This is a genomic window from Mycobacterium sp. 1274756.6 (assembly GCF_001668625.1).
GTDB lineage: Bacteria > Actinomycetota > Actinomycetes > Mycobacteriales > Mycobacteriaceae > Mycobacterium.
The window spans coordinates 1-55430 of the sequence record NZ_LZLJ01000072.1; the positions used below are offsets into that span (position 1 = coordinate 1).

At 71.9% G+C, this 55430-nt stretch carries 54 protein-coding genes and 1 pseudogene (1 of these 55 running past the window's edge); 18 read left to right on the plus strand and 37 right to left on the minus strand.

Annotated elements, in window-relative coordinates; translation table 11 throughout:
• The 9 genes and pseudogenes from A5643_RS19010 to A5643_RS11005 all read right to left on the minus strand — a co-directional run.
• Positions 1 to 304, minus strand: a pseudogene (locus tag A5643_RS19010) (hypothetical protein); the annotation flags it as partial.
• Positions 305 to 349: 45 nt separating this feature from the next.
• On the minus strand, positions 350 to 2536 hold the full coding sequence (locus A5643_RS10970; protein WP_066854911.1) for a malate synthase G: 2187 nt from the start codon (positions 2534 to 2536) through the stop codon (positions 350 to 352).
• Positions 2537 to 2611: 75 nt separating this feature from the next.
• Complete coding sequence (locus tag A5643_RS10975) at positions 2612 to 3496, minus strand: 3-methyladenine DNA glycosylase (protein WP_066854914.1); 885 nt, start codon at positions 3494 to 3496, stop codon at positions 2612 to 2614.
• A complete protein-coding gene (locus A5643_RS10980; protein ID WP_066854917.1) occupies positions 3496 to 4548 on the minus strand; it encodes a hemolysin family protein in 1053 nt (350 codons plus the stop codon). The genes A5643_RS10975 and A5643_RS10980 overlap by 1 nt, the downstream gene beginning before the upstream one ends.
• Complete coding sequence (locus A5643_RS10985) at positions 4548 to 5882, minus strand: hemolysin family protein (RefSeq protein ID WP_066855079.1); 1335 nt, start codon at positions 5880 to 5882, stop codon at positions 4548 to 4550. The genes A5643_RS10980 and A5643_RS10985 overlap by 1 nt, the downstream gene beginning before the upstream one ends.
• Before the next feature lie 22 nt (positions 5883 to 5904).
• Positions 5905 to 7353, minus strand: a complete 1449-nt coding sequence (locus tag A5643_RS10990) for a GuaB1 family IMP dehydrogenase-related protein (protein ID WP_066854920.1) — start codon at positions 7351 to 7353, stop codon at positions 5905 to 5907.
• A 102-nt stretch (positions 7354 to 7455) separates the two neighbouring features.
• Entirely contained in the window at positions 7456 to 8913 is a 1458-nt protein-coding gene (gnd, locus tag A5643_RS10995; protein WP_066854923.1) for an NADP-dependent phosphogluconate dehydrogenase, read from the minus strand.
• 74 nt (positions 8914 to 8987) lie between these two features.
• Complete coding sequence (locus A5643_RS11000) at positions 8988 to 9920, minus strand: M56 family metallopeptidase (protein ID WP_066854926.1); 933 nt, start codon at positions 9918 to 9920, stop codon at positions 8988 to 8990.
• A gap of 14 nt (positions 9921 to 9934) precedes the next feature.
• Positions 9935 to 10351, minus strand: coding sequence for a BlaI/MecI/CopY family transcriptional regulator (locus tag A5643_RS11005; RefSeq protein WP_066854929.1), 417 nt, complete (start codon positions 10349 to 10351; stop codon positions 9935 to 9937).
• Between the two features lie 236 nt (positions 10352 to 10587).
• Between A5643_RS11005 and A5643_RS11010 the strand changes: the two genes are divergently transcribed.
• Positions 10588 to 11010 (plus strand): PaaI family thioesterase, encoded by a 423-nt coding sequence (locus A5643_RS11010; protein WP_066854932.1) that lies wholly within the window; start codon positions 10588 to 10590, stop codon positions 11008 to 11010.
• Between the two features lie 19 nt (positions 11011 to 11029).
• Here A5643_RS11010 and A5643_RS11015 read toward each other — a convergent pair whose 3' ends face one another.
• Both A5643_RS11015 and A5643_RS11020 read right to left on the minus strand, forming a co-directional pair.
• Entirely contained in the window at positions 11030 to 12418 is a 1389-nt protein-coding gene (locus A5643_RS11015) for an NAD(P)/FAD-dependent oxidoreductase (RefSeq protein ID WP_066854935.1), read from the minus strand.
• 111 nt (positions 12419 to 12529) lie between these two features.
• Positions 12530 to 13207, minus strand: a complete 678-nt coding sequence (locus tag A5643_RS11020) for an SDR family oxidoreductase (RefSeq protein WP_156628760.1) — start codon at positions 13205 to 13207, stop codon at positions 12530 to 12532.
• 161 nt (positions 13208 to 13368) lie between these two features.
• Here A5643_RS11020 and modA point away from each other — a divergent pair, with 161 nt between their 5' ends.
• The 4 genes from modA to A5643_RS11040 all read left to right on the plus strand — a co-directional run bounded on the left by modA (position 13369) and on the right by A5643_RS11040 (position 17204).
• A complete protein-coding gene (gene modA, locus A5643_RS11025) occupies positions 13369 to 14127 on the plus strand; it encodes a molybdate ABC transporter substrate-binding protein (protein ID WP_066854938.1) in 759 nt (252 codons plus the stop codon).
• 11 nt (positions 14128 to 14138) lie between these two features.
• The gene (locus tag A5643_RS11030) at positions 14139 to 14930 is read left to right on the plus strand and encodes an ABC transporter permease (protein ID WP_066854942.1); all 792 of its coding nucleotides are present in this window, start codon (positions 14139 to 14141) and stop codon (positions 14928 to 14930) included.
• Positions 14931 to 16022, plus strand: coding sequence for a sulfate/molybdate ABC transporter ATP-binding protein (locus tag A5643_RS11035; RefSeq protein ID WP_197497706.1), 1092 nt, complete (start codon positions 14931 to 14933; stop codon positions 16020 to 16022).
• 111 nt (positions 16023 to 16133) lie between these two features.
• Positions 16134 to 17204, plus strand: coding sequence for an alanine and proline-rich secreted protein Apa (locus A5643_RS11040; RefSeq protein ID WP_066854945.1), 1071 nt, complete (start codon positions 16134 to 16136; stop codon positions 17202 to 17204).
• Positions 17205 to 17365: 161 nt separating this feature from the next.
• Here A5643_RS11040 and A5643_RS11045 read toward each other — a convergent pair whose 3' ends face one another.
• The gene (locus A5643_RS11045; RefSeq protein WP_066854948.1) at positions 17366 to 18133 is read right to left on the minus strand and encodes a CPBP family intramembrane glutamic endopeptidase; all 768 of its coding nucleotides are present in this window, start codon (positions 18131 to 18133) and stop codon (positions 17366 to 17368) included.
• Between the two features lie 10 nt (positions 18134 to 18143).
• The gene (locus tag A5643_RS11050; protein ID WP_066854951.1) at positions 18144 to 20519 is read right to left on the minus strand and encodes a phosphoketolase family protein; all 2376 of its coding nucleotides are present in this window, start codon (positions 20517 to 20519) and stop codon (positions 18144 to 18146) included.
• A 70-nt stretch (positions 20520 to 20589) separates the two neighbouring features.
• On the opposite strand from A5643_RS11050, the gene A5643_RS11055 reads away from it, so the two are divergent.
• The gene (locus A5643_RS11055; RefSeq protein WP_066854954.1) at positions 20590 to 22968 is read left to right on the plus strand and encodes a CoA transferase; all 2379 of its coding nucleotides are present in this window, start codon (positions 20590 to 20592) and stop codon (positions 22966 to 22968) included.
• 58 nt (positions 22969 to 23026) lie between these two features.
• On the plus strand, positions 23027 to 24499 hold the full coding sequence (locus tag A5643_RS11060; RefSeq protein ID WP_066854956.1) for an acetyl-CoA acetyltransferase: 1473 nt from the start codon (positions 23027 to 23029) through the stop codon (positions 24497 to 24499).
• Between the two features lie 8 nt (positions 24500 to 24507).
• Here the strand turns inward: A5643_RS11060 and A5643_RS11065 are convergent, their stop codons facing one another.
• The 7 genes from A5643_RS11065 to A5643_RS11095 all read right to left on the minus strand — a co-directional run bounded on the left by A5643_RS11065 (position 24508) and on the right by A5643_RS11095 (position 32366).
• The gene (locus A5643_RS11065; protein WP_066855089.1) at positions 24508 to 25740 is read right to left on the minus strand and encodes an NAD(P)/FAD-dependent oxidoreductase; all 1233 of its coding nucleotides are present in this window, start codon (positions 25738 to 25740) and stop codon (positions 24508 to 24510) included.
• A 130-nt stretch (positions 25741 to 25870) separates the two neighbouring features.
• The gene (locus tag A5643_RS11070; RefSeq protein WP_066854959.1) at positions 25871 to 27088 is read right to left on the minus strand and encodes an alpha-hydroxy acid oxidase; all 1218 of its coding nucleotides are present in this window, start codon (positions 27086 to 27088) and stop codon (positions 25871 to 25873) included.
• Positions 27089 to 27091: 3 nt separating this feature from the next.
• The gene (locus A5643_RS11075; protein ID WP_066854961.1) at positions 27092 to 28492 is read right to left on the minus strand and encodes a mechanosensitive ion channel family protein; all 1401 of its coding nucleotides are present in this window, start codon (positions 28490 to 28492) and stop codon (positions 27092 to 27094) included.
• The gene (locus A5643_RS11080; RefSeq protein ID WP_066854964.1) at positions 28489 to 30636 is read right to left on the minus strand and encodes an adenylate/guanylate cyclase domain-containing protein; all 2148 of its coding nucleotides are present in this window, start codon (positions 30634 to 30636) and stop codon (positions 28489 to 28491) included. Before A5643_RS11080 ends, A5643_RS11075 begins: the two co-directional genes overlap by 4 nt.
• 79 nt (positions 30637 to 30715) lie before the next feature.
• Positions 30716 to 31201 carry a nucleoside deaminase gene (locus A5643_RS11085; RefSeq protein ID WP_066854968.1) on the minus strand — a complete coding sequence of 162 codons (486 nt, stop codon included), beginning with the start codon at positions 31199 to 31201 and terminating at the stop codon, positions 30716 to 30718.
• A gap of 31 nt (positions 31202 to 31232) precedes the next feature.
• Complete coding sequence (locus A5643_RS11090) at positions 31233 to 31766, minus strand: alkyl hydroperoxide reductase (RefSeq protein WP_066854970.1); 534 nt, start codon at positions 31764 to 31766, stop codon at positions 31233 to 31235.
• Between the two features lie 12 nt (positions 31767 to 31778).
• Positions 31779 to 32366, minus strand: a complete 588-nt coding sequence (locus tag A5643_RS11095; RefSeq protein WP_066854973.1) for a peroxiredoxin — start codon at positions 32364 to 32366, stop codon at positions 31779 to 31781.
• Positions 32367 to 32473: 107 nt separating this feature from the next.
• Between A5643_RS11095 and A5643_RS11100 the strand changes: the two genes are divergently transcribed.
• Complete coding sequence (locus A5643_RS11100; RefSeq protein WP_066854976.1) at positions 32474 to 33433, plus strand: hydrogen peroxide-inducible genes activator; 960 nt, start codon at positions 32474 to 32476, stop codon at positions 33431 to 33433.
• A gap of 10 nt (positions 33434 to 33443) precedes the next feature.
• Positions 33444 to 34202, plus strand: coding sequence for an enoyl-CoA hydratase/isomerase family protein (locus A5643_RS11105; RefSeq protein WP_066854979.1), 759 nt, complete (start codon positions 33444 to 33446; stop codon positions 34200 to 34202).
• Between the two features lie 4 nt (positions 34203 to 34206).
• On the opposite strand, the gene A5643_RS11110 is transcribed toward A5643_RS11105, so the two are convergent.
• A complete protein-coding gene (locus tag A5643_RS11110) occupies positions 34207 to 34410 on the minus strand; it encodes a (2Fe-2S)-binding protein (RefSeq protein ID WP_066854981.1) in 204 nt (67 codons plus the stop codon).
• A gap of 275 nt (positions 34411 to 34685) precedes the next feature.
• Between A5643_RS11110 and bfr the strand changes: the two genes are divergently transcribed.
• Complete coding sequence (bfr, locus tag A5643_RS11115) at positions 34686 to 35165, plus strand: bacterioferritin (RefSeq protein ID WP_066855092.1); 480 nt, start codon at positions 34686 to 34688, stop codon at positions 35163 to 35165.
• A 13-nt stretch (positions 35166 to 35178) separates the two neighbouring features.
• Here bfr and A5643_RS11120 read toward each other — a convergent pair whose 3' ends face one another.
• The 4 genes from A5643_RS11120 to A5643_RS11135 all read right to left on the minus strand — a co-directional run bounded on the left by A5643_RS11120 (position 35179) and on the right by A5643_RS11135 (position 37704).
• Entirely contained in the window at positions 35179 to 35637 is a 459-nt protein-coding gene (locus A5643_RS11120) for an SRPBCC family protein (protein WP_156628762.1), read from the minus strand.
• Positions 35638 to 35686: 49 nt separating this feature from the next.
• The gene (locus tag A5643_RS11125; RefSeq protein ID WP_066854985.1) at positions 35687 to 36100 is read right to left on the minus strand and encodes a transglycosylase family protein; all 414 of its coding nucleotides are present in this window, start codon (positions 36098 to 36100) and stop codon (positions 35687 to 35689) included.
• A 66-nt stretch (positions 36101 to 36166) separates the two neighbouring features.
• Positions 36167 to 36598: a DUF6188 family protein gene (locus A5643_RS11130; protein ID WP_066854988.1), complete on the minus strand. Its 432-nt coding sequence runs from the start codon at positions 36596 to 36598 to the stop codon at positions 36167 to 36169.
• Positions 36599 to 36729: 131 nt separating this feature from the next.
• Positions 36730 to 37704 (minus strand): esterase family protein, encoded by a 975-nt coding sequence (locus A5643_RS11135; RefSeq protein WP_066854991.1) that lies wholly within the window; start codon positions 37702 to 37704, stop codon positions 36730 to 36732.
• Between the two features lie 323 nt (positions 37705 to 38027).
• On the opposite strand from A5643_RS11135, the gene A5643_RS11140 reads away from it, so the two are divergent.
• Positions 38028 to 38822: a DUF7159 family protein gene (locus tag A5643_RS11140; RefSeq protein WP_066854994.1), complete on the plus strand. Its 795-nt coding sequence runs from the start codon at positions 38028 to 38030 to the stop codon at positions 38820 to 38822.
• Positions 38823 to 38833: 11 nt separating this feature from the next.
• Here the strand turns inward: A5643_RS11140 and A5643_RS11145 are convergent, their stop codons facing one another.
• A complete protein-coding gene (locus A5643_RS11145) occupies positions 38834 to 39385 on the minus strand; it encodes a YceI family protein (protein WP_066854997.1) in 552 nt (183 codons plus the stop codon).
• A 7-nt stretch (positions 39386 to 39392) separates the two neighbouring features.
• A complete protein-coding gene (locus A5643_RS11150; RefSeq protein ID WP_066855000.1) occupies positions 39393 to 39968 on the minus strand; it encodes a TetR family transcriptional regulator in 576 nt (191 codons plus the stop codon).
• Positions 39969 to 40041: 73 nt separating this feature from the next.
• On the opposite strand from A5643_RS11150, the gene A5643_RS11155 reads away from it, so the two are divergent.
• On the plus strand, positions 40042 to 40704 hold the full coding sequence (locus A5643_RS11155) for a class I SAM-dependent methyltransferase (protein WP_066855004.1): 663 nt from the start codon (positions 40042 to 40044) through the stop codon (positions 40702 to 40704).
• 30 nt (positions 40705 to 40734) lie between these two features.
• Here the strand turns inward: A5643_RS11155 and mmpH are convergent, their stop codons facing one another.
• From mmpH to manT, 3 genes are read right to left on the minus strand one after another with little or no spacing between them, the layout of a single operon-like run.
• On the minus strand, positions 40735 to 41817 hold the full coding sequence (mmpH, locus tag A5643_RS11160) for an MMP endo-(1,4)-3-O-methyl-alpha-D-mannosidase (RefSeq protein ID WP_066855006.1): 1083 nt from the start codon (positions 41815 to 41817) through the stop codon (positions 40735 to 40737).
• Positions 41801 to 42532: a class I SAM-dependent methyltransferase gene (locus tag A5643_RS11165; RefSeq protein ID WP_066855008.1), complete on the minus strand. Its 732-nt coding sequence runs from the start codon at positions 42530 to 42532 to the stop codon at positions 41801 to 41803. Before A5643_RS11165 ends, mmpH begins: the two co-directional genes overlap by 17 nt.
• Positions 42526 to 43770, minus strand: coding sequence for an MMP alpha-(1->4)-mannosyltransferase (manT, locus tag A5643_RS11170; protein WP_066855011.1), 1245 nt, complete (start codon positions 43768 to 43770; stop codon positions 42526 to 42528). Before manT ends, A5643_RS11165 begins: the two co-directional genes overlap by 7 nt.
• Before the next feature lie 155 nt (positions 43771 to 43925).
• On the opposite strand from manT, the gene A5643_RS11175 reads away from it, so the two are divergent.
• The 3 genes from A5643_RS11175 to A5643_RS11185 all read left to right on the plus strand — a co-directional run bounded on the left by A5643_RS11175 (position 43926) and on the right by A5643_RS11185 (position 45583).
• Positions 43926 to 44735 (plus strand): thioesterase family protein, encoded by an 810-nt coding sequence (locus A5643_RS11175; RefSeq protein ID WP_066855014.1) that lies wholly within the window; start codon positions 43926 to 43928, stop codon positions 44733 to 44735.
• 113 nt (positions 44736 to 44848) lie between these two features.
• Positions 44849 to 45292, plus strand: coding sequence for a hypothetical protein (locus A5643_RS11180; protein ID WP_066855017.1), 444 nt, complete (start codon positions 44849 to 44851; stop codon positions 45290 to 45292).
• A gap of 57 nt (positions 45293 to 45349) precedes the next feature.
• Positions 45350 to 45583, plus strand: a complete 234-nt coding sequence (locus A5643_RS11185) for an Rv1893 family protein (protein ID WP_066855021.1) — start codon at positions 45350 to 45352, stop codon at positions 45581 to 45583.
• A gap of 9 nt (positions 45584 to 45592) precedes the next feature.
• On the opposite strand, the gene A5643_RS11190 is transcribed toward A5643_RS11185, so the two are convergent.
• The 5 genes from A5643_RS11190 to A5643_RS11210 form a co-directional block, all read right to left on the minus strand.
• Positions 45593 to 46723: a nitronate monooxygenase gene (locus A5643_RS11190; protein ID WP_066855024.1), complete on the minus strand. Its 1131-nt coding sequence runs from the start codon at positions 46721 to 46723 to the stop codon at positions 45593 to 45595.
• Between the two features lie 67 nt (positions 46724 to 46790).
• Complete coding sequence (locus tag A5643_RS11195; protein WP_066855026.1) at positions 46791 to 47711, minus strand: SAM-dependent methyltransferase; 921 nt, start codon at positions 47709 to 47711, stop codon at positions 46791 to 46793.
• On the minus strand, positions 47708 to 48199 hold the full coding sequence (locus A5643_RS11200; RefSeq protein ID WP_197497707.1) for a macro domain-containing protein: 492 nt from the start codon (positions 48197 to 48199) through the stop codon (positions 47708 to 47710). The genes A5643_RS11195 and A5643_RS11200 overlap by 4 nt, the downstream gene beginning before the upstream one ends.
• A 54-nt stretch (positions 48200 to 48253) precedes the next feature.
• On the minus strand, positions 48254 to 49027 hold the full coding sequence (locus A5643_RS11205; RefSeq protein ID WP_066855032.1) for an HAD family hydrolase: 774 nt from the start codon (positions 49025 to 49027) through the stop codon (positions 48254 to 48256).
• A gap of 18 nt (positions 49028 to 49045) precedes the next feature.
• Positions 49046 to 49951 carry an alpha/beta fold hydrolase gene (locus tag A5643_RS11210; protein ID WP_066855035.1) on the minus strand — a complete coding sequence of 302 codons (906 nt, stop codon included), beginning with the start codon at positions 49949 to 49951 and terminating at the stop codon, positions 49046 to 49048.
• Positions 49952 to 50027: 76 nt separating this feature from the next.
• Between A5643_RS11210 and A5643_RS11215 the strand changes: the two genes are divergently transcribed.
• From A5643_RS11215 to A5643_RS11225, 3 genes are read left to right on the plus strand one after another with little or no spacing between them, the layout of a single operon-like run.
• Positions 50028 to 51998, plus strand: a complete 1971-nt coding sequence (locus tag A5643_RS11215) for a flavin-containing monooxygenase (RefSeq protein ID WP_066855038.1) — start codon at positions 50028 to 50030, stop codon at positions 51996 to 51998.
• A gap of 5 nt (positions 51999 to 52003) precedes the next feature.
• Positions 52004 to 52312, plus strand: a complete 309-nt coding sequence (locus A5643_RS11220) for an MTH1187 family thiamine-binding protein (protein ID WP_066855041.1) — start codon at positions 52004 to 52006, stop codon at positions 52310 to 52312.
• Between the two features lie 11 nt (positions 52313 to 52323).
• Complete coding sequence (locus A5643_RS11225; RefSeq protein ID WP_066855044.1) at positions 52324 to 53583, plus strand: competence/damage-inducible protein A; 1260 nt, start codon at positions 52324 to 52326, stop codon at positions 53581 to 53583.
• A gap of 18 nt (positions 53584 to 53601) precedes the next feature.
• On the opposite strand, the gene A5643_RS11230 is transcribed toward A5643_RS11225, so the two are convergent.
• Both A5643_RS11230 and A5643_RS11235 read right to left on the minus strand, forming a co-directional pair.
• Positions 53602 to 55023 (minus strand): MFS transporter, encoded by a 1422-nt coding sequence (locus A5643_RS11230; protein WP_197497708.1) that lies wholly within the window; start codon positions 55021 to 55023, stop codon positions 53602 to 53604.
• Between the two features lie 108 nt (positions 55024 to 55131).
• A protein-coding gene (locus tag A5643_RS11235; RefSeq protein WP_066855046.1) for an Rv1352/Rv1906c domain-containing protein crosses the window boundary here: on the minus strand, positions 55132 to 55430 show its 3' portion. It continues 196 nt past the right edge of the window; only the last 299 of its 495 coding nucleotides appear in the window; its start codon lies beyond the right edge, outside the window; it ends in the stop codon at positions 55132 to 55134.

Below are 55430 nucleotides of genomic sequence, written 5' to 3' on the forward strand. Positions count from 1 at the left end.
CCCGGGCGCGGGCGGGGGGGGCGGATCGGCCTCGCCGCGCCCCGCCGCGGCGGCCCGGCTGGCCCGCGGCCGGCGCCGCATCGGCGAATGGAGCGGCGGGCACCGCAGCGAGGGCGGCCGCCGCGGGGTCAGCGTCGGGGTGATCGCCGCGCTGATCACCGTGATCGTGGTGGTCGCCGCGGTCATCCTGTGGAAGTTCTTCGGCGCGGTGCTCGCCGACCGCTCCGGCACCGCCGCGGCCCGCTGCGTCGACGGCGACGCCACCATCGGGGTGGTCGGGGTCGGGGATGCTGTGCTTGCCCATCGCGCTGGTGTTATCTCCGTTGCTGCCCGCCGGATCCGGATCCCTTCAAAGACCGAACTGGGCTTTGAACTCGCGGCGCCTGCGGTGCAGGATCGGCTCGGTGTAGCCGTTGGGCTGGCTGGTGCCGGCCATGATCAGTTCCTCGGCGGCCAGGAACGGGATGCTGTCGTCGAAGTTGGGGCCCATCGCCGGGTAGCCGGAGTCGCCGGCGTTCTGCTCGTCGACGACGGCGGCCATCCGCTCCAGGCTGGCCCGCACGTCGGCGGCGGTGATCACCCCGTGGCGCAGCCAGTTGGCCAGCAGCTGGCTGGAGATGCGCAGCGTGGCCCGGTCCTCCATCAGGGCGACGTCGTGGATGTCGGGCACCTTCGAGCAGCCCACCCCCTGCCCGACCCAGCGGACCACGTAGCCCAGGATCGACTGGCAGTTGTTGTCGACCTCTTCGTGGATCTCCTCGGGCGCCCAGGCCAGCTCCTTGGCCAGCGGGATCGTCAGCAGCTGCTCGAGGCTCGCGCGCCGCTTGCCGGCCAGGTCCTGCTGCACGGCGGCCACGTCCACCTGGTGGTAGTGGATGGCGTGCAGGGTGGCCGCCGTCGGGGAGGGCACCCAGGCGGTGGTGGCCCCGGCGCGGGGCTGGCCGATCTTCTGCTCCATCATGTCGGCCATCAGGTCGGTCATCGTCCACATGCCCTTGCCGATCTGGGCGTGGCCGGCCAGCCCGCACTCCAGGCCGACGTCGACGTTGTTGTCCTCGTAGCCGGCGATCCAGGGCTGGCTCTTCATGGCGCCCTTGCGCACCATCGGCCCGGCCTCCATCGAGGTGTGGATCTCATCGCCGGTGCGGTCCAGGAAGCCGGTGTTGATGAACACCACCCGGTCGGCGGCGGCGGCGATACAGGCCTTGAGGTTGACCGTGGTGCGCCGCTCCTCGTCCATGATTCCGACCTTCAAGGTGGCCTCGGGCAGGCCGAGCACCTCCTCGACGCGGCGGAACAGCTCGACGGTGAACGCGACCTCGTCGGGGCCGTGCATCTTGGGCTTGACGATGTAGATCGAGCCGGTGCGGCTGTTGACCAGCGGGCCGTTGTCGTCGCCGGAGCGCAGCCCGTGCATGGCGATCAAGCCGGTGAACAGGGCGTCCTGGATGCCCTCGGGGGCCTCGTCGCCGTCGGCGAACACGATCGCGTCGTTGGTCATCAGGTGTCCGACGTTGCGCACGAACAGCAGGCTGCGCCCGGGCAGGGTCAGCTCGCCGCCGTCCGGGGTGGTGTAGCCGCGGTCCTCGTGCAGCACCCGGGTGAACGTCTTGCCGTCCTTGAACACTTCTTCGGCGAGGTCGCCGCGGTTGAGGCCCAGCCAGTTGCGGTAGCCGAGCACCTTGTCGTCGGCGTCGACGGCGGTGATCGAGTCCTCGAAGTCGATGATCGTGGTCACCGCGGACTCCAGCACCACGTCCTTGATGCCGGCCTTGTCGGTGGCGCCGACCGGGGAGTCCGGGTCGATGAGGATCTCCAGGTGCAGGCCGTGGTGGCTGAGCAGCAGCGCGGTCGGGGCGTCCGGCGCGCCGGTGTAGCCGACGAAGCCGGCCTCGTCGCTGAGCACCGTGGAGCGGTCCTCGCCCAGCGACACCATCAGCTGGCCGTCGGCGACCTCGAAGCCGGTGACGTCGGTCCAGGAGCTGGTGGCCAGCGGGACCGCCTCGTCGAGGAAGGTCCGGGCGTAGGCGATGACCTTGTCGCCGCGCACCTTGTTGTAGCTGGTGCCCTTCTCGGCGCCGTCGTCCTCGGGGATCACGTCGGTGCCGTACAGCGCGTCGTACAGCGAGCCCCAGCGGGCGTTGGCGGCGTTGAGCGCGAACCGGGCGTTGGTGACCGGGACCACCAGCTGCGGACCCGCGGTCGTGGTGATCTCGGCGTCGACGTCGGCGGTGGTGACGCTGACCTCGGCCGGCTCGTCCTGCAGGTAGCCGATGTCGGTGAGGAACTGCCGGTATTCCTCGGGGTCGTGCGGGCCGATCACCCGGGCCCGGTGCCACTTGTCGATCTGGGCCTGCAGGTCGTCGCGGCGCGCCAGCAGTTCGCGGTTACGCGGGGTGAGGTCGGTGACGACGCGGTCCACCCCGGCCCAGAAGGCGTCGGGGTCCAGCCCGGTGCCCGGCAGCGCCTCGGTGGTCACGAAGTCGTAGAGCACGCGGGCGATCCGCAGGTTTCCCACCGAGACCCGGTCAGTCATGCTTCCTCCCTTTTCGCGGACAGTGCGTCCACCTTACCGGGGTGTACCCGCCGGTAGGTTTGCCGGTGGCAGCCGCTAGGCCGGCGTGTCGTGCAGCCGCCGGCAGTGCTCCAGCAGCCGGGCGCGCAGCGCCGCGGCCCGCTCGGCGATCGCGGCCTGCCCGCGCACGTATTCGGCGCGCCCGGCCGGGGTCTCGACCGGCACCGGGGGGTAGCCGAAGCCGCGCAGGTCATAGGGGCTGGCCCGCATGTCGAGCACCCGCGCGGTGTGGGCCAGCGCGAAGCAGTCGGCGGTCAGTTCGGAGCCGATCAGCGGCTCGAGGTGGTAGCAGTGCTTGTAGAGGTCCATCGCCGCGTGCAGGCAGCCGGGCTGCTCGTGGTCGATCTGGCCGTCCCGGCTCAGTGCGGTGCGGTTGCGCGGGGCGGCGGCGGGGCTGAAGAACCGGAAGGCGTCGTAGTGGGTGCAGCGCAGGTCCATCGCCTCAACGACGGCGTCGGTGCCCGCCCGGCCCAGCCGCAGCGGCACCCGGTGGTGGCGCACCTCGCCGCCGCGGTAGACCATGGCCCACTCGTGCAGCCCGAAGCAGGACAGCTGCGCCGGGCGGGCGGCGGTCGCCGCGAGCAGCCGGCCGGTCGCAGCGATGGCGGGCCGGCGGCGGGCCAGGAACCGCGGGTCGGCGGTGACGCCGCCGTCGCCGCGGGTGTAGCCGCGGTGGCCGAGATAGTCGCGCAGTTGGGCGTCGGTGCCGGTCAGCACCACCCCGAAGCCGGGGTGCCAGCGCAGCAGCTGTGCCGGCCGCGGCCGGTAGTAGGTGAACAGGAAGTCCACCACCGGGTCGGGTTCGCCGGCGGCGCGTCGGCTCGGGTAGTCGCCGAGCACGGTGTGGATGCGGGCGCGGTGCGCCGCGGCGCGACGCTGCCACTGGGCGGCGGTGAGCTGCCGGGTCGCCGTGGTGGTCATCAGATGCGGTGGGTGCCGTCGCGGACGGTGCCGACGAGGTCCTCGACCAGGTCTTCCAGCGCCACCATCGACACCACCCGGCCGTCGTGGGCGGTGGCCAGGGCGAGGTGGCTGTTGGTGCGGCGCAGCCGGGACAGCGCCTCGGGCAGCGGCAGCGATTCGAAGACCCGCGGCAGCGGGCGTACCGCCGCGCGGTCGAGCACCGCGTTGGGGTCGTCGCCGAGGGCCAGCACGTCCTTGATGTGCAGGTAGCCGACGAATCCGCCGGTCGGGTCGACCACCGGGAACCGGGAGTAGCCGGTCTCGGCCAGCGCGGCCTCCACCGCCGCGACGGTCGGGCCGGTGCCCGGGGCGGCGGCCGGCACGGTGCGGATGTCGCCGAGCGGGACCGCGACGTCGGCGACCACCCGGGAGCGGATCTGCAGGGCGCGGGTGAGCCGGGTGTGCTCCTCGTGGTCGAGCAGGCCCTCGGAGACCGATTCGGCGATCATCTCGGAGAGTTCGACGGTGGAGACGGTGATGTCGAGTTCGTCTTTCGGATCCACCCGCAGCGCGCGCAGGGTCAGGTTGGCGCACCAGTTGTAGAACGCGATGAACGGGCGGGCGGCGCGCACATAAACCAGGTAGACCGGGATGAGCAGCATCGCGGCGGTCTCGGGTCCGGCCAGCGCGATGTTCTTGGGCACCATCTCGCCGAGCAGCACGTGTAAGGTCACCACGATCGCCAGCGCGATCAGAAACGCCAGCGTGTGCAGCAGCGGGTCGGGGATGCCGGCCAGGCCGAGGGAGTGCCCCAGCATGGCCGCCACCGCCGGTTCGGCGACCCGGCCGAGCAGGATCGAGCAGACCGTCACCCCCAGCTGGGCCCCGGCCAGCATCAGCGAGAGCTGTTCGCCGGCGGCGATGACGGTCCGTGCGCTTTTCTTGCCCTGCTCGGCGAGGGCTTCCAGCCGGTCGCGGCGCGCCGAGATCAGCGAGAACTCGGCGCCGACGAAGAAGGCGTTGGCGCCCAGCAGCGCGACGGTGAGCAGGATCGCGGCGAGGTCGGCCATCACGGTTGCGCCCCGCCGGTTTCGCTGAGCTCGAGCAGGTCGATGCGGCGGCCGTCCATGCGCACCACCCGGGCCCGCCAGCGCACCGGCAGGTCGGGGTCGAATTCGGGCAGCTCCACGCTCTCCCCGACGGCCGGGATGTGACCGAGTTGCTGCAGTACCAGCCCGCCGATGGTGTCGTACTCGCCCTCCGGGCCGCGGTAGCCGGTGGCGGCGGCGACCTCGTCGATGCGCAGCAGGCCGGAGACCTGCCAGCCGGTGCCCAGCGCGACGACGTCGGGGGTGGCGTCGTCGTGTTCGTCGCGGACGTCGCCGACGATCTCTTCGATCAGGTCCTCCACGGTGACCATGCCCGCGGTGCCGCCGTATTCGTCGACGACCATCGCGGTCTGCAGCCCGTTGGCCCGGATCTGGGTCATCACCGCGTCGCCGTCGAGGGTGGAGGGCACCACCGCCACCGGCTGGGCGATGTCCGCCAGCGCGGTGCCGGCCCGCCGTGCGGGCGGGATCGCGAAGATCTGCTTGACGTGCACGATCCCGATGGTCTCGTCGAGGTCGCCGCGCACGATCGGGAAGCGGGAGAACCCCGATTCGGTGGCGGTGGCCGCCAGGTCGGCGACGCTGTCGTCGGCCTGCAGCGCCACGATCTTCGAGCGCGGGGTCATCAGTTCCTCGGCGGACAGCGTGCCGAACTTCAGCGAGCGACCCACCAGGGCGGCGGTGGCGCTGTCGAGTGAGCCGCTGCGCGCCGAGCTGCGCACCAGCGCGGTCAGCTCCCGCGGTGAGCGCGCCGAGCGCAGCTCCTCGGCCGGTTCGATGCCCAGCCGGCGCAGGATCGCGTTGGCGGTGCCGTTGGTCAGCCGGATCGCGGGCGCGAACATCGCCGAGAACAGCAGCTGCGGGCCTGCGGTGGCGCGGGCGGCGGGCAGCGGCCGGGCCACCGCGAAGTTCTTCGGCACCAGCTCGCCGAAGACCATCGACAGCGACGTGGCCAGCAGCAGCGCGACGAATAGCGCGATCCCAGCGACCAGGGTGGCCGGCACCCCCACGGCCGCCAGCGCGGGCCGGATCCAGCGGGCCAGCACCGGCTCGGCCAGATATCCGGTGGCCAACGTGGTGATCGAGATCCCGACCTGGGCGCCGGAGAGCTGGAACGACAGGGTGTGGTGGGCGCGCTGGACGAACCGGTCCCGGCGGCCGCCGCGGCGGGCGTTGGCGTCCACCGTGGAGCGTTCCAGCGCGGTCAACGAGAACTCGGCGGCCACGAAGACCGCGGTGCCCGCGGTGAGCACCAGGATCGCCAGCAGCGATCCCGCGGTGAGCGCGATCGTCATCGGCTCGGTCATCGCGCGGCGATCACCACCCGTGGGGCAGCGGGTGCCCCTCGGCGAAGCCGGCCGCCGACTGGACCCCGAGCACCACGCGCTCGTGCAGTTCGGGCAGGCTCGCCGCCCCGACGTAGGTGCAGGTGCTGCGCACCCCGGAGGTGATGTGGTCGAGCAGGTCCTCGACGCCGCCGTGATCGGGGTTCACCGCCATCCGGGAGGTCGAGATGCCCTCCTCGAACAGCAGCTTGCGGGCCCGGTCGTAGGGGCTGTCCAGGGCGGTGCGGGCGCCGACCGCCCGCTTGGAGGCCATCCCGTAGCTCTCCTTGTAGGGCCGGTCGTCGCGGTCGTGCAGCAGGTCGCCGGGGGACTCGTAGGTGCCGGCGAACCAGGATCCGATCATCACGTTCGACGCCCCGGCCGCCAGCGCCAGCGCCACATCCCGCGGGAACCGGATGCCGCCGTCGGCCCAGACGTGCGCGCCGAGGTCGCGGGCAGCGGCGGCGCAGTCGAGCACCGCGGAGAACTGCGGGCGGCCCACCGCGGTCATCATCCGGGTGGTGCACATCGCGCCGGGGCCCACCCCGACCTTGACGATGTTCGCCCCGGCCTCGACCAGGTCGCGGGTGCCGGCCGCGGAGACCACGTTGCCGGCGACCAGCGGCAGCCCGAGCCGCAGCCCGGCCACCGCGCGCACCGTCTCGATCATCTTGTCCTGGTGGCCGTGGGCGGTGTCGACGACCAGCACGTCGGCGCCGGCCTCGGCGAGCGCGGCGGCGCGCGCGACCGCGTCGGTGTTGATGCCGATCGCGGCGGCCACCCGCAGCCGGCCCGCGGCGTCGAGGGCCGGGGTGTAGATCCCGGCGCGGATCGCGCCGGTGCGGGTGAGCACCCCGGTCAGCCGGCCGTCGGACCCGGTGAGCACCGCCACCCCGACCGGTGCGGACTCCAGCAGGTCGAACACCTTGCGCGGGTCGGTGCCCGCCGGGGCGGTGACGAAGTCGGTGTGCTGCACGTCGGCGACCCGGGCGAACCGGTCCACCCCGGCGCAGCCGGCCTCGGTGACCAGCCCGACCGGGCGGCCGTCGGCGACGACCACCGCCGCGCCGTGGGCCCGTTTGTGGATCAGCGCCAGCGCCGCCGACACCGAGTCCTCCGGCGTGAGCACCACCGGGGTGTCGGCCACCAGGTCACGGCTCTTGACGAACGCGACCGTCTGCCGCACCGCGGCGATCGGCAGGTCCTGGGGGAGCACCACCAGCCCGCCGCGGCGGGCGACGGTCTCGGCCATCCGCTTGCCTGCGACGGCGGTCATGTTGGCCACCACCACCGGGATGGTGGTGCCCGAGCCGTCGACGGTGGCCAGGTCGACGTCGAAGCGCGAACTCACCGTCGAGCGGTTGGGGACGACGAACACGTCGTCGTAGGTCAGGTCGTAGGTCAGGTCATGACCGGGTCGTTGTCCGTCCAGAAACCTCATCGCCGCTCACCTCGCCGGCCGGGGCGGCCGGGTCTCGGACTGTCGTCCGCCAATGGTCATCCTGTCGTCGTGGTGTGCTCCGGGTCGGTGGCCGTGCCGCGGCTAGGCCGGTACCTCGCTGCGGTCGCCGCTCCACTGGGTGTGGAACATGCCGGGCCGGTCGGTGCGGCCGTAGGTGTGGGCGCCGAAGTAGTCGCGCTGGGCCTGGGTGAGTGCGGCGGGCAGCCGCTCGGTGCGCAGACCGTCGTAGTAGGACAGCGCCGAGGCGAAGCCCGGCACCGGGATGCCCAGGCCGGTCGCGGTGATCACCACCCGGCGCCAGCTGTCGATCGCGGTCTCCACCGCGGCGCGGAAGTAGGGCGCGGCGAGCAGGCTGACCAGCTGCGGGTCGGTGTCGAAGGCGTCCTTGATGCGGTCGAGGAACTTGGCCCGGATGATGCAGCCGCCGCGCCAGATGGTGGCCAGGTCGCCGGGGGTGATGTTCCAGTCGTATTCCGCACTGCCGGCCTGGATCTGGTTGAACCCCTGGGCGTAGGCGACGATCTTGGAGGCGTACAGCGCCTGGCGGACGTCCTCGGTGAACGCCGCGGTGTCGGCGGGCCGGTCACCGAGCCGGCCGGCCACCAGCCCGGCGCCGGCGCGGCGCTGGTCCACCGAGCCGGACAGGGCGCGGGCGAACACCGCCTCGGCGATGCCGGTGACCGGGACACCCAGGTCCAGCGCGGATTTCACCGTCCAGCGGCCGGTGCCCTTCTGTTCGGCCCGGTCGAGGATGACGTCGACCAGCGGCCCGCCGGTGGCGGCGTCGACCTGGCGGAGCACCTCGGCGGTGATCTCGATCAGGTAGCTGTCCAGGTCGCCGGTGTTCCACTCGGCGAAGACCTCGGCGATCTGCGGTGCGGTCAGCTCCAGGCCGTCGCGCAGCAGGTGGTAGGCCTCGCCGATGAGCTGCATGTCGGCGTATTCGATGCCGTTGTGCACCATCTTGACGAAATGGCCGGAGCCGTCCGGGCCGATGTGGGTGCAGCACGGCACCCCGCCGACTTTCGCGGCGATCTCTTCGAGCAGCGGGCCCAGCGAGGCGTAGGACTCGGCCGGCCCGCCGGGCATGATCGACGGGCCGTTGAGCGCGCCCTCCTCGCCGCCGGAGATGCCCGCGCCGACGAAGTGCAGGCCGCGCGCGGCCAGCGCCTTCTCCCGGCGGATGGTGTCGGTGTACAGGGCGTTGCCGCCGTCGATGATGATGTCGCCGGGTTCCATCGCGGCGGCGAGTTCGTCGATGACGGCGTCGGTGGCGTCGCCGGCCTTGACCATGATCAGCACCCGCCGCGGCCGTTCCAGGGCGGCGAGGAATTCGGTGATGGTCTCGGTGCGCACGAAGGAGCCGTCGTCGCCGTGTTCGGCCAGCAGCGCGTCGGTCCGGGCCACCGACCGGTTGTGCAGCGCCACGGTGTAGCCGTGCCGGGCGAAGTTGCGGGCGATGTTGGAGCCCATCACGGCCAGACCGGTGACCCCGATCTGGGCACTGCCGGTGGCGGCGGTGACTTCCGACGGACTCATTCAATCGCCTCCCAGGCTTGTCGAGGACGGTGCGGAACCGATGCGGTGAGCACCCCGGGCCGGGGTGCGCGGGGTCAGGGCAGCATCAGCCGTTGCAGCTCGAAGAGCCACGGTACCGCCACGGCCACGGTGGGAACCCCCACGATCGCCGCGGCGGCGGTGTAGGCCAGGGCGGCCAGCGCCCGGCTGTTGGCGTGCCCGGCGAGCCGGCGCACCCGGACCACCGTGTGGGTGCCGGCCCCCAGCGCGCCGGCGGGCACCGGGGCGGCGGCGCAGGCCACCAGCGCCCGGCCCAGCGAGCCGGGCCCGGAGGTGCGGACGGCGGCGTCGTCGGCGAGCAACTCGATGAGCAGCCGGACCGCGTCGAGGGCGTGGGCGCTGCGCACCACCCGCGGGAACGCGGTGTGCACCGCGGTGAACGCCTCCAGCACCAGGTCGTGGCGGGCGCGTAAGTGGGCGCGTTCGTGGCTGAGGATCGCGGCGAGTTCGTCGTCGTCGAGCCGGGTGAGGGTGCCGTCGCTGAGCACCACCCGGCTGCGCACGCCGGGCAGGCAGTAGGCCAGCGGCTCGGGCACTTGCAGCACCCGCAGCGGCGGGTGGCCGCGGGGAGCGGGGGAGACCCCGCCGATCAGGTCGACCAGCATCCGGTGCCGGGCGCGGCGGCGCCGGGTGCCGATCATGACCCGCAGGCTGGTGAACACCAGCCGGGCGCCGACCAGCACGGTGAGCACCAGCACGGCGAGGTAGAAGCTCCACAGCGGCCAGCCCAGCCGGCCGATGTCGCCGGCGAGGGTGGCGGTGGGCCGGCCGTCCGGCCCGGGCATCAGCAGCCGGCTGGCGGTGGCGATGCCGGCGCTGAACGCCGAGAGCACCGCGGCGACCGCGATGGCCTGCCAGAGCACCAGGGCGGCGCGGGGGGCGCGCAGCGGCCAGCGGGCGCGCGCCAGCAGCGCCGGGACGGGTGCGGCCAGCAGCAGCGCGAGGAGGGTGAAGGCCAGCGCGGACACGTTGTCAGTGTCTCTCAGCCGAGCGGTCGACCGCCAGTAGGGTCGCCGTCGCGGTGGGCGGTCTGCAGGTCGGCCAGCGCCCGCCGCAGCGCGTCGGCCTCATCGGCGCCGACCCGTTCGACGAAGTGCATCAGCGCGGCCTGCCTGCCGGTGCGGTCGGCGACCTGGTCCAGGGCGTCGACCATGAGGCCGGCGACCAGTTCGTCACGGCTGTAGCGGGGGGTGTAGCGGTGGGCCCGGTCGTCGCGCAGCTGGACGACCAGGTCTTTTTTGGCCAGCCGTTGCAGCACGGTCATCACCGTGGTGTAGGCCAGGTCGCGGCGCAGCGCGAGCAGTTCGTGGACCTGGCGGACGGTCTGCGGCTCCGACGCCGACCACAGGTGCTCCATCACCGCGCGTTCCAGGTCACCCAGCCGCGTCAGGTTGGCCATCGTCCGTCTCACCCCTCCCGTACTGTGCTGCAGCTTACTCCGGTCCACTACACGGTGTCGTACCGGCCCCTCTTGCGCGGTTAGGGCAGCCTTGCCTATGCTGTCGTCGTCGAGTGACACACGGGCCGCGCCGGCGTCCTGAGGGCTGCAGAGACCCCCGGTCCGACTCGACGGGCGGGCCCCGCGCACATCGGCCGGGGCCCGCCCGCACTCGACCGGTGGTGTAAACACAGGGTGTGCAACCGCCCGACTCGCCCGCCTTCCCGCCCGAACTCGCCGCCCCGTTCGACCAGGAGCTGGGGCTCGTCTACACCGAAGTGACCGCCGAGGGCGCCCGCGCGCATCTGGACGTGACGCCGAAGTTGTTGCAGCCCATGGGTTTGGTGCACGGCGGGGTGTTCTGCTCGGTGGTGGAGAGCATGGCCAGCGTGGCCGGGTTCGCCTGGCTCGCCGAGCACGGCGGCGGCAACGTCGTCGGCGTCAACAACAGCACCGACTTCCTGCGCGCCGGCCGCGCCGGCCGGCTGCACGGGGTCGCGACCCCGCTGCACCGCGGCCGCCGCCAGCAGTTGTGGCTGGTGACCATCAGCGACGCCGAGCAGCGGACGCTCGCCCGCGGGCAGGTCCGGCTGCAGAACCTGCCGGCCGACGGCGCCTAGCGGTACGCGGCGGCGGCCGCTAGTTTGCGACCCGGTGCACCTCGGCGCGCTGTGCCTCGGTAGCGAACATCTCCAACTGCTCCATGCGGGTGCGGCCGAAGGCCTGCTGGTCGGTGATCGTCAGCTGACTGCGGGCGTCGGACAGGAAGGTCATCGTCCACGACAGCAGGGTGCTGATCTTGGATTTGAACCCGACCAGATAGACCAGGTGCAGCACCAGCCAGGCCAGCCAGGCCAGGAAGCCGCTGAACTCCAGCGGGCCGATCTTGGCGACCGCGGAGAACTTCGACACGGTGGCCATCGAGCCCTTGTCCAGGTACTGGAACGGTTCGCGCTGGGCGGGGTCGGCGCCGCGCAGCTCGGCCCGGATCAGGTTGGCGGCGTACTTGCCGCCCTGGATGGCGCCCTGCGCCACGCCCGGCACGCCGTCCACGGCGGCCATGTCGCCGACGACGAACACGGTGGGGTGGCCGGGCACCGACAGGTCGGGCAGCACCTTGACCCGGCCGGCCCGGTCGAGTTCGACGTCGGACTGCTCGGCGAGGTCGCGGCCCAGCGGGCTGGCCGACACCCCGGCCGACCACACCTTGCAGGTCGACTCGATGCGACGCTCGGTGCCGTCGTGGTCCTTGACCATCAGCCCGTTGCGGTCGACGTCGGTGACCATCGCCCCGAGCTGGATCTCCACGCCCATCTTCTCCAGCCGTTCGGCGGCCCGCCGGCCCAGCTTCTCGCCCATCGGCGGCAGCACGGCGGGGGAGGCGTCGAGCAGGATCACCCGCGCCGAGGTCGGGTCGATCTTGCGGAAGGTGCCCTTGAGGGTGCGGTCGGCCATCTCGGCGATCTGGCCGGCCATCTCCACCCCGGTGGGCCCGGCGCCGATGACGGTGAAGGTCAGCAGCTTGTTGCGGCGGGCCGGGTCGCTGGAGCGTTCGGCGCGCTCGAAGGCGGACAGGATCCGGCCGCGCAGCTCCAGGGCGTCGTCGATGGACTTCATGCCTGGCGCCCACTCGGCGAACTGGTCGTTGCCGAAGTAGGACTGCCCCGCGCCGGCGGCGATGATGAGGCTGTCGTAGGGGGTTTCGTAGACGTGGCCCAGCAGTTCGGAGACCACGACCTTGTTGGCCAGGTCGATGCGGGTGACGTCGCCGAGCAACACCTGGACGTTGCGCTGTTTCCGCAGGATGACGCGGGTGGCCGGGGCGATCTCGCCCTCGGAGATGATCCCGGTGGCGACCTGGTAGAGCAGCGGCTGGAACAGGTGATGGGTGGTGCGCGCGATCAGTTTGATGTCGACGTCGGCGCGCTTGAGCTTCTTCGCGGCGTTGAGGCCGCCGAAGCCGGATCCGATGATGACGACCTGGTGGCGACGCCGGGGCTCGGCAGCGACTTCGGGTTGGGCACTCACGGTTGATTGCTCCTCGACACCGGCAGCACGTTCGCCCTTAACCGTAGCCGTCCCGTTCGGGGCCCGCCCGGCGGGTAGCTGTGGGGTTGACCACCGCCGGCGGTCGGGCGATCAGCCGAAGTTCGCCAGCGCGCCGTGGCTGACGTGCAGGGTCTGCCCGGTGATGTGACGCGCGGCCGGTGTGGTGAGGAACAGGCTCAACCGGGCGATCTCGGCGGCGACGGTCGGCGTGGCGCGGGTCAGGCCGTCGTAGCCGGGCTGGTAGTTCTGTCCGCCGGCGACCACGTTGATGGTGATCCCGCGGGTGCCGAAGACTTCGGCCTGACCGGCGCTCCAGTTGCCCAGGGCGGCCTTCATCGCGGCCGTGACCGCCCCGCCCTGCGGCTCGTCGGCGATCACGCTGACGATCGACCCACCCGAGCGCAGGTGGTCGCCGACGGTCTGCACGGTCAGCACCGCGGAGAGCACGGTGGCGTCCAGGCCGCTGCGCCACGCGGCGGCGTGGTCGGCCAGCGTGTAGGTGCGCGGGTCGCCGGGTTCGGTCTGCGGTGCGGGCACGTTGACGATGGTGTCGAGGTGGTGGGGGAACAGTCCGCGCGCCTCGGCGAGGCTGGCCGGGTCGGTGTTGTCACAGACGATCGCGTCCACGTCGAGCTGCCGGGCGACGGCCTGCAGCTCGTCGGGTCGGCGGCCGGTGAGCGTCACGGTGTGGCCCGCTTCGCCGAAGCTCTCGGCAATCGTGCGGCCCAGTTCGGTGTCCCCGCCGGTGACCAGGACCTCCATCGCCATACCCTCCTCGTACGCGGCGCCCGACTGCGGCGCCGACCCGGCTCATGTTACTGGACAGTAGCTAGCTCGTGCACCGGGGCCGACACGATCCGGACACGGTTTGGCCTCCGCACCGGTTCGGCCCTGCCGCGCAGCGTCGGGCGGTGACTAGGGTGCAGCCCATGCGTCGAATCTCCTTGCTCGCCGTCGGTGTGTCCGCGCTGATGGCGACCGCCCTGAGCGGGTGCAGCTCCGCCGATGACCAGGCCTCCTCGATCACGGTGTTCGCCGCGGCGTCGCTCAAGCCGGCGTTCACCGAGATCGCCGAGCAGTTCAAGACCGACCACCCCGGCGTGACCGTCGAGTTCGACTTCGGCGGCTCGTCGGCGCTGGCCACCCAGCTCACCGAGGGCGCGACCGCCGACGTCTTCGCCTCCGCCGACACCGCGCAGATGGACAAGGTCGACCAGACCGGGCTGCTGGACGGGCCCCCGGTCGATTTCGCCGCCAACACGCTGGTGATCGTGACCGCACCGGACAACCCCAAGCAGGTGGAGTCCTTCGCGGATCTGGCCCGGCCCGAGCTCAACGTGGTGGTGTGCCAGGCGCCGGTGCCGTGCGGCGCGGCCACCCGCCGGCTGGAGGAGAACACCGCAGTCCACCTCAACCCGGCCAGCGAGGAGCCCAGCGTCACCGACGTGCTCACCAAGGTCACCAGCGGTCAGGCCGACGCCGGGCTGGTCTATGTCACCGATGCGCTCAACGCCGGGGACACCGTGACCACGGTGCGCTTCCCGGAGTCCGACGACGTGGTCAACGTCTATCCGATCGCGGTGCTGAAGAAGGCCCCCGCCGCCGGGCTCGCGCGGAGCTTCGTCGACCTGGTGACCGGGGAGGCCGGCCAGAAGGTCCTGGACCGGGCCGGCTTCGCCCAGCCCTGAGTCGACGCCCGGTGAACCGGCCCGCCGGCCTGCCGGGGTGGGTGTACCTGCCCGCCGCGGCGGGGGCCGCGTTCGTGGTGCTGCCGCTGGCGGCGGTGGCCCTGCGGGTGGACTGGGCGAACTTCTGGTCGCTGCTGACCAGCGAGTCCTCCCGGGCGGCGCTGGGCCTGAGCGTGCGCACCGCGACGGCGAGCACCCTGCTGTGCATCGTGCTGGGCGTGCCGATGGCGCTGGTGCTGGCCCGCAGCCGGGCCCGGGTGGTGCGGTGGGTGCGGCCGCTGATCCTGCTTCCGCTGGTGTTGCCGCCGGTGGTCGGCGGTATCGCGTTGCTGTACGCGTTCGGCCGGCTGGGGCTGGTCGGGCGTTATCTCAGCGCCGCCGGGATCGACGTCGCCTTCACCACCACCGCGGTGGTGCTGGCGCAGACCTTCGTGTCGCTGCCGTTTCTGGTGATCGCGCTCGAGGGGGCGGCGCGCACCGCCGGGGCGGACTACGAGCTGGTGGCCGCCACCCTGGGGGCGCGGCCGAGCACGGTGTGGTGGCGGGTGACGCTGCCGCTGCTGGTGCCCGGGCTGGCCTCCGGGGCGGTGCTGGCGTTCGCCCGCTCGCTGGGGGAGTTCGGCGCCACCTTGACCTTCGCCGGTTCGCGGCAGGGCGTGACCCGCACGCTGCCGCTGGAGATCTATCTGCAGCGGGTGACCGACGCCGACGCCGCGGTGGCGTTGTCGCTGCTGCTGGTGGCGGTGGCCGCGGTGGTGGTGGTCGGGTTGGGCAGTCGCCGGCTGACGACCGGGGTGGGCTAGGTGGACGCACCGGGCCTGGAGGTGCGCGCGACGGTCGCCGAGCGCGGGCTGGCGGTGGCCTTCGGTGTTCCGGCCGGGCAGGTGCTGGCGATCGTCGGGCCCAACGGCGCCGGGAAATCGACGGCGCTGCACGTGATCGCCGGACTGGTGCGGCCCGACGCCGGGCTGGTTCGGGTGAGGGAGCGGGTGCTCACCGACACCGCCGCGGGGACGCAGGTGGCCACCCATGATCGCCGGGTCGGGCTGCTGTTGCAGAACCCGCTGCTGTTTCCGCATCTGAGCGTGGCCGCCAACGTGGCGTTCGGGCCGCGTTGCCGCGGCGGCCGCGGGTCGGTCACCGCGATCGCGCGCCGCTGGCTGCGCGAGGTCGACGCCGAGGCGCTGGCCGACCGCAAACCGCGCCGGCTCTCCGGCGGGCAGGCCCAGCGGGTGGCGATCGCCCGGGCGCTGGCCGCCGAGCCGGAGGTGCTGTTGCTCGACGAGCCGCTGGCGGGGCTGGACGTGGCCGCGGCCAGCGCGGCGCGGGCGGTGTTGCGCCGGGCGGTGACCGGGGCGCGCACCGCGACCGTGCTGATCACCCACGACCTGCTCGACGTGGTGAGCATGGCGGACCGGATCCTGGTGCTCGAGGGCGGCGCGGTCGCCGAGTGCGGGCCGGTCAGCGAGGTGTTGGCGGCCCCGCGCAGCGCGTTCGGTGCGCTGCTCGCCGGGGTGAACCTGGTGGCGGGCACGGTGGCGGCCGACGGGTTGCTGCACGCCGCCGACGGCACCGCCTGGCATGGGTTCGGCAGCGTCGGGGCCGGTCAGGCCGGGGTGGCGGTGTTCGCGCCGGCGGCGGTGGCGGTGTTCGCGCAGCCGCCGCAGGGCAGCCCGCGCAATCTGGTGGCGGTCACGGTCGCGGAGTTGGACACCCGCGGGCCGGTGGTGCGGGTGCGGGGCCGCGAGCAGGCCGACGGCACACCGGGGTTGGCGGCCGACATCACCGCCGAGGCGGCCGCGCAGCTGGGCCTGGCCTCCGGTCAACGGGTCTGGTTCGGCGTCAAGGCGCACGAGGTGGCGATCCATCCGTCGGCCCGACACACCGACGGATGACGCCGGTTGGAAACGGTTTGCCGCTCGTCGGGTGATTTTCCGTGCCGGTTACCGGCCGATGTTTGCAATTCGAACTTGCGTCACGGCCGTAACACGGTAGATTTTTGCGCCATGGAGCAGGTGGATCCGACATCGAACCGTAAAACACTGTGGGGGACGTTGGCGGTCGCGGCGGCGACCGGAGCCAGCGCGGTGACGATCGCGTTGCCGGCGACCGCACTCGCCGACCCGCCGCCGCCGCCGGCGCCGCCGACCACGGAGCAGGCGCCACCGCCGGAGAACCCGCCCGCCCCGCCGCCACCGCCGGGTGAGGCCCCGCCGCCGGCACCCGGGCAGGCCCCGCCGCCCGCGCCGGGACAGGCTCCGCCACCGGCCGACCCGCTGGCCCCGCCGCCACCGCCCGCGCCGCAGCCGGCCCGCATCGACAACCCGGTGGGCGGGTTCAGCTTCGTGCTGCCCGCCGGCTGGGTGGAGTCCGATGCCACCCAGCTCAACTACGGTTCTGCGCTGCTGAGCAAGGAGATCAGCCCCGGCGAGTTCGGGCAGCCCCCGGTGGTCGCCAACGACACCCGCATCCTGCTGGGCCGCCTCGACCACAAGCTCTACGCCGCATCGGAGGCCGACAACGCCAAGGCGGCGTCGAAGCTCGCCTCGGACATGGGCGAGTTCTACATGCCCTACCCGGGTACCCGGGTCAACTCGGAGAACGGTGAGCTCACCGCCGGCGACCTCGCCGGCAACTCGTCGTTCTACGAGGTGAAGTTCACCGACGAGACCAAGCCCAACGGCCAGATCTGGTCCGGTGTGGTCGGCGACGCCGGCACCGACGACGCCAGCAGCAACCGCTGGTTCGTGGTGTGGCTCGGGACCGCCAACGACCCGATCGACAAGGCGGCCGCCACGGCGCTGGCCGAGTCGATCCGCCCGTTCACCGCGCCGGAGGCCCCGCCGGCCCCCGGTGAGCCGCCGGTGCCGGGCGCCCCGCCGGCTCCCGAGGCACCCGCTCCGCCGCCGGCACCCGGTGCACCGCCCGCCCCGGAGGCCCCGGCACCGCCACCGGCACCGGGCGCTCCGCCGGCGCCTGCCCCGGCGCCCGGCGTCCCGCCGGCTCCGGCGCCGCCTGCACCACCCGCACCGCCCGCGCCACCGGCACCGCCCGCACCGCCGGCTCAGCCCGCCTGATCAGGCGCGGGCCGGTCCCGTGGGTCGTTCGTACGCATCGAGCGCCGTCGAGTGAAGAACCTCGGCGGCGCTCGACGCGTCTGACCGCCAGGGTTCAACACTCGGCGGGGGTTATCGCTCGCGCCGGGCTGCGCCGCCGGCGCGGACGGGTCAGGCGCGCGTCAGGCGGAGAGCTGCCAGACCAGCGCCGCGGCGAGTGCGCCCATCCCGTTGAGCGACCAGTGCAGCGCGATCGGCGCGATCAGGCTGCCGCTGCGCCGCCGCAGCCAGGTGAACACGAACCCGGCGGCCCCGGTCGCCAGCACCGCCAGCACCACCCCGGCGAGCATGCCGAGCACGCCGCCACCGAACAGCCGGGTGAACCCGACGTTGCTGCTGGTCAAGCCCAGCGAGGTCGCGACGTGCCACAGCCCGAACAGCAGCGACCCGGCGGCCGCGACCCCACGGAAGCCCCAGGCGCGGTCCAGCGCGCCGTGCAGCACCCCGCGGAACGCCAGCTCCTCGGGGATCACCGTCTGCAGCGGGATGATGATCATCGAGGCGACCAGCGCGCCGGAGAGCGTGGCGTAGTGGTTGTTGAGGAACATCGCCCGGGTCCACGGCAGCGCCGCCCCGACGGCGACGACCGAGAGCACCACCGCGACGGCGCCGAGCGCGTAGCCGGCGCCGGAGCGCCAGTGGTCGCGGCCGAGCCCGAGTTCGGCCCAGCCCAGCCCCTGGGCGCGGACCAGGATCACCAGGCCGACCGCCGCGAGCGGGACGGTGGCCACCCCGGCCCACGGGGTGGTGAAGTGCGCGATGAGGTTGGTCAGCGCCAACACCACCACCACGACCGCGATGTCGACGTACACCCGCGCCTGGGTCAGCGCGCTGAGCTGCAGGGATAGCGGGTGGGGGTGGGGCGCCGCGACGGCGGGGGCCTGCTGCATTCGGCCCAGTTTACCGGCTGTTCGACCAGGTCCAGTCCGTGATCGCGGGGTCGTCCTCGCCGTGCTCGCGGGTGTAGGCCCGCGCCGCCAGCCGGGCGTCGACCATTCGTTGGCGCAGCACCGCGGCGCGACCGCCCAGGCTCGGCACCCGGTCGATGACGTCCATCACCAGGTGGAAGCGGTCCAGGTCGTTGAGCATCACCATGTCGAACGGCGTGGTGGTGGTGCCCCGCTCCTTGTAGCCGCGCACGTGCAGTCCGGCGTGGTTGGTGCGCCGGTAGGTGAGCCGGTGGATCAGCCACGGATACCCGTGATAGGCGAAGATCACCGGCTTGTCGGTCGTGAACAGCGTGTCGAACTCCCGGTCGGACAACCCGTGCGGGTGGTCGGTGTCCGGCAGCAGCCGCATCAGGTCGACGACGTTGACCACCCGGACCGCCAGGTCCGGCAGCTCGCGACGCAGGATGTCGGCGGCGGCGAGGGTCTCCAGGGTGGGCACGTCCCCGGCGCAGGCCAGCACCACGTCGGGTTCACCGGTGGTGGTGCCGGCCCACTCCCAGATCCCCACCCCGCGGGTGCAGTGCGCCACCGCGTCGGCCATGTCCAGGTAGCTCAGCTGCGGCTGCTTGCCGGCGACGATGACGTTGACGTAGTTGCGGCTGCGCAGGCAGTGGTCGGCCACCGACAGCAAGGTGTTGCCGTCCGGCGGCAGGTAGACCCGCACCACCTCGGGGCGCTTGTTGGCCACCAGGTCGATGAACCCGGGGTCCTGGTGCGAGGCGCCGTTGTGGTCTTGGCGCCACACGTGCGAGGTCAGCAGATAGTTCAGCGAGGCGATCGGGCGCCGCCACGGCAACTCCCGGCTGACCGTCAGCCATTTCGCGTGCTGGTTGAACATCGAGTCGACGATGTGCACGAACGCCTCGTAGCAGCTGAACAGCCCGTGCCGCCCGGTGAGCAGGTAGCCCTCCAGCCAGCCCTGGCAGAGGTGTTCGGAGAGCACCTCCATCACCCGGCCGTCGGGGGAGAGGTGCTCGTCGCTGGGCAGGGTGTCGGCCAGCCACACCTTGTCGGTGGCGTCGTAGACGGCGTCGAGCCGGTTGGAGGCGGTCTCATCGGGGCCCATCAACCGGAACCGGTCGGGGTTGCGGGCCATCACGTCGCGCAGGAAGCCGCCCAGCACCCGGGTGGCCTCGTGGGTTTCGGTGGCCGGCTGCGGCACCGCGACCGCGTAATCGCGGAAGTCGGGCAGGTCCAGATCGTGCAGCAGCAGCCCGCCGTTGGCGTGCGGGTTGGCGCTCATCCGGCGGTCGCCGTCGGGTGCCTGGGCCCGCAGCTGCGAGCGCAGCCGCCCGGCCTCGTCGAACAGCTCCTCGGGGCGGTAGCTGCGCAGCCACTCCTCGAGCTGGGCGCGGTTCTCGGCGTTGTCGCGGGTGCCCGCCAGCGGCACCTGGTGGGAGCGCCAGGTGCCCTCGACCTGCAGGCCGTCGACGGTCTTGGGTCCGGTCCAGCCCTTGGGGGTGCGCAGCACGATCATCGGCCAGCGCGGCCGCTCCCCGGACCCGTCGGCGCGGGCGGCCCGCTGGATGGCCGCGATCTCGTCGAACGCCTCGTCGAGGGCGGCGGCCAGCGCGCGGTGCACCGCCGCCGGTTCGTCGCCGGCGACGGTGATCGGGCGGTGGCCGTAGCCGCGCAGCAGGCTGTCGAGTTCTTCCTCGGGGATGCGGGCCAGCAGCGTCGGGTTGGCGATCTTGTAGCCGTTGAGGTGCAGGATCGGCAGCACCGCGCCGTCGCGGGCCGGGTTGAGCAGCTTGTTGGAGTGCCAGCTGGCGGCCAGCGGCCCGGTTTCGGCCTCCCCGTCGCCGATCACGCAGGCCACCACCAGCTCCGGGTTGTCCAGCGCGGCCCCGTAGGCGTGCACCAGCGAATAGCCGAGCTCGCCGCCCTCGTTGATCGAGCCCGGCGTCTGGGCGGCCACGTGGCTGGGGATGCCGCCGGGGAAGGAGAACTGGCGGAACAGGGCGCGCAGCCCGTCGGTGTCCTCGGTGATGCCGGTGTAGACCTCGCTGTAGGTGCCTTCCAGGTAGGCGTTGGCGACCAGGCCGGGACCGCCGTGGCCCGGCCCGGTGACGTAGATGACGTCGGCGTCGCGTTCCCGGATGACGCGGTTGAGATGGGCGTAGACGAGGTTGAGGCCCGGGGTGGTGCCCCAGTGCCCGAGCAGCCGCGGCTTGATGTGCTCCGGTGCCAGCGGTTCGCGCAGCAGCGGGTTGTCCAGCAGGTAGATCTGACCGACCGACAGGTAGTTGGCGGCTCGCCAGTAGGCGTCGATGGCGGCCAGGTCGTCCTCGTCCAGGGTGCGGGAAGGAGCGGTTTGTGCAGTCATCTCTCCCATTGTCCCGATTTCCGGCCCGGCCGTGGGACGTCGCCGCGGCCTCGTTGCCTACGCTGGCGGGGTGTTGCTGGAATCGGTACGGGTGCTGGATCTCTCCGGCGGCGACGCCGACGCGGTGACCCGGGTCTTCGCCGACCTGGGCGCCGACGTCCTCAAGATCGAACCGCCCGGCGGCTCCGCGGCGCGCAGCGCCGCGCCGACGCTGGCCGGGGTGAGCATCCCGTTCGGGCTGGACAACGCCAACAAGCGCGCCGCCGTGCTCGATCCCGACGACGACGCCGACCGGCGCCGGCTGGCCGCGTTGGCCGCCGGGGCCGACATCGTCGTCGACAGCAACGGCCGGGCCGGCGCCTACGGAACCTCCTGCGCGGAGCTGGCCGACCGCCACCGGCACCTGGTCGCGGTGGCGGTCAGCGACTTCGGCGCCGACGGCCCGCGCGCGTCCTGGCGGGCCACCGACCCGGTGCTCTACGCCTTATCCGGGGCGCTGTCGCGGTCCGGGCCCACCCACGGGACCCCGGTGCTGCCGCCGGTGGGGATCGCCTCGGCCACCGCGGCGGTGCAGGCGGCCTGGGCGACGCTGGCCGCCTACTACCGGCGGCTGCACTGCGGGGTCGGTGACTACCTGGACTTCGCCCGGTTCGACGCGGTGGCCATCGGCCTGGACCCGGTGTTCGGCACGCACGGCCAGACCGCCGCCGCCCAGCGGTCACCGGACCGCTGGCGGGGCCGGCCCCGCAACCAGGACGCCTACCCGATCTTCGCCTGCCGGGACGGCTATGTGCGGATCTGTGTGATGTCGCCGCGGCAGTGGCACGGCCTGCGGGCCTGGCTGGGCGAGCCGGACCGGTTCCAGGGTCCCGAGTTCGACCGGATCGGGGCGCGGTTCGCCGCCTGGCCGCAGATCAGCGAACTGGTGGCCGCGCTCTTCGCCGATCAGACCCGCGCGGAGCTGGTGGCCGCCGGGCAGGCGCACCGGGTGCCGATCGCGGCGGTGCTGGACCCGGCCGAGGCGCTGACCGCCGAGCATTTCCGTGCCGTCGGCGCGATCACCGACGCCGACCTGGCTGCCGGGGTGAGCGCCGCGGTCCCGGTCGGCTACTTCACCGTCGACGGCGCCCGCGCCGGGCTTCGCCGGCCGGCGCCGACCGTGGGCGCCGACGCAGCGGACTGGTCCGACGCCGCGCCCGCCGCGCCGTCGGCACCCGGCGACACCGGCGACTACCCGTTCACCGGCCTGCGCATCCTGGACCTGGGCATCATCGTCGCCGGCGGTGAGACCAGCCGGCTGTTCGGGGATCTGGGGGCGGAGATCATCAAGGTGGAGAGCGCCGAGCACCCCGACGGGTTGCGCCAGACCCGACCCGGCCAGCCGATGAGCGAATCGTTCGCCTGGGCGCACCGCAACAGCGCGGGGCTGGGCCTGGACCTGCGCAGCGCCGAGGGCGCGGCGCTGTTCGAGCGGCTCGTCGCCGACGCCGACGCGGTGTTCGCCAATTTCAAGCCGGGCACCCTGGCCGCGCTCGGCTTCGACTACCCGCGCCTGCACGCGATCAACCCGCGCCTCGTGCTGGCCGAGAGCAGCGCCTTCGGCGACACCGGGCCGTGGAGCGACCGGATGGGCTACGGCCCGCTGGTGCGGGCCACCACCGGGGTCACCCGGCTGTGGACCGCGCCGGCCGGCGCCGACGACGGCGACGGACGGCACCCGTTCTACGACGCGACGACGATCTTCCCCGACCACGTCGCCGGGCGGGTCACCGCGATCGCCGCCCTCGCCGCGCTGATCCACCGCCGCCGTCGCGGCGGCGGCGCCCGCGTCCACATCGCCCAGACCGAGGTCGCGGTCAACCAGCTGGCCGTGCACTACGTCACCGAGGCGGCCCGCGACCGCGGCGCGGCCCCGGTGGCGGCCGACACCGAACTGCACGCGGTCTGCCCGGCCGCCGGCGACGACGAATGGTGCGTGGTGTCGATCTGCGACGACGCCGACTGGCACACGGTCAGCGCGGTGCTGGGCCGGCCCGAGCTCGCCGCCGATCCCCGCTTCGCCGACGGCGCCGCGCGCCGGGCGCACCGCGCCGAGGTGACCGGGCTGCTGGCGGAGTGGACCCGGCTGCGCGCACCGCTGTCGGCGGCCACCGAGCTGCAGGCCGCCGGGATCGCGGCGGCCCCGATGAACCGGCCGCCCGAGCTCGCCGAGGATCCGCAGCTGCGGCACCGCGAGGTCTTCGCCGCCATGACCCATCCGCTTTTCGACAACCCGCTGCCGGCCGAGACCGGCCCGGCGCGGTACCGGCGCATTCCCGCCGCACCGACCCGGCCGGCCCCGCTGCCGGGTCAGGACACCCGCCGGATCTGCCGGGAGGTGCTGGGGCTGCCCGCGGCCGAGATCGAGCGCCTGATCGAGGCCCGCGTACTGTTTGCCGCACCCGGGTGAGCGCAGCGCGCGGCCGGGTTCGTCCGTTGGCGTTCGTTCGAGATGGGAAGGTTTCGCGATGACGCTCGACCCGAGGACCCCGGTGCTGGTCGGCTACGGGCAGGTCAACAACCACGACGACGAAACCGTCGAACCGGTCGACCTGATGGTCGCCGCCGCCCGGCAGGCCGGCACCGCGCCGGTGCTCGCGGCGGTCGACGCGATCCGAGTGGTCAACATCCTCTCCGCCCAGTACCGCGACGCGGGCCGGTTGCTCGGGGAGCGGCTCGGCGCCGCCGCGCCGGCGACCGGCTACACCGGGGTGGGCGGTAACACCCCGCAGTCGTTGCTCAACCGGACCTGCCTGGACATCCAGCACGGCCGCGCCGAATTGGTGCTGCTGGCCGGCGCCGAGACCTGGCGCACCCGCACCCGGCTGCGCGCCCAGGACAAGCGGCTGGCCTGGACCCGGCAGGACGAGTCGGTGCCGATGGCCGAGTGCCTCGACGAGAACGTGCCGATGGCCGGGCCCGGCGAGGAACGGATCCGGTTGGACCGGCCCGCCTACGTCTACCCGCTCTTCGAGCAGGCGGTGCGGGTGGCCGCCGGGGCGGGCGTCGATGCGCACCGCCGCGCGATCGGTGCGCTGTGGGCGCGGTTCGCCCAGGTCGCCGTGGACAACCCGCACGCCTGGATCCGCCGGCCGGTCACCGCCGAGGAGATCTGGCGGCCGGGCCCGTCGAACCGGATGATCAGCTGGCCCTACACCAAGCTGATGAACTCCAACAACATGGTCGACCAGGGTGCGGCCCTGCTGCTCACCTCGGTGGAGAACGCACGGCGGTTGCAGATCCCTTCGGAGCGTTGGGTTTTCCCGCACTCGGGCACCGACGCCCACGACACCTACGCGATCGCCGAACGCGCGGAGCTGCACCGGTCGCCGGCGATCCGGATCGGTGCGGCCCGCGCACTGCAGCTGGCCGGCTGCGGCGTCGACGACATCGCCCACGTCGACCTGTACTCGTGCTTCCCGTCCGCGGTCGAGGTGGCCGCCGCCGAGATCGGGCTGGCGCTCGACGATCCGGCCCGCCCGCTCACCGTCACCGGGGGCCTGACGTTCGCCGGCGGCCCGTGGAACAACTACGTCATGCACTCGATCGCGACGATGGCCGAGCGGCTGGTCGCCGACCCCGGCCGGTACGGGCTGGTCAGCGCCAACGGCGGGTATCTGACCAAGCACAGTTTCGGTGTCTACAGCACCGAGCCGCCGCGGGCCGGGTTCCGCTGGGCGGACGTGCAGGAGGCGGTCGACGCCGAGCCGACCCGGGTCGCGCTGGTGGAGTATGCCGGGCCGGGCACCGTGGAGTCGTGGACCACGCCGTTCGACCGGGACGGCCGGCCCGCCAAGGCGTTCCTGACCGTGCGCACCCCCGACGACGCGCGCACGCTGGCCTGGATCGCCGATCCCGCGGCGGCCGCGGACACCGTCGAGGCCGAGTTGGCCGGCGCGCCGGCCACCGTGCACGCCGACGGCTCGGCCACCCTGGACTGAGGCGGCGCTCAGCCGGTCAGGTCGCTCACCGGGACCGCGGGGTCGGCCAGCCGGGACGGGTCGACCGCGGTCTTGGCGCGGATGAGCGCCTTGATGTCGTCGAGGCCCTCCCAGATGTTGACGTTCATCCCGGCCAGCACCCGGCTGTCCTCGTCGAGCCAGAACGCCACGAACTCGCGGCCCGCCACGTCGCCGCGGGTCACCACCTGCGCGTAGTGCGGGGCGTGGCCGACGTACTCCATACCCAGGTCGTATTGGTCGGTGAAGAAGTAGGGCAACTCGGTGTACTCGGCGGATTGGCCGAGCATGCCCGCGGCGGCCACCGCCGGTTGCTTGAGCGCGTTGGCCCAGTGCTCGGTGCGGATCCGGGCGTCCAGCAGCGGGTGCTGGGCGGCGGCGATGTCACCGACCGCGTAGATGTCGGGATCGCTGCTGCGCAGCCCGGCGTCGACCGCCACACCGCCGTCGGCGGTCTCCAGCCCGGCCTGTTCGGCCAGCTCCAGGTTCGGTTGCGCCCCGACCGCCACCAGCACCGCGTCGGCGCGGATCTGGGTGCCGTCCTCGAGCTTCAGCCCGGTCGCGGTCCCGTCGGCGGTGGTGATCTCGGCGACGCCGGTCTGCAGCCGCAGGTCCACGTCGTGCGCACGGTGCAGGTCGGCGAAGACCTCGCCGAGCTCGGCGCCGAGCGCGCGCAGCAGCGGCGCGGCGGCGGCCTCCACCACGGTGACCGTGGTGCCGCGCTGGCGGGCCGAGGCGGCCACCTCCAGACCGATCCAGCCGCCACCGATCACCGCCAGCGACGCCCCCTCGCCGAGCACGCCGTCGAGGGCGGTGGCGTCATCGACGCTGCGCAGATAGTGCACGGCGGCGGCGTCGGCGCCGGGGATCGGCGGGCGTCGGGACCGCGACCCGGTGGCCAGCAGCAGCTTGGCGTAGTCGACGGTGGCGCCGTCGGCCAGCGTGACGGTGTGGGCGGTGGGGTCCACCGCCGTGGCCCGCGTTCCGAGCCGGAGGTCGACGCGGTGGTCGCGGTACCAGTCGGCGTTGTGCACGGTGAACTCGGCGAGGGTCTTCTTGCCGGCCAGAAACTCCTTGGACAGCGGCGGGCGTTCGTAGGGCAGCTGCTGCTCGTCGCCGATGAGCACGATGTTTCCGTCGAATCCTTTGTCGCGCAAGGCTTCCACGGCTTTCGCCCCGGCCAGCCCGGCTCCGACGATGACGAAGGTCTGCGAATCTGCCATGATCATGTGCTCCGTTCGGCCGGGGACCCGTTGTTGCGCGCAACCGGTGCCCCGGCAGATTTGTTCCCGACCCGGCTCAAGGTTAAGGAAACCCGGCGCGGCGCGCACCGGTTATCGCGCCGCTACCGGTTCAGTCCAGCAACTTCACGTGCGCGGGGGTGAGTTCTTCCAGGCAGGTCACGCCCAGCAGCCGCATGGTGCGGGTGATCTGGTCGGTGAGGATCTCGATCGCGCGGGTGACGCCGGCCTGCCCGCCGGCCATCAGCCCGTAGAGGTAGGCCCGGCCGATCAGGGTGCAGCGCGCCCCGAGCGCGACCGCGGCGACGATGTCGGCGCCGGACATGATGCCGGTGTCGAGCAGGATCTCGGTGTCGGCGCCCAGTTCCCGCGCCACCGTGGGCAGTAGCCGGAACGGGGCCGGGGCGCGGTCGAGCTGCCGGCCGCCGTGGTTGGACAGCACGATCCCGTCGACACCGAGGTCGGCCATCCGGCGGGCGTCGTCGAGGGTCTGCACGCCCTTGACCACGCAGCGGCCGGGCCACCGGCTTGTGATCCAGGCCAGATCGTCCCCGGTGACGCCGGGGTCGAACATGGTGTCCATGTACTGGGCGACGGTGCCCGGCCAGCGGTCCAGCGAGGCGAACGCCAGCGGTTCGGTGGTCACCAGGTTGAACCACCAGGCCGGTCGGCGCGCCGCGTCGAGCACGGTGCGCAGTGTCAGCGCCGGCGGGATCGCCATGCCGTTGCGGCTGTCGCGCAGCCGGGCCCCGGCGGCCGGGCAGTCGACGGTCACCAGCAGCGTGTCGTAACCGGCGGCCGCGGCCCGGTCCAGCAGCGCCATCGAGCGATCGCGGTCGCGCCACATGTAGAGCTGGAACCACCGGCGTCCGTGCGGGACCGCGGCCGCGACGTCCTCGATCGCGGCGGTGCCCAGCGTGGACAGCGAGAACGGGATTCCGGCCGCGGCGGCCGCGGCCGCGCCGCCCAGTTCGCCCTCGGTCTGCATCAGCCGGGTGAAGCCGGTCGGGGCGATCCCGAACGGCAGCGCGACCGGACCGCCGAGTACGTCCCAGCCGGTGCGCACCGTGGTGACGTCGCGCAGCACCGATGGCTGGAATTCGATGTCGCGGAAGGCTTGTCGCGCCCGTGCCAGCGAGATCTCCTCCTCGGCAGCGCCGTCGGTGTAGTCGAACGCCGCCCGCGGGGTGCGACGCCGGGCGATGTCGCGCAGATCCTCGATCGTCAGTGCGTTGCGCAGCCTGCGCCGCGTCGGGTGCAGGTCGGGCCGGCGCAGCCGGATCAGTGGCGTCAGCTCACCGAGTCGGGGCACCCGCCGGGTGACGGCCACCGGTCAGCCCTCCGTGCTGGCCAGTGCGCGCTGCAGACCGTCGCGTTGCTCTTCGATGGCGCGGCTGATCTCTTGTAGCAGCAGGGGTTTGCGGTGCACCAGGGCGATCAGGTAGTTGCGGTCGACCTCGACCACGGCGGTCTCCACCACCGCCCGGGCGGTCGTGACCACCGATTCCCGGGTCAAGGTGGTCTCGCCGAGGTAGCCGCCGGTGGTCAGCGTCCGGACCGGGACCGGCTCGCCGTCGGCGCCGAGCGCGCTCACCTGGACCTGCCCGGTCATCAGGCAGGTCAGATGGTCGGGCACCTGACCGGGCGATTGCAGGATCTCGTCGGCCCCGTAGCGGGTGAGCCGGACGTGCCCGCGCAGTTCGTGGCGGTCGTCGGCGCCCAGGCGCAGGATCGGCGCCAGCATGTCCAGCGCCTCGTCGATCCGGTCGGGGGTGGCGAAGTCGTCGGTGTAGCGGTCCAGGTGCAGGCCCTCACGGCGAGCGGCGTACCACAACCAGCGCAGGAAGGTGGTGCGGGCAGCGAAGTCGTCGGCGGGGGAGCGCAGCGGAATCGACGTCGAGTACTCGTTCGCCCCGGTCGGTACGCTGCTGACCGCGGTTCCGGCGCGCCGCTGCGGGAGCCCGTCACCGACCCGGTTCAGCAGCCGGCACACCCGGTCGGGCGCGTCACCCAGACCGAACACGGTGCTCACCGAGATGGAGTGTTCGGCGGGCGGCCGGCTCAGGTTGGTGAACGAGGCGGCCGCGAGCACCGAGTTGGGGATGACCAGCACCCCGGTGCCCGCGCGGATGTGGGTGGCCCGCCAGTTGACCTCGATGACCCGGCCGCGCCCCGAGGTGGTGTCGATCCAGTCGCCCAACTGGAAGGGCTGCTCGAACAGCACCAGCAGCCCGGAGATGATCTGGCCGACCGAGTTCTGCAGGGTCAGGCCCAGCACGATCGAGGTGATGCCCAGCGCGGTGAACAGCCCGCCCACGTTGGCGCCCCAGATGTAGGACAGGATCAGCGCGACCCCCACCGCGATCAGCACGAACCGGGCGACCTCGAGGAAGATCGCCGGCATCCGGCGTCGCCACGACCCTTCCGGGGCGCTTTGGAACAGGGTCGCGTTGAACCCGGAGAGCACCAGCAGCAGCACCGCGAACCCCAACAGGGTGGCCACGATGCGCACCCCGGTGACCTCCGGCGAGATGTCGCCGGCCTTGACCAGCAGGATCAACAGCGCGGCCAGCGGCAGCAGATAGGTGCGCACCAGCGCGACCGGCCGGGCGAGGGCGCTGTCCCGGCGCAGCAACGCCTGATGGAGTTCGGTGAGCACCAACAGTGCCAGCGGCAGGCCCAGACCGACCCCGGCGGCCCAGAAGAACCAGGGCTCGTGCAGCACGCTGGTCACGGCTCGTGCTCCACCTGACGCCAGACGGTCTGTTCGACGCCGTTGACGATGATGGTGCCCGCCGAGACGAACTCGTGGTCATTGCCGGCGACCTCGTGGACCGCGGAGGTGAGGTAGACGCCGGGGCCGGTCATGTCGTTCTTCAGCCGGTAGGCGAGGTTGACCGTCGATCCCCACATGTCGTAGGCGACGCCGGACCGGCCGATCAGCCCACTGGTCACCGGCCCGCTGTTGATGCCGACCCGCAGGCGCAACGCGGTGTCGTTCTCCCGGTTGAACCGGTCGACGATGTGCTGCAACTCGACTGCGAAATCGACTGCGCGCCGGCCACTGTCGAGGCGGGGCACGCTGAGCCCGCAGGCGGCCAGATACCAGTCGTGCAGGGTCTGCACGGGTTCGACGCCCAGGCTCTCCGCGGCCGCGTCGAATTGGCGCACCAATTTGTTGACCACAGAAAGCGATTCGTCGGAATCCAGTTGGGCGGAGAACGCATCGAGGTGGTCGATCTCGGCGGCGATGACGGTGAGGTCGGAGTGTTCCAGGGCGGTCGTGTCGTCGCCGTCGCGATAGTGCTCGGCCGCGGCTTCGGGCATCACCGAGCGCAGCAGCCGCTCGTTCTCTTCGCGCTGTTGGCGGATGAGGTCTTCCTTGGCGGTCAGGTTGTGCCCCATGTTGTTGAACGCCACGGTGAGATCGCCGAGTTCGTCGTGCGAGAGCACCGGCAGGTTCAGGTCGTAGTCGCCGGCGCTGACCTGCCGCGCCCCGGCCATCAGTTGCCGGACCGGGCGGACGAAGATGCGGGCGAGGGCCATCGCGGCGAGGCAGATGACGAAGATGATCGCCACCGTCGACAGCACCAGGGTCTTGGTGAACGCGGCCACCGGGGCGAAGGCCTCGGCGGTGTCGATCTTGGCGATGATGACCCAGTTCAGCCCGCGCAGGGTGACCGGCGCGTAGGACTGCAGTGTCTGGTTGCCCAGATAGTCGCGGGTGATGAGGTTTCCGGTCTGGCCCTGGGCGGCCAGCCGGGTGGATTCCTCGGCGATCGGCTGCACCAGCATGGTCCCGCCCTGCCGGATCGCCTTCTCGACCACTTCCGGTGCGGTCCCGGCCCGCACCACCTCGCGCTCATAGCGCTCGGGGTCCTCCAGGAACAGCCGCGAGTCCGAGCGCATCAGGTTGTCCGGGCCGACCAGGATGGTCTCGCCGGTCTGGCCGAGCCCGGCGCCGGTCCATTTCTGGGCCACCGTCATCAGTCGGTTGAGCTTGGCGATCGGGAACTGCAGCGCCAGCACGCCGAGACGCGCCGAGCCCCGGTTGACCGCGGCCAGCACCCATGCCGTCGGTTCGCCGGCCGGCTCGTATTCGGCGAAGTCGGCGCCCCCGACGTAGTCCACCGCGCGGGAGTTCAGCGTCGCCCGGTAGGCCGCGGCGAGGTTGCTGTTCTGGTACGGGCCGGAGAACACATTGGTGCCCAGGTCGACGTTCTTGTAGGCCGAGTAGACGACGTTGCCGTGGGTGTCGAGCAGCAGCGCGTCCTCGAAACTCGACCGGGTCACCAGGGTCCGGAAGAAGTCGCTGTACCGGGCGTTCGCCGCCGACCAGGCGCTGCCGTCGCCGGCATCGTCGTCGTCGATGCCTGCCGCGGGCTCCGAGCGGGTGATGGTGTAGTTCAGCTGCAGGTATTTCTGGGCGCGGGAGGTGGGCAGCAGCCCGGTGATGTCGACCGCGGAGCCGGTCTCGACTTCCTCGCGTTCGCCGATCGTGTGCTCGTAGTAGCGCCGGATCTCGGCGTCCTGCTCCCGGGTGATCCTGGCGGTGGTCAGCTTCGCGAAGCCGTTGGTGAACGCGGTGAGCGCGTCGGCGACCGTCTCGCCGCGGGTGTGGACGATCATCGTGTCGCGCATCTCGTCGAACTGCGCTTGCAGCGTTCGTTTCTGGGCGGACCGGATCGAGGTCAGCCGGTCCATCGCCGCGGTTTCCAGCGAATCGCGGCCGGACCGGAACCCGATGTACCCGACCACGGCGGCCGAGACGACGCTGGTGACCAGCATCATCAACAACAACTTGGATTGGATGCTCACCCGCCGCCGGCGGGGCGCCGGCGGCGGGGGGCCGGCGGACTCTGCCGAAGAGTCGCTCATCGGTTCCTTCGCGGTCGGTGTGTCAGCTGCCCTCTCGGGTTCGAATCGCCTGACAGCCTAGCTCGCGAGGGGGCGCCGCTCAGGCCGAACGCCGGTACCGCGCGGCGTAGAGCGCCTTCATCTCCTCTTCGAATTCGGCGGCCGGACCGTCGACGACCGCCCGCGGGAGCACGGTGGTGATCGGCAGGGTGGCCACCGGCGCCGCCGGCGCGCCCCACTCGCTGAGCCACCCGCTGAGCTGCACCGCGGAGGTGGCGTAGACGATGCGGCCCAACCCGACCCAGCCGTGGGCGGCCGCGCACATCGGGCAGTGTTCACCGGAGGTGTAGACCGTCGCCCGCACCCGTTGGACGGGAGCCAGGTGCTCCGCCGCCCAGCGGGCGAGCGCGAATTCGGGGTGTGCGGTCGGGTCGCCGCCGCCGGTCCGGTTCCGGTCCTCGGCGCGGATGGTGCCGTCGCCGTCGACCAGCAGGGAGCTGAACGGCTCGTCGCCGTCGGCCAGCGCCTCCCGGGCCAGCTCCACGCAGCGACCCAACCGCTGCAGATCAGCCTCGCTCAGCGCCACGCGGCCAGTCTACGGTCGGGGTGGGCGCGCTTCAGCTGCCGGCCAGCGCCTCGCCGGCCATGATCGCCTGACCGACGCCGGCGACGATCGACGCCGCCTTGAGGGCCTCGAAGATCGCCTCCCGGCCGACGCCTTCCTGGCGCAGCGTGTTCTCGTGGGCGACCACGCAATGCGAGCAGCCGTTGATCGCCGACACCGCCAGGCACCACAGCTCGAAGTTCGCCTTGCTGACCCCGGGGTTGCCGATGATGTTCATCCGCAGTCCCGGTCGCAGGTCGTCGTAGGCGCCGTCGAGGAAGCCGCGGCCCCGGTAGAACACGTTGTTCATGCCCATGATCGACGCGGCGCCGAGGGCGGCGTTGTAGGCCTCGGCCGACAGGATGTCGGCCGCCTCGGCACCGATCTCGGCGAGCACCCGCTGGTTGCGGGTGCTCGCGGCGCAGCTGAGCAGGGTGCCCCACAGCTGCTCTTCGTCGAGCGCGGTGGTGCGGGTCAGCGACCCGAGGCTGAGCTTGAGATCCTTGGCGTACTCCGGCAGGGCGTTTCGGAGGTTCTCGACACTCATCAGCGCTCTCCTTTACACCGACTCTTGCAGCAGCTCGCCGGCGTCGATCGTCGGGTCGCCCTTCTTCCAGTTGCAGGCGCACAGCTCGTCGGACTGCAGCGCGTCGAGCACACGCAGCACCTCGTCGACGTTGCGGCCCACCGAGCCGGCCGTCACCGAGACGAACTGGATCTCGTTGTTCGGGTCGACCAGGAAGGTGGCGCGGTCGGCCACACCCTCGTCGTTGAGGACGCCGGTGGCCTCCACCAGCTCCCGCTTGATGTCGGAGAGCATCGGGAAGGGCAGGTCTTTCAGGTCCTCGTGCTGGGCACGCCACTGGAAGTGCACGAATTCGTTGTCCACCGAGGCGCCGAGCACCTGCGCGTCGCGGTCGGCGAACTCATCGTTCAGCTTGCCGAACGCCGCGATCTCGGTGGGACAGACGAAGGTGAAGTCCTTCGGCCAGAAGAACACGACGCGCCACTTACCCGGGTGGTCGTCGCTGGAGATGGTGGTGAAGTAGTCCTCCGGCGCCTTGGCGTCGACCTTCGACAGATCTCCGGGCACCAACGCCGTGAGCCGGTAGCTGGGGAACTGGTCACCGATGGTCAACAGAGACATGACACTCCTTTTTTGAGTTACTTCAGGTGGTTGAAAACTCGGCACCACTCATTCTGCCGCATCACCACTATAAATGAAAGGTGATACTTCCCACTATACTGATAAGCATGACCGATAAGAGCTATCAACCTACCCTCGCCGGTCTGCGTGCGTTCGTGGCCGTCGCCGAGAACCATCACTTCAGCACGGCGGCAACAGTTCTCGGGGTCAGCCAGTCGACCCTGTCGCAGGCGCTCGCCGCGCTCGAGGCCGGGCTCGGGGTGCAGCTGATCGAACGCTCGACCCGCCAGGTCTTCCTGACCCCGGAGGGCGAGGAACTACTGCCGTCCGCGCAGGCGGTGGTCGACGCCGCTGCGGCGTTCACCGCGGCCGCGGCCGGGTCGTCCGACCCGTTGCGCGGCACGCTGCGCATCGGCCTGATCCCGACGGTGGCGCCCTATGTGCTGCCGGGCATGCTCACCGGGCTGGCCCGGCGGCTGCCCGAGTTGAAGCTGCGGGTCGTCGAGGACCAGACGGCGCGGCTGTTGACCACGCTGCGCGAGGGCGCCCTCGACGCGGCCCTGATCGCGCTGCCCGCCGAGGTGGGGGGCCTGACCGAGCTCCCGCTGTATGACGAGGATTTCGTCCTGGCCCTGCCGGTCGGGCACCCGCTGGCCGGCAAACGGAAAGTGGACCCGACGGTGCTGGGGCGGCTGCCGCTGCTGTTGCTCGACGAGGGCCATTGCCTGCGGGATCAGACGCTGGACGTGTGCCGCGGGGCGGGCGTGCGACCCGAGTTGGCCGACACCCGGGCGGCGTCGCTGGCCACGGCGGTGCAGTGCGTGGCCGGCGGGCTGGGCGCGACGCTGATCCCGGCGAGCGCGGTCGAGGTGGAGGCGGCCCGCAGCCAGCTGGCCCTCGCCCGGTTCGGCGTCCCGCGGCCCGGCCGGCGGATCGGGCTGGTGTTCCGCACCTCCAGCGGCCGCGAGGAGCACTACCGGCGGCTGGCCGACGTCCTCATCGAGGCGCTGGGGGCCGACCCGGCGGTGCGGCCGTGGCGCACGACGGCCGCCGCCGCGCGCGGTTAGGCTGCCGGACGTGATATTGCAGATCGATGACCACGACCGGGTGCGCACCCTCACGCTGAACCGGCCGGAGGCCCTCAACGCGTTCAACGAGGCGCTCTACGACGCGACCACCGACGCGCTGCTGGCCGCGGCCGAGGACCCGCAGGTCGCCGTGGTGCTGCTCACCGGCGCCGGACGGGCCTTCTCCGCCGGCACCGATCTCACCGAGATGCAGGCCCGCGTCACCGACCCCGACTTCACCCCCGGCAGGCACGGGTTCACCGGGCTCATCGAGGCGTTGAGTCGCTTTCCCAAACCGCTGGTCTGCGCGGTCAACGGGGTCGGGCTGGGCATCGGGGCCACCGTGCTCGGCCACGCCGACCTGGCGTTCATGGCGACCACCGCGCGGCTCAAGTGCCCGTTCACCAGCCTGGGGGTGGCGCCGGAGGCGGCGTCGTCGTATCTGCTGCCGCAGCTGATCGGGCGGCAGAACGCGGCGTGGATGCTGTTGTCCTCGGAGTGGATCGACGCCGCCGAGGCACAGCGGATGGGGCTGGTTTTCAAACTCTGCGAGCCCGCCGAACTACTGGCCGAGGCGCGCCGGCACGCCGAGATCATCGCCGCCAAGCCGATCGCCAGCCTGATGGCGGTCAAACACGCCATGGTCGAGCCGACCCGTCCCGAGATCGCGGCGGCCAGCCGACGCGAGAACGCTCACTTCGCCGAGTTGCTCGGCGGTCAGGCCAACGCCGAGGCACTGGCCGAATTCACCGGCCGGCGCAGCGAATGAGGTTTTAGACCAGCTCGAGCATCTTGGCGCCGGGCGGGCAGAGGGACTCCGAGACCGTGGCGATGATGGAGCGGACGGTGCACCGGCAGCGACCGCAGTCCGAGCCGGCGCCGCACATCGCCGCTACCTCGCGGGAATTCGAGGCGCCCGCGGCGACCGCGTCGGACACTGTCTGAGTCGTCGCACCGACACACAGACACACATACATCAACGCACCCCTACTGGATCTGGTCGCATCACCGGTTCGAAAACGGTTCGACGAAGTACCTCATGTTAGCCGAGTCTAACCTAAGCTCGTTAGTGGAGTCTAACCTAACTAGTCGGGCGTGCCGCGCACGAACGCCACGCCCGGAACGCGGTTGCGCGCAAAGCTCGCCCCGCGGTGTCGCGCTGGACTAAATTCGAAGCTGGCAGCCCTCGGCGGTGCACAGCCCGCGCCGCCGGCGCCGCTGGCTATCAGACGATTGCGACAAGGGAGTGACCATGCAGGGCGATCCGGAGGTCTTACGCCTCCTCAATGAACAGCTCACCAGCGAGCTCACCGCGATCAACCAGTACTTTCTGCACTCGAAGATGCAGGAGAGCTGGGGTTTCACCGAAGTTGCCGAGCACACCCGGGCCGAGTCGTTCGAGGAGATGCGGCATGCCGAGCTGCTGACCGACCGGATCCTGCTGCTCGACGGGTTGCCGAACTACCAGCGGCTGGGTTCGCTGCGGATCGGCCAGACCCTGCGCGAGCAGTTCGAGAGCGACCTGGCCATCGAATACGACGTGCTCGACCGGCTCAAGCCCGGGGTCATCATGTGCCGCGAGAAGCAGGACAGCACCAGCGCTGCACTGCTGGAGAAGATCGTCGCCGACGAAGAGGAGCACATCGACTACCTCGAGACGCAGCTGCAGCTGATGGACAAGCTCGGCGAAGAGCTCTACTGCGCCCAGTGCGTCTCCCGGCCGCCTTCCTGAGCCGACCGCGGGATCAGCGCTGCTCGGCGACGGCTTTGATCCGCTCGAGCGTGCGGGTCATGTCGCGAATGTTGTTGCGGCGGCGCAGCCAGCCGCCGAACACCCAGTAGTACAGGGTGGTCAGCGGGGAGTCGGCCAACCGGAACGACTCGGTGACCGACACCCCGTCGGCGGTGGGGGCCAGCCGGTAGTGCCAGGTGTTGAGGGCGCGGTCGCCGGCGAGCACCGCGAAACCGAACTCCTCGCCCGGGACGCAGGCGGTGACCCGGCAGGTGGTCCAGTAGACCGGGCCGATGCCGTTGCGCCGCACATGGCCGCGGAACCGGGCGCCGAGCGCCGGGCCGGTCGCGCCGTCGAGCCACTCGGCTTCGAAGGTTTCGGGGGAGTACCGGCCGATCTGGGTCACGTCGGCGATAAGCTCCCACACCGCCTGCGGCGGGGCTGCCATGGTGACCGTCGCCGAACCCTGCATGAAACCATCCAAGCACGGATCAGTACGCCGCGGTACGGCGGCGGATGGTTCAGCGGCCCGGGACGAACAGCCCGATGATCTCGTTGACGCTGTTGACCAGGTAGGAGCCGCGGGGCGCGCCCCAGGTCGCCGGCGGGGCGCCGCGGTGGGAGCGCGCGCAGGTCGGCCAGGCGCCGGGGCCCTGGTTGGCCATGATCCGGTTGGCGACCGCGATCTGCTGTTCGCGGCTGGCGGTCGCCGGGGAGCCGGTGCCGCCGTGGGCGCGCCAGGTCGACTGGCTGATCTGCAGACCGCCGTAGAAGCCGTTTCCGGTATCGGCGGACCAGTTCCCGCCGGATTCGCATTGTGCGACGGCGTCCCAGTTGACGGTGTCGGCGGCGGCCACCCCGCCGGACAGCGCCAGACCTGCGGCGGCGACGGCGACGACGGTGGCGGCTCGGGTGGCGCGGCGGGCGGCGATCATGCCCGGTATGTCGCCGATTGTTCACGAAGTGTTACCCGGCCGTTACCGAACGCTGCTCGGGGCGCCTCAGCCGCCGGCGGCGTCGCTGTCGTCGTCGAGGTCGTGGCGCACCACCCGGACCCGGCCGCGGCGCAGGCAGGCGGCGTAGCCGTGGTATTTGCAGTACAGCTCCCAGGCGGGTTCCGGGCCGGGGGAGACCTCGATGCGGTGACCGCTGGCCAGCTCCAGCCGGAGCTCGCCGTCGTCGTCGAAGGCGAAACCGGTGCAGCGGGTGCCGGCGAAGTCGAACAGCGGCCGCTGCACCGCGGTGGCGGCCCGGGGATCGATGGCGACGGTTTCAGCGGGATGCGGGCCGGTGGGCGGCAGGTGCAGCCGGATCGGCACCGAGATCACCAGCTCGTTGTAGCCGTCGAGGCTCAGCACCAACCCGTCGCGGAAGGAGATCCGCTCCACGACGCAGTCCTCGATCCAGGGCCCGGCGGGCCCGGCACCGGCCATGGCACCATCTTGCCGGTTTCTGCGGCGCGGGCAAGGGGTGGCGCACAGGTCCGCCCGGACGGGGCACCAAAAGAACTGAGGCCCGACCGGGTATCCGGTCGGGCCTCAGCCTCAGTGCTGCGGAGCGTCGCTCAGGCGGCGCCCAGGTGGCTCTGCAGGTCCGGCTTCATCTGCTGAAGCTGCGCACCCCAGTACTCCCAGCTGTGCGTGCCGTAGTCCGGGAAGTCGAACACCGCGTTGGTGCCCCCGGCGGCCTCGTAGGCCTCCTGGAACTTCTTGTTCTGGCCGATCATGAAGTTGCTCTCCAGGAAGGTGGCCGGGATGTTGTCGCCGCCCAACTCGTTGGGGGTGCCGTTACCGCAGTACACCCACAGCCGGGTGTTGTTGGCGACCAGCTTGGCCACGTTGACCGTCGGGTCGTTGCGCTGCCAGGCCGGGTCGTCGTCCGGGCCCCACATGTCTTCCTTCTTGTAGCCGCCGGCGTCACCCATGGCCAGGCCGATCCAGCCCTTGCCCTCGGAGGGGTTGACGTAACCGGACAGCGACCCCGCGTAGGTGAACTGGTTCGGGTGGTAGATGGCCAGCGTCATCGCCGAGGACCCGGCCATCGACAGGCCGACCGCGGCGTTGCTGGACTGGCTGACGCCGTACTGCGAGGCCAGGAACTGCGGCAGCTCGCTGGTCAGGAAGGTCTCCCACTTGTAGGTGGTGCAGCCCGCCTTACCGCAGGCCGGCTTGTACCAGTCGGCGTAGAAGCTGGACTGGCCGCCGACCGGCATGATCACCGACAGGCCGGAGTCGTAGTACCACTCGAAGGCGGCGGTGTTGATGTCCCAGCCGTTGTAGTCGTCCTGGGCGCGCATGCCGTCGAGCAGGTAGAGGCCCGGCGACCCCTGGCCGCCGCTCTGGAACTGCACCTTGATGTCATGGCCCATCGAGGCGGACGGCACCTGCAGGTACTCCACCGGAAGGCCGGGCCGGGAGAACGCCCCAGCTGTGGCCGTTTCTCCAGCCAATCCGATCAGCCCGGGCAGCGCTGCGGCCGTCACGGCACCGATCATCAGCCGGCGAACCCAGCTGCGTTTCTTCTCGTTGACGTTTCCCATACCTAACCTTTGCATCCGTGGGCAGTCCTTACGCCTCGGCAGAATTTACCGTGCAAGGGGCGCGATGTCGATTCGGGCACACCGCGGTGCCCGCCGGTTCATTGCGATTCTGCATCATCTGCCACCGTCGGCGCCAGATGATGATAAGGGACCCGTAGTGGCGGCGCCAGCCCCCGACACGTAGGCTCGGCGGGCGTTGAGCCGATGAAGACCACGCCGTCTCGGCCGGATCTGGTGCCTGCGCCACCCCCTCACCGTCAGACAATCCCGACGCGCCGGTGGCCGCGAACCGACCGGGCCGAGCGCGATATGAGGTAGGGATTTTGGACACGGTACTGGGGCTGTCGTTGACGCCGACCGCTGCGGAGCGGGTGATCGTCGCCGGGCGTGACGCCGGCGGATCCCTGCTGAACTGCGACACGGTCGAGACCCCGGCCGGCGGCGGCGCCAGCACCGCCGAGGCCGCCGCCCGGGTGGTGGAGACGGTCATGCGCTCGCAGGCGCTGAGCGCGGAGAACGGCAGGCTCATCCGCACCATCGGGGTGACCTGGGCCGACGATGCGGTCGCCGAGGCGGCGCTGGTGTTGGAGAAGTTGGCCGACGCCGGGCTGGACTACGTGGTGGCGGTGCGTTCGGCGCAGGCGGCCGAGGCCGTCGAGGCCGGGTCCGCGCTGACCGTCGGGCACGGCGCCGCGGTGGTGGCGGCACGGAACGTGGCGTTCCCCGACGCGGTGGTGGCCGGGGAGCCCGCCGCCGCACCGCCGGCGGCGGCGCCGGCCGCCTCACTGCGTTACACCGGTGCGGTGGCCGCGGTGGTCGTCGGTGCCCTCAGCTTCGTCGTCTCGCTCTCGCTGGCGGTCAGCCTGCAGAACACCCCCGAGCGGGACTTCGGGCCGATCGAGCGGGTGGCCACCACGACCGAGACCGTGTTCGATCGGGCGCCGCAGCAGATGACGCCGCCGGCCGCGCCGCTGGGGATCGATGCGCCCGAGCCGCCCGCCGACGCTGAGCCCGACCCGGAGCTTCACGTCGAGCCGGAACCCGAAGCCGATCCTGAGATCGAAGCCGGGGCCGAGCCGCCGGCCGACGCCCCCGGCGACGAATCGGCGCCGGAGTAACGCCCCGGCCCTCAGCCGGTCTTGGCGTGGGTGGCACCAAAGGAGACGCTGACCGCGTCGGCCACCCGCAACGTGCCCAGCAGCATCGCGTAGGGCCGCACCCCGAACTCGCTTTGGCGCAGCTCGGTGCGCGCCGACATCGCCCAGAACTCGTCGAAGTCCTCGGTGTGCAGCTCGATGACCTGCTTGCGTGTGACGCCGTGGATCTGCAGCGTCCCGGCCAGCCGGTAGCCGCCGGGGTGCGGGTCCACCGTGGTGGCGGTGAACTCGATGTGCGGATGGCTGCGCGCGCCCAGGACCCGCAGCGCGTTGAACCGCACCAGTGCTTTTTCCGGGCCGGTCAGCGCGCTGAGCCCGCCGTCACCGCGGCGCACCTGCAGCGAGCCGACGTCGGCGCGCAGGGCCGCCTCGACCGGCTCGCCCGCCCGCCAGCGCACTCGCGCCCGCCAGGACTCGACGGCGATCGTCAGCCGGTGGCCGAACGCGGCGGCCGGGCCGGTGACGTCGGTGTGGACCAGGAGTTGCCCGTCGGTTTCGTCGAGGGTCCACGCACTGTCGGACATCCCGCCATTATCGCAGCAGCAACCGCGCTGATTTCTCCAAACGGTCGGCAATCTCTTGGTAGGAGCCATATCCCATGCCTGCGCGCAGCAGCGCACCGGCGTACAGCAACTCCAGTGAGTCGACGAGTTCGGGGTCGGCCTCGCGTCCGAGCGCGTCGCTGAGTTGCCGCCTGATCTCCGCGCCGACCCGCAGCCGCAGGTGTTCGACGTCGGGGTCGGCGCCCAACAGCGCGCTGGTCACCGCGCCGGCCAACTCGGGCTCGTCGGCGACCAGCAGCGCGATGTGGCGCAGCACCCGCACCGCCTGTTCGGCGCCGTCGCCCCGGCCGGTCGGCGGTGGCGGGGGAGTGGAGGCCAGCCGGCGCCAGAAAATCTCGGCGACGAGGTGCTCCTTGGAGGAGAAGTAGGTGTAGGCGGTCGCCGCGCCGACCCCGGCCTCGGCGGCGACCAGCCGAACGGTCATGCCGGAGAACCCTTCTCGGCGCAACACCTCGACGGCGGCGCGCCCCAGCCGGTCGACGGTATCGGCTTGTTTCGCCGTCAGCCTGCGGCGCGTCGATTCCCGAGCAACCGGACTGGACACATGTCCAGACGCTACTACAACGCCCCGGGGGCGGCAAGAAACCCCACGCCGCCCGGGCGGTACCTTGCCCTGCATGGTCTCCTCGACGCCACCGGACACCGCACGCCTGTTCGCGCTCGCCGAGCGGGTGCGCGGATTCCTGCCCGCCGACGAGGGCACGGCGCTGCACGAGGCGGCGCTGGACGTCCTCGACGGCGGGGTGGCCGTGGAGATCGGCACCTACTGCGGCAAGTCGACGGTGCTGCTCGGCGCGGCGGCCGCAGCTCGCAACGCGGTGCTGTTCACCGTCGACCACCACCACGGCTCGGAGGAACACCAGCCGGGCTGGGAGTACCACGATGCGTCGCTGGTGGACCCGCACAGCGGCCGCTTCGACACGCTGCCGCAGGCGCGCCGCACCCTCGACGAGGCCGGCCTCGACGACACCGTGGTGGCGGCGGTGGGGAAGTCGGCGGTGGTGGCGCGGGCCTGGCGCACCCCGCTGCAGCTGCTGTTCATCGACGGCGGGCACACCGACGAGGCCGCGCAGCGTGATTTCGACGGGTGGGCGCCCTGGGTGCAGCCCGGCGGCGCCCTGGTGATCCACGACGTGTTCCCCGACCCGGCCGACGGCGGCCAGGCGCCGTATCGGATCTATCTGCGGGCTCGCGAGTCCGGCCAGTTCCGGGAGCACCGCGCGGTCGGGTCGCTGCGGGTGCTGCGCCGGGAGTCCGGGGTGCCCGGGCAGCCGATCTGACCGTGGCGCGCGAAAAGCTGACCGTGGCGGCTAAACGCGGCGCCCGGCCACGCAGGTGCAGTCGACGTCGCCGGCCAGCCCGACCGGCAGCCCGGTGCCGCGGAAGATGCCCGCGGCCGGGGTGCTGTCCGACAGCGCGTCGGCGGCCAGGATGACCGCCGCGCCGGTCCAGGTGGTGCGCTCCACCGGCCAGCGCTTGCCGTCGGCGTAGACCAGCCCGGTCCAATAGGAGCCGTCGGTTTCGCGCAGGTGCTGCATGGCCGCGAACTGGCGGCGCGCCTCGGCCCGCCGGCCGACCGCCTCCAGCGTCAGCACCAGCTCGCAGGTTTCGGCGCCGGTGACCCAGGGCCGGTCGTCGACGCAGCGGATGCCCAGCCCGTCGACGACGAAGTCATCCCAGCGCTCGGCGATGCGTTCGGCGGCGGCCGGACCGCGCAGCGCGCCGCCGAGGATGGGGTAGTACCAGTCCATGGCGTGGCGCGGCTTCTCGGTGAACGCCTCGGGATGGGCGGTGATGGCGTGGCCGAGACGCCCCACCGCCAGCTCCCACTCCGGTTGGGGCCGGTCCAGGTAGTCCGCCAGCGCCAGCGCGCACCGCAGTGCGTGGTAGATGCTGGCGCAGCCGGTCAGCAGGGCTTCGTCGACCGGCCCGGTGCGCGTCCGCGCCCAGGCGATCTCCCCGCCGGCGCGCTGCAGGCCCAGCACGAAGCCGATCGCCGCGGCGACCACCGGCCACATGGTGCGCGCGAAGCCGCGATCGCCGGTGACCAGCACGTGGTGCCAGACCCCGGTGGCCAGGTAGGCGCAGAAATTGCTGTCGCTGTTGGCGTCCTCGATCACCCCGGCGCGCAGCTGGATGGGCCACGACCCGTCCGGGCGCTGCTCGCGGCGCGACCATTCGAACGCCGCGCGGGCGGCATCGGTCCAGCCGGCCGCGGTGAGCGCCATCGCGCACTCCACGTGGTCCCACGGGTCGGTGTGCCCGGTCGCCGACCAGGGGATGGCCCCGGACGGCTCCTGCACCGCGGCGATGGCTGCCGCGGTCCGGCGGACCTCATCCGCGCTGAGCACACCGGGTACGGCCGGCACCGGATGGTCAGACCAGCGCGACATCGGCTACGGGTTTCTCGAAGTACAGCGCCACGCTCTTGCCGACCAGCGGGTCGAGCACCGCTTCGGCGATGCGGGTGGCCGCCGGCCGCGCCATCATGTCCCAGACCAGCAGCTTGTGATACGCGGCGACCAACGGATTTTCGGTGTTGTGCACCCCGACAAGGCATTTCAGCCACCAAAACGGTGCGTGCAGGCCGTGCGCGTGGTGGGTGTGGGTGTGGGTCAGCCCGCCGGAGCGGATCTTGTCGCGCAGCGCGCTGGCGCGGTAGATGCGCACGTGCCCGCCCTCGTTGCTGTGGTAGTCGCGCGACAGCGCCCAGCACACCTGCTCGGGCAGCCACCGCGGAACCGAGACGGCGAGCACACCGCCGACCTTGAGCACCCGGATCAGCTCGGCGATGGCGGCGTCGTCGCCGGGCAGGTGCTCGAGGACCTCCGAGGCGATGACGCAGTCGAAGCTGCCGTCGGGATAGGGCAGCGCCAGCGCATCGCCGACCACCGCCCGTGCGGTGGCCCCGGCCGGGGCCTCGCCGGCTTCGGCCATCACCTCGAGCATGGTGGCCACCCCGGCGATCTCGGCGGGGTCGCGGTCGACGGCGACGACGTCGGCTCCGCGCCGGTAGGCCTCGAAGGTGTGCCGGCCCGCGCCGCAGCCGACGTCGATGACCGTGCGGCCCGGCCCGACGCCGAGCCGGTCGAAGTCGACGGTCAGCACGGCGCACCCGCGCCGGTCCGCGCGATCGCCCGCCGGTAGACGGCGATGGTCTGGGCGGCCACCGCCTCCCAGCTGTAGACGTCCAGGGCGCGCCGGCGGCCGCCGGCGCCCAGCCGGCCCCGCCGGGCCGGGTCGTCGAGCAGCCCGGCCAGCACCTCGGTGAGTTCCTCGGCGTCGCCGGGGGTCACCAGTTGCGCGCAGCGCCCGTCGGTGCCGAGCACCTCCGGCAGCGCGCCGGCCCGGCTGGCCACGATCGGGGTCCCGCTGGCCATCGCCTCCACGGCGGGCAGCGAGAAACCCTCGTACAGCGAAGGGATGCAGGCGATCTCGGCCGAGGCGAGCAACCCCGCCAGCTCGGCGTCGGACAGTCCGCTGGAGGTGTGCACGATGTCGGAGATGCCCAGCTCGGCGATGAGCTTCTCGGTGGGGCCGTTGGGTTCGAGCCGGGCGACCAGTTGCAGCTCCAGGTCGCGTTCGGTGCGCAGCTTGGCGACCGCGGTCAGCAGGTGGGCCACCCCCTTGAGCGGGACGTCGGCGCTGGCGATCGCGATGATCCGCCCGGGCACCCGGGCGTCGCCGGGGCGGAACACCTCGGTGTCCACCCCCAGCGGCACCACCTGCAGCCGCTCGCGGCTCACGCCGAAGTCGGCGGCGATGTCGCCGGCCGAGGCGCTGGAGACGGTGAGCAGGTCCGGGATGGCCCGCGCGACCCGCTTCTGCATCGCGGCGAAGCCGTACCAGCGGCGCACCAGGGGCTTGCGCCACCAGCGCGCCGCCGCCAGATCCAGCTGGCGGTCGCGGGTGATGGGGTGGTGCACGGTGGCCACCACCGGCAGCCCGAGGGCGGCGATCGACAGCAGGCCGGTGCCCAGGCACTGGTTGTCGTGCACCACGTCGAAGTCGTCGCGCCGGGCGGCCAGCAGCCGGGCCGCGCGCAGGCTGAACGTGCGCGGTTCGGGGAAGCCGGCCGTCCACATGGTGGCGAGTTCGAGCAGGTCGAGCCGGTCGCGGATCTCCCCGGGGCGGGGGGTGCGGAACGGATCGGGCTCGCGGTAGAGGTCCAGGCTGGGCACCTTGCGCAGCACCACCGCCGGATCGAGGTCCTCCGGATAGGGTTGGCCGGAGAAGACCTCCACGTGGTGGCCGAGCTCGCTCAATCCCCGGCTGAGGTGGCGGACGTAGACTCCCTGACCGCCGCAGTGCGGTTTGCTGCGGTAAGACAGCAGCGCGATGCGCATGCGCTACACCCGGCCCGGCGGCACGGGCGCGGCCGGGCGGCGGCGGACGCGGTCAGCGAACTGTCTGGACATGTGTCTGGACTATAAGTTGATTGATACCGCGGCGCAACGCGCACCACTGCGGCGGCCCGGCCGCGGTGTGCGAGGATGCCCGGATGTCCAGAGAGGCCGCGTATTTCGTCCGCGACGACGTCGATTGCTTCCTGCCCACCGCCTACGCGAACAGTCATTGGGGCGCCGATCACCTCGGCGGGCCGGCGGTGGTGGCGCTGGCGGCCCGGGTGCTCGAGGAGCGCTACGGCGACCCGGAGCTGCGGCCCGCCCGGCTCACCGTCGACCTGGTCCGGGCGGCCCGCACCGCCCCGACGGTCACGGAGGTGCGCGCGGTGCGCGACGGGCGGCGGATCCGCACCAGCGAATGCGACCTCCGCCAGCACGGGCAGCTGATCGCGCGGGCCACGCTGGTGCAGTACCGGGCCGCCGAGGCGCCGCCCGGCCGGCTCTGGCGGGCCGAGCCGGACCTGGCTGTTCCGGCCGGACTCGACGAGCGGGACTGGAGCCGGTTGGGCAGCGCCGCCGCCGGCTGGTCCCCGACGCCCGGCGACCACCAGAACGACTCCCGGAAGCGGTTCCTGCACCGCGGGTTCCCGCTGGTCGCCGGCCAGGACAACACGCCGTTGGTCCGGGCCGCGATGGTCGCCGAGGCCACCAGCCTGGTGACCAACCTCGGCACGCACGGCATCGGCTACATCAACGGCGATCTCAGCGTCGGGTTGACCCGCCTGCCGCACGGGGAGTGGCTCGGCGTGCACGCCGAGTCGCACTGGGCGCACGACGGCATCGCGGTGGGGTCGGCGACCCTCTACGACGACCTCGGCCCGTTCGGCACCGGGCTGGTGACCGCGCTGGCCAACCCGGCCGCGCAGATCGATTTCACCGGGGTGTCGTTCGCGGCGCGCGAATAGCCACCGGCGACCGGGCCGGCGCGCCGGGAAAGACCGTCGCGGCGGCGGCGCAGCCGATAGGATGCCGTCGAACCGACGACGCGCTCCATGGCAAACCGAACCGGGGTAATGGGATGATTCGCCAGCTTGGCATCGCCGCTGCGGCCGCCGCGACTCTGGCCGCGACGGTCTGGGCCGCGCCGACCGCCGCCGCCGACCCGCAACGCTACGACACCGACGTGCCCGGCATCGCCTACGACGTCTCCGCCGGAGCGCCGTGCCACAGCTGGGAGAAGTTCATCTTCGGCCGCGGCCGGGACGGGCAGACGCTGGCCTGCCACTGGATACCCAACCAGGGCCCACCCTGGGACCCGCCGACCACCGGGTTCTGGGTGAACTCACCGCCGCTGCGCGGGGTGCACGACGTCGGCTCGCCGTGCCCGGACCCCAAGCGCAGCCAGGTCTCGGCGCAGTCGCCGGACGGGCTACCGATGCTGTGCACCGCCCGCGGCTGGCAGCCGGGCTGGTTCACCGGCGGCGCCGGCCCCTACGCGCCGCCGGGCTTCTTCCAGCCGTAGGCACCCGCCGCGGCGGGACTAGACTCGGGCTCAACCGCCAGCGAAGAGGAGACACCGATGGCCTTCAACCCCAAAGACGCGCTCGAATCGGCGCGCGACATCGCCACCCACGCCGTGGAGAAGGCCTCCGACATCGTCGAGAACGCCAGCGACATCATCCGCGGTGACATCTCCGGCGGGGTGAGCGGCATCGTGGAGAACTCCATCGACATCGGCACCCACGCGGCGGCGAAGGTCAAGGAGATGGCCACCGGCCGCGACGCCGACCTCGAAGACCCCGACGACCTGTAGGCCGCGCGGTCAGACGCTGGCCGCCTCGTTGAGCTCGTTGAGCCGGCCGGTGGCCGCCAGGTATTCCTGCACCCAGCGTTCGATCACCGTGGCGGTCTTCTCCACCTTCTGCAGCTGACCCACCACCTGGCCGACCGGGTTGAACGCGACGTCGACGGTCTCGTTGGGGTACTTGTGGGTGGCCTTGACCGCCATGCCCGAAACCATGTACTGCAGCGGCATGCCCAGCGGCTCGGGGTTGCCGGGCTGCTCCCAGGCCTCGGTCCACTCGTTGCGCAACATCCGGCAGGGCTTGCCGGTGAACGAGCGGCTGCGCACGGTGTCGCGGCTGGTGGCCTTGGCGTAGGCCTCCTGCTGCTTGGGGGTGTTGTTGGCCTCCTCGACCATCAGCCACTGCGAGCCGGTCCAGGCGCCCTGCGCGCCGAGGGCCAGCGCCGCGGCGATCTGCTCGCCGCTGCCGATCCCGCCGGCGGCCAGCACCGGCCGCGGGGCCACCGCCTTGACCGCCTGCGGCCACAGCACGATCGAGCCGATCTCGCCGCAGTGGCCGCCGCCCTCACCGCCCTGGGCGATGATGATGTCCACGTCGGCGTCGGCGTGTTTGACCGCCTGGGCGGGCGAGCCGCACAGCGCGGCGACCTTCACACCCTGGGCATGGATGTGCTTGATCATGTCCGCCGGCGGGGTGCCCAGCGCGTTGGCGATCAGCTTCATCTTCGGGTGCCGCAGCGCCACCTCCACCTGCGGGGTGGCGGTCGCCTCGGTCCAACCGATCAGCTGCAGGCTGTCCTTGGCGCTGTCCTCGACCGGAACGCCGTGGTCGGCGAGGATCTTGCGGGCGAAGTCCAGGTGCTCGGCGGGGACCATCTTCTTCAGGCTCTCGGCGAGTTCCTCGGCGGATTGGCCCGAGTCCTGGCCCTCGTACTTGTTGGGGATGACGATGTCGACGCCGTAGGGACGGTCGCCGATGTTCTCGTCGATCCAGTTGAGTTCGATCTCAAGCTGTTCGGGGGTGAAGCCGACCGCCCCGAGCACACCGAACCCGCCGGCCTTGCTCACCGCCACCACCACGTCGCGGCAGTGGGTGAAGGCGAAGATCGGGAATTCGATGCCGAGTTCGTCGCAGATCGGGGTGTGCATCGGTGCGTCCTTACCGGAGTCGGGAACGAATTGGAACGTGTTCTAGTTTACTACGCGGTGACCGAGATTACGGCACCTTGTCCGGCTCGCGCCGCACGGCCGTCACATACTGCGAGCGCAGTACCCGGTCGACGGCACGTTCCACCTCCGCCGGGGTCTCCCCGCGCGCGGTCTGCAGCCCCACGGTGGTGTCCACCTCGGTCACCGTCCAGCCGTGCGCGGCAAGCCAGTCGGCCGGGTCGGCGCGCTGCGCCGGGTCGTAGGTCAGCGCGCCGAAGTCCACCTCGCGGAAGGCCTGCAGCTGCGGGTGCTGCTCGATCACCGCATCGAGCGCCTCGGGGTCGAGGTGGGAGCCCAGCGCCCCGATCGCGATCCGGCTGCCCGGGGCCGACAGCGCGCCGATGCCGGTCAGCAGCGCGTCCTGCGCCGGGCCGGTCAGATACGGCAGCAGTCCCTCCAGCGACCAGGCGGCCGGGGCCGCGGCGTCGAAACCCGCCGCCCGCAGCGCCGCCGGCCAGTCGCGGCGCAGATCGCAGCCCACCGGGACATGACCGGCGACCGGGCGGGCGTCGAGTCCGGCGAGGACGTCGCGCTTGAACTCCAGCACCGCGGGCCGGTCGAGTTCGTAGACGACGGTGCCGGCCGGCCAGTCCAGCCGTAGTGCGCGGGTGTCCAGCCCGGCGGCGACGATCACCGCCTGGCGGATGCCGGCCCCCGCCGCGGCGGTGAAGAATTCGTCGAAGTGCCGGGTTTGGACGCCGTAGAGGTGCGGGAACACCGCCGCGGCGATGCCGGCGGGTTCGGCGAGCAGCCCGCTCAGATACGGATCGGCGGCCGCGGCGACGAACCGCGCGGCGTACTCGTCGCGCGCCACCGGGTCGGGTGACGCGGTGTGCAGCGCCCGCCAGGCGGCCACGACCAGCGCGGTGTAGCCGACCCCGGTGTGGATGTCCCACTGGTCGTCGTCGCTGCGGGCCGTCGGCGTCACGGCGCCACCGCGGCCCGGAACGCCTGTTCGGCGGCGTCGCCGTGGACGGCGAACACCACCTTCTGCAGGGTTGCCGAGCGGTGCTCGCGCGCCGCGCCGACCATCAGGCGCGCCGCCTCGTCGAGTGGGAAGCCGCCCACGCCGGTGCCGAAGGCGACCAACGCCAGTGTGGCGCAGCCGAGTTCGTCGGCCTTGACCAGTGTCGACCGGGTGGCGCGGGTGATGATGTCCGCGGACGTCGGTCCGCCCAGTTCCATCGTCGCGGCGTGGATGACGTAGCGCGCCGGCATCGCCCCGGCGGTGGTCGCCACCGCCTCACCCAAGCCGATCGGCGCCTTCTGCCGCGACTCGCGTTGCAGGTCGGCGCCGCCGGCCCGGGCGATCGCGGCGGCGACCCCGCCGCCGTGGCGCAACTCGGTGTTGGCGGCGTTGCTGATCGCGTCCACCGCCAGCGTGGTGACATCGGCCTGGACCACTTCGAGGTGCACGGGCTGCCGCTCCTTCCGCCGCTGCCGTTCCACGCTACCCAGACCGGTGCCCGCTCAGCCGCCCAACGCGGCGCGGCCCAGCCCGGCGAGCCGGCGCAACCGGCCGCGGTCGTCGGGCCGGGCCATGCGCAGCACCGGCCAGTCGCGTTCGACGGCCAGGGCGGCCAGCCCGGAGCGCGGGTTGACCGGCCGGGGATGGCCGACCAGCGCCATCAGCGCCGCATCCTCGTCGCCGTCGGCGTAGAAGTAGCTGCGCTGCAACTCGACACCGTGATCGCGGCAGAAATCTTCGACCGCGGCGGCCTTCTGCGGCCCCCACAGCACGGGCTTGATCACGTCACCGGTGAGCAGGCCGCGCTCGTCGAGTTCGAAGCGGTTGCACAGCACGTGCGCGATCTGCAGGAACCGGGCGACCGGTTCGGCGTGGATGGTCAGGGCCGAGGAACTGAGCACGACGGTGTGCCCGCGCTGCTGGTGCGCTTGCACGATCTCGCGCATGTGCGGGTACACCCGCCCGGTGATGCGGTGCACGAACAGCCAGTCGCCGAGGGCGTCGAGCCCGGCGATCGACTCCCCGCGCAGGTAGCCGGCGGCCCGCACCAGCAGCCGCTCGAACTGCATGCGGCCGAACCGGTAGCGGGTGGCCGCCTCGATCACCCCGAGGATCTCGCCGATACGCGCCTGTCCCCGCCGGATCCGGTGTCCGGCGTGCGCGGTCGCGGTGAACCCGGCGACCAGGGTGCCGTCCAGGTCGAAGAACGCCCCCACGCCCGGCCCGGCCGGGCCGGCGGCGATCTCGGCCACCGGGTCGGCGGGCGGCGGGGTCATGGCCGGGGCTCCCGTGGCCTAACCGCGGTCCCAGGCCCCGGCGAGGGTGGCCAGGATCTCCTCGGCGCGGCCCAGCCCGCCGAGGTGACTCTCGCCGGGCATGGTGTAGAGCTGCGCGTCGGGCAGCCGCGCGACGACGTGCTCACCGTGGGCGTAGGGGATGATGTGGTCGGCGTCGCCGTGCCACCAGTGCACCGGCACGGTCACCTCCTCGAGCCGGAAACCCCAGTCGTGGGCGAAGACCACCGCGTCGGCGAACGGCGCCGCCAGCTGTTTGCGGCTGCCGTTGAGCAGGTCGTCGAGGAACATCGCCTTGAACTCCGGGCGGCCCAGCAGCCGCCGGTCGCCTTCGGGGGACAACCGCGCGTACAGCCCCAGCGCCGGGGAGGCCACCGGCCGCACCATGCGGATCAGGCTGCTGGCGACGAAGCTGATCGGCTGGCCGGCCTTCTCCAGCACCGGCGCGGCGATCCCGGCCAGGGTCATCAACCCGGAGGCAATCCCGTCCGGGCCGGTGGAGGGGGCGACCCCGCCGAGCACCCCGGCGGCCAGCACCCGCTCGGGCATCAGCGCCGCGGCGGCCAGGGTGTAGGGGCCGCCGCCGGACAGGCCGATCACGGCCATCTTGTCGATGCCCAGCGTGTCGGCCATCGTGCGCAGGTCGTCGGCGAACTGCAGCACGGTCTCGTACTGATGCGGAGTCGAGGACCCGATGCCGGGCCGGTCCACCCCGATCAGCCGGATGTCCTGGTGCTCGGCGAAGATCCGCGCCTCCAGCGGGATCTGTCGCCGCGCGCCGGGGGTGCCGTGCAGCCAGAACATCGGCCGTCCCTGCGGGGCGCCGAACTCGGCGAACCCGAGCTGGCGGTTCTCGCCGACGGCGACATTGCCCTCGATCTTGGGGCGGGCGATCGCAACAACCATGACCAGCAGTCTCGCATGCGCGGCCGCCGGACCGACACCTTGATCAATTACGGGACTCGTAATAGCGTAATTGGGTATGCCGTCGCGCAACCGGTACTCCGGCCGCCCCTTCACCACCGCCACCGCCGACATCGCGGCGGCCCTGGAGCAGGTCAGCGTCCCCACCCTGCTGCTGTCGCTGGTGCACATCACCGGCGACCCGCGCTACATCCGCGAATATCATCAGGCCGGGCTGTTCCTCAACGAGATCCAGGGCTTCATGTCCGAGGAGGACAAGGCCCGCGCCCGCGCCGACGCGCTGGCGGTGCTCACCGACTACCGCGACCGCGGCTGCCCGGAGCCGGCCCCGCTGGATGCCGGGCTGATCGCCGAGATGCTGGACTGGGCCGCCTGCGAACCGGTGCCCGCGCAGTATCTGCCGATGCTGGCCGAAGAGCTGGACCTGGCCGGCCACGACCCGCGGAAGCCCGCCCCGCTGCCCGCCGCGGCGGCCGCCCGGTGTCCCGTGGTGGTGATCGGTTGCGGGCAATCCGGCCTGCTGGCCGGGATCCGGCTGCGCCAAGCCGGGATTCCGTTCACCATCGTCGAGAAGAATCCCGGGCCGGGCGGAACATGGTGGGAAAACAGCTATCCCGGCGCCCGGGTCGACGTCGCCAACCACTTCTACTGCTACAGCTTCGAACCGAACAACGCGTGGTCGCACTACTTCGCCGAACAGCCCGAACTGCAACGCTATTTCGCCGACCTGCTCGACCGCCACCGGATCGCCGAGCACGTCCGCTGGCACACCGAGGTGACCGCCGCGACGTGGGACGACGACGCCGGGCGCTGGACGGTGTCGCTGCGCGGGCCCGACGGTTCGACCGAAACCCTCACCGCGCGGGTGCTGATCAGCGCGGTCGGGCAGCTGAACCGGCCGCACATCCCGCAGTTTCCCGGCGCGGACAGCTTCGCCGGCAGCGCGTTTCACTCCGCGGCCTGGGACCACTCGATCGACCTGCGCGGCAAGCGGGTCGCCCTGATCGGCGCGGGCGCCAGCGGGTTTCAGATCGGCCCCGCCATCGCCGCCGACGTCGAGCAGCTCACCGTGTTCCAGCGCAGCGCGCAGTGGATGTTCCCCAACCCGATGTATCACGACGAGGTGGGCGACGGAGTGCGCTGGGCGATGGAGCATCTGCCGTTCTACGGTCGCTGGTACCGGTTCCTGCTGATGTGGCCGGGCGCCGACAAGGGCCTGGACGCCGCGCGGGTCGACCCGGACTACCCCGACCAGAACTACGCGGTCAGCGAGTTCAACGCCCTCGGCCGGCTCATGTTCACCGACTGGATCACCGGGCAGATCGGCGACGACCCGGACCTGCTCGACAAGGTGCTGCCGGACTACCCGGCCACCGGGAAACGGACCCTGCAGGACAACGGGACCTGGCTGGCGACGCTGCGCCGCGACAACGTCGAGTTGGTGCGCACCCCGATCAGCCGGATCACCGAGCACGGGGTGTGCACCGAGGACGGCCACAACTACGCCGCCGACGTCCTCATCTACGCCACCGGGTTCCGCCACACCGAGCTGCTCTGGCCGATGCGCATCACCGGTCGCGACGGGGTGGACCTGCGCACCCTGTGGGGTCGCCGCCCGTACGCCTACCTGGGCATCACGGTGCCCGCGTTCCCCAACTTCTTCATGATCTACGGCCCCGGCACCCACCTGGCCCACGGCGGCAGCCTGATCTTCCACTCCGAGCTGCAGATGCGCTACATCGACCAGTGCCTGGCCGAGATCATCACCGCGGACCTGCACGCGGTGGAACCGCGCGAGCAGGCCGCCACCGACTGGCATCGCCGCACCCGGGAGGCGATCGCCGGGCTGGTGTGGTCGCAGCCGACGATCAAACACTCCTACTTCAAAAACGCCGACGGCGAGATCCACACCCTCAGCCCGTGGCCGCTGCCCGAGTACTTCGCCGCGGTGCGCACACCGGACTGGTCGCAGTTCGTGCTCCGCCGCCACACCGCGCCGCGGGCCACCGCGGACATCGGCGGCGGGTGAGCCCGATGTCGGTGGTGGTGGCGTTCTCGGTGACCCCGCTCGGGGCGGGGGAGAGCGTGGGCGAACTCGTCGCCGAGGCGGTGCGGGTGGTGCGCGAGTCGGGGCTGCCCAACCGCACCGACGCGATGTTCACCGTGCTCGAGGGCGACTCCTGGGACGAGGTGATGGCGGTGGTGCAGCGCGCCGTGGCGGCGGTGGCCGCCCACGCCCCGCGGGTGAGCACCGTGATCAAGGTCGACTGGCGGGCCGGCGTCACCGACGCGTTGACCCACAAGGTGGAGTCGGTCGAGGCGCACCTGAAGCGGCCGCGATAGCCTCACTAGCGGTGAGCACACGCGCGGGCATCGTCGTCACGGGAACCGAGGTCCTGACCGGGCGCATCCAGGACCGCAACGGTCCGTGGATCGCCGACCGGCTGCTGGAGTTGGGCGTGGAGCTGGCCCACGTCACGATCTGCGGCGACCGGCCGCACGACATGACCGCGGCGCTGCGGTTCCTCGCCGACGACGGGGTCGACCTGATCGTCACCAGCGGCGGGCTGGGCCCGACCGCCGACGACCTCACCGTGGAGGTGGTGGCCGGGTTCTGCGGGCTCGACCTGGTGCTCGACGCCGCCCTGGACGACACGATCGCCGCGATCCTGCGCAAGCTGATGAGCCGCTACCCGCAGGCCGACTTCGAAGCGGTGCGCGCCGCCAACCGCAAGCAGGCCCTGATCCCGGCCGGGGCCACCGTCATCGACCCGGTCGGGACCGCGCCGGGGCTGGTGGTGCCCGGCAGCCCGACGGTGGTGGTGCTGCCCGGGCCGCCCCGCGAACTGCAGCCGATGTGGCATTCGGCGCTGGAGACCGCCGCGGTGCAGCGGGCCATCGCCGGGCGCACCCGCTACGAGCAGGCCACCATGCGGATGTTCGGCCTGCCCGAATCCGAGCTGGCCGACGCGCTGCGGGCGGCGCAGCGCACCATCACCGGCTTCGACCGGCTGGAGATCACCACGTGCCTGCGCCGCGGCGAGCTGGAGATCGTCACCCGCTACGAACCCGACCTCTCCGACACCTACACCGAGCTGGTGGAGTTCCTGCGCGACCGGCACCCGCGCGAATTATTCTCCGACGACGGCGAACTCGTCGACGAACAGGTGGCGCGGCTGCTGGCCGGGCGCACCGTGGCCACCGCCGAATCGTGTACCGCCGGGCTGCTGGCGGCGCGGCTGACCGAGCGGCCCGGCTCGTCGGCGTATGTCGCCGGGGGAGTGGTGTCCTACTCCAACGAGGCGAAAACCGAGCTGCTCGGCGTGGATCCGGAGTTGATCGCCGGCCACGGCGCGGTCTCCGAACCGGTCGCCCGGGCGATGGCCGCCGGCGCCCTGGCCCGGTTCGGCGCCGATGCGGCGGTGGCGATCACCGGGATCGCCGGCCCCGGCGGCGGCACCGCCGACAAGCCGGTCGGCACCGTCTACTTCACCGCGCTGCTGGCCGACGGACGCTCGCTGAACCGCAACGTCCGGCTGCCGGGCAACCGCGCCGACGTCCGGGAACGGTCGACGACGGTGGCGATGCACCTGCTGCGCCGGCTGCTGGACTGAACCCGACCTCCCGGCGGCTCAGCGTTGCGCGGCGACCAGCGCGTGCGCCTCTTCCTCGGTGCTGACCGCCGGGGCGGCCCCGGGCAGCGGCTTGCCGTTGGTCTCGTGGATCAACGCGATGCTGATCGCGCCGATCACGCCGGCCCCGATCAGGTAGTAGCCGGGCCAGTTGAGGTCCTTGGTCGCCGAGAGCAGCGTGCTCATCACCAGCGCGGTGGTGCCGCCGAACAGCGAGACGAAGATGTTGAAGGAGATCGCCAGCCCGCTGTAGCGGATCTCGGTGGGGAACAGCGCGGGCAGGGTCGACGGCGCGGTGCCGGAGAAGCACGCCAGCATCAACCCGATCATCAGCAGCCCCACGAACGTCAGCACCGTGGAGCCGTGCCGCATCAGCAGCACCGCAGGGAGTGAGAACAGCACCAGCCCGGTGGCGCCCACCGCCAGGATCGGGCGGCGCCCGAACCGGTCGCTGAGCCACCCGAAGCTGGGAATGAGCACCAGCAGCATCACCAGCACCGCGATCTGCATGAACTGCGCGGTGGTCTGGTTCACCCCGGTCAGCCCGTACTCGGGCAGATCGGCCAGGTAGGTGGGCATGAAGCTGGTCAGCATGTAGTTGGTGATGTTCCAGGTCGTCACGATGCCGCCGCACAGCAGCAGGGCCCGCCAGTGATGGACGAACACGCTGCGCACCCCGACCGGCTCGGTGTCGTGCTGCTGCTCGGCGGACTGCTCCAGCAGCTGCTCGAACGCCGGGGTCTCCTCCAGCCGCAGCCGCAGGAACAGCCCGACCATGCCCAACGGCAGGGCGAGCAGGAACGGGATGCGGTAGCCCCAGCTGAGCAGCTCCTCCTGCGGCATCACCGCGGTCAGCACCGCCACGGTGGCCGCCCCCAGCGAATAGCCGGTGAAGGTCCCCATTTCCAGGAAGCTGCCGGTGAAGCCGCGCCGCTTGTCCGAGGTGTATTCGGCGATGAACGTCATCGCCCCGCTGTATTCCCCGCCGGTGGACAGCCCCTGGCCGAGTTTGGCCACCAGCACCAGGATGGGTGCGACGATCCCGATCGAGTCGTAGCTGGGCACCAGGCCGATGCTGAACGTGCTGACCGCCATCAGGATCACCGTCATCGCCAGCACCTTGGTGCGGCCGATCCGGTCGCCCAGGGAGCCGAAGATCACCCCGCCGAGGGGGCGGACCAGAAACGACGAGGCGAACACGGCGAAGGTCGCGATCAGCGACGCGGTGTCGGAGAGCCCGGCGAAGAAGACCTGCTGCAAGGTGAGCACGAAGTAGCCGTAGACACCGAAGTCGTACCACTCGGTGACGTTGCCCACCGCCGCGGCGGTCACCGCACGTTTGACCACCTTGGGGTCGGTGACGGTGATGTCTTCCGCCCGGAGCGTGGGCTCCTGCGTGGCGTCTGCAGCCGAAGTTGCCACGCGGGTGCACCCCTCCTCATGCGGTCGACGGTGAACGGTTGCCGTTCAGCCAGCGTAAGGTATCGGCTCAGCGCGGCGCGATGTCGCCGGCCGGTGTGGCGACCGCGGTCACGGTCCCGGCACCTGCCCGCCGCCGTGCAGCAGCGACCCGAGGTTGAGCCGTCCGATGTCGCCGCGGAGCCGGGCTTCGGCGCTCGCGGCGTCCAGCGGCGCCTTCGCCTGCGCGGAGTTGTCCAGCGTCCAGGGCTGGCATCCGCTGGTGCGGAACTCGGTGTCGGTCGGTTCGATCCGCACCACCTGCGGCTTCTTGGTCATCGCGTTGTCGACGAGCTTGCCGTCGCGGCTGCGCTTCCAGTAGCAGGTGCCGTCCTCGACCGGCCCGGCCGAGGTGTAGGTGCCCGGTGCGA

Excerpts from the sequence above, each read along its gene's own strand:
- A5643_RS10970 (WP_066854911.1), bottom strand. The coding sequence starts at position 2,536 with ATGACTGACCGGGTCTCGGTGGGAAACCTGCGGATCGCCCGCGTGCTC.
- A5643_RS10975 (WP_066854914.1), bottom strand. The coding sequence starts at position 3,496 with ATGACCACCACGGCGACCCGGCAGCTCACCGCCGCCCAGTGGCAGCGT.
- A5643_RS10980 (WP_066854917.1), bottom strand. The coding sequence starts at position 4,548 with ATGGCCGACCTCGCCGCGATCCTGCTCACCGTCGCGCTGCTGGGCGCC.
- A5643_RS10985 (WP_066855079.1), bottom strand. The coding sequence starts at position 5,882 with ATGACGATCGCGCTCACCGCGGGATCGCTGCTGGCGATCCTGGTGCTC.
- A5643_RS10990 (WP_066854920.1), bottom strand. The coding sequence starts at position 7,353 with ATGAGGTTTCTGGACGGACAACGACCCGGTCATGACCTGACCTACGAC.
- gnd (WP_066854923.1), bottom strand. The coding sequence starts at position 8,913 with ATGAGTCCGTCGGAAGTCACCGCCGCCACCGGCAGTGCCCAGATCGGG.
- A5643_RS11005 (WP_066854929.1), bottom strand. The coding sequence starts at position 10,351 with ATGGCCAACCTGACGCGGCTGGGTGACCTGGAACGCGCGGTGATGGAG.
- A5643_RS11020 (WP_156628760.1), bottom strand. The coding sequence starts at position 13,207 with ATGGCGATGGAGGTCCTGGTCACCGGCGGGGACACCGAACTGGGCCGC.
- modA (WP_066854938.1), top strand. The coding sequence starts at position 13,369 with ATGCGTCGAATCTCCTTGCTCGCCGTCGGTGTGTCCGCGCTGATGGCG.
- A5643_RS11040 (WP_066854945.1), top strand. The coding sequence starts at position 16,134 with ATGGAGCAGGTGGATCCGACATCGAACCGTAAAACACTGTGGGGGACG.
- A5643_RS11045 (WP_066854948.1), bottom strand. The coding sequence starts at position 18,133 with ATGCAGCAGGCCCCCGCCGTCGCGGCGCCCCACCCCCACCCGCTATCC.
- A5643_RS11050 (WP_066854951.1), bottom strand. The coding sequence starts at position 20,519 with ATGACTGCACAAACCGCTCCTTCCCGCACCCTGGACGAGGACGACCTG.
- A5643_RS11060 (WP_066854956.1), top strand. The coding sequence starts at position 23,027 with ATGACGCTCGACCCGAGGACCCCGGTGCTGGTCGGCTACGGGCAGGTC.
- A5643_RS11065 (WP_066855089.1), bottom strand. The coding sequence starts at position 25,740 with ATGGCAGATTCGCAGACCTTCGTCATCGTCGGAGCCGGGCTGGCCGGG.
- A5643_RS11080 (WP_066854964.1), bottom strand. The coding sequence starts at position 30,636 with ATGAGCGACTCTTCGGCAGAGTCCGCCGGCCCCCCGCCGCCGGCGCCC.
- A5643_RS11090 (WP_066854970.1), bottom strand. The coding sequence starts at position 31,766 with ATGAGTGTCGAGAACCTCCGAAACGCCCTGCCGGAGTACGCCAAGGAT.
- A5643_RS11095 (WP_066854973.1), bottom strand. The coding sequence starts at position 32,366 with ATGTCTCTGTTGACCATCGGTGACCAGTTCCCCAGCTACCGGCTCACG.
- A5643_RS11100 (WP_066854976.1), top strand. The coding sequence starts at position 32,474 with ATGACCGATAAGAGCTATCAACCTACCCTCGCCGGTCTGCGTGCGTTC.
- A5643_RS11110 (WP_066854981.1), bottom strand. The coding sequence starts at position 34,410 with ATGTATGTGTGTCTGTGTGTCGGTGCGACGACTCAGACAGTGTCCGAC.
- bfr (WP_066855092.1), top strand. The coding sequence starts at position 34,686 with ATGCAGGGCGATCCGGAGGTCTTACGCCTCCTCAATGAACAGCTCACC.
- A5643_RS11120 (WP_156628762.1), bottom strand. The coding sequence starts at position 35,637 with ATGCAGGGTTCGGCGACGGTCACCATGGCAGCCCCGCCGCAGGCGGTG.
- A5643_RS11125 (WP_066854985.1), bottom strand. The coding sequence starts at position 36,100 with ATGATCGCCGCCCGCCGCGCCACCCGAGCCGCCACCGTCGTCGCCGTC.
- A5643_RS11130 (WP_066854988.1), bottom strand. The coding sequence starts at position 36,598 with ATGGCCGGTGCCGGGCCCGCCGGGCCCTGGATCGAGGACTGCGTCGTG.
- A5643_RS11135 (WP_066854991.1), bottom strand. The coding sequence starts at position 37,704 with ATGGGAAACGTCAACGAGAAGAAACGCAGCTGGGTTCGCCGGCTGATG.
- A5643_RS11145 (WP_066854997.1), bottom strand. The coding sequence starts at position 39,385 with ATGTCCGACAGTGCGTGGACCCTCGACGAAACCGACGGGCAACTCCTG.
- A5643_RS11155 (WP_066855004.1), top strand. The coding sequence starts at position 40,042 with ATGGTCTCCTCGACGCCACCGGACACCGCACGCCTGTTCGCGCTCGCC.
- mmpH (WP_066855006.1), bottom strand. The coding sequence starts at position 41,817 with ATGTCGCGCTGGTCTGACCATCCGGTGCCGGCCGTACCCGGTGTGCTC.
- manT (WP_066855011.1), bottom strand. The coding sequence starts at position 43,770 with ATGCGCATCGCGCTGCTGTCTTACCGCAGCAAACCGCACTGCGGCGGT.
- A5643_RS11175 (WP_066855014.1), top strand. The coding sequence starts at position 43,926 with ATGTCCAGAGAGGCCGCGTATTTCGTCCGCGACGACGTCGATTGCTTC.
- A5643_RS11180 (WP_066855017.1), top strand. The coding sequence starts at position 44,849 with ATGATTCGCCAGCTTGGCATCGCCGCTGCGGCCGCCGCGACTCTGGCC.
- A5643_RS11185 (WP_066855021.1), top strand. The coding sequence starts at position 45,350 with ATGGCCTTCAACCCCAAAGACGCGCTCGAATCGGCGCGCGACATCGCC.
- A5643_RS11190 (WP_066855024.1), bottom strand. The coding sequence starts at position 46,723 with ATGCACACCCCGATCTGCGACGAACTCGGCATCGAATTCCCGATCTTC.
- A5643_RS11205 (WP_066855032.1), bottom strand. The coding sequence starts at position 49,027 with ATGACCCCGCCGCCCGCCGACCCGGTGGCCGAGATCGCCGCCGGCCCG.
- A5643_RS11210 (WP_066855035.1), bottom strand. The coding sequence starts at position 49,951 with ATGGTTGTTGCGATCGCCCGCCCCAAGATCGAGGGCAATGTCGCCGTC.
- A5643_RS11215 (WP_066855038.1), top strand. The coding sequence starts at position 50,028 with ATGCCGTCGCGCAACCGGTACTCCGGCCGCCCCTTCACCACCGCCACC.
- A5643_RS11220 (WP_066855041.1), top strand. The coding sequence starts at position 52,004 with ATGTCGGTGGTGGTGGCGTTCTCGGTGACCCCGCTCGGGGCGGGGGAG.